This is a genomic window from Rhodococcus sp. 14C212, assembly GCF_011058195.1.
Lineage (GTDB): Bacteria > Actinomycetota > Actinomycetes > Mycobacteriales > Mycobacteriaceae > Rhodococcus > Rhodococcus aetherivorans.
Map to the genome: position 1 here is coordinate 1 of NZ_JAALEH010000023.1, position 54973 is coordinate 54973.

The following is a 54973-nucleotide window of genomic DNA, read 5'->3' on the forward strand; positions in this document are numbered from 1 at the left end:
CCCCTGCCCCCTGCGCGCTGCCTCTGCGCCCGTCGCGCATCGCACTCGCGGTGCGGTGCGTTCGCCGGGATTGCTGTGCGCGTGTGTGGTTGGATGCGGCATGACGACTCTTGCCGAGAAGGCCGTAGCGCTGAAGTCTCTGCACGTTCCCGGTGACCCCGTGGTGCTGCCGACCGTGTGGGATGCCTGGTCGGCGAACTTGGCGGTGCAGGCCGGTTTCTCCGCGCTGACGATGGGCAGCCATCCGGTGGCCGACTCGGTCGGCAAGCCGGACAACGAGGGGATGACGTTCGAGGAGCTGCTGACCCGGGTCCGGCAGGTCACCGCAGCGGTCGACGTGCCGATCTCGGTGGATGTGGAGGCCGGTTACGGTGAGGCCCCCGCTCGGATCGTGGAGGGGCTGCTCGGGGCGGGCGCTGTCGGATTGAACATCGAGGACACCGTGCACAGTGAGGGTGGGCGGCTGCGCGAGCCGGCCGAGCACGCCGAGTACGTGGCCGGGTTGCGTGCCGCCGCCGACGCCGCCGGTGTGCACTTGGTGGTCAATGCCCGCACCGATCTGTTCGTCAAGCAGATCGGTGACGAGTCCGACCGGGTGGACCGGGCGATCGACCGCCTGAGGCTGGCCGCAGATGCCGGCGCCGATGTGCTCTATCCGGTGGGCTTCCACAGCGACGAGATCCAGCGGCGCCTGACGTCGGAGCTGCCGTTGCCGGTCAATGCGATCGCCCACCCGGCGAAGAACGATCTCGCGTCGCTTGCTGCGCTCGGCGTCGCGCGGATCAGCTTCGGGCCGTTGCTGCAGGCCACCCTGGCCGAGCGGGCGAGTGAGTTGCTGGGGCGGTGGCGCTGAACGCGTGCGCAGCGCGCGTTCGTCGGCCGGGTGACTCCGCCGACGTCCCACCCGCGCGGCTCGGCGACCGCCGACGGTCCGTCACGGCTCCGTCCGCGCCGCCAGCACGTCCAGGTAGTGCTGGTTGTACATCACGCCGAGCACGTTGCCGAACGGGTCGATCACCGAGGCGGTGACGAATCCGGGGCCGTGCTCGACCGGCTTGTCGTGCACCGTCGCGCCCATCGATTCGAGCCGTTCGAGGGCGGCGGCGGGATCGTCGACATGCCAGTAGGTCGTCGCGGGGCCGGCCTGCCCGGGGCGGTCGTGGGCGACGAACCGGCTGTCGATGATCCCGAGTTCGTGCCCGTAGTCGCCGGTGCGGAATTCGAGGTATGCGAGCCTGCCCTCGACGGAGCGTCGGAAGTACGGCTCGACGCCGAGCAGTTCGGCGTACCAGGCGCCGGCGGCCGTCAGGTCGTCGGCGAAGAAGGTGACGGTGGAGAGTCCTCGCAACATGGCTCGTTCCTTTCCTCGGGGGTATCGACATCCATCCTGCGGGCGAAAGTGCTCACCTTCCGAGCACTTTTCGTGAGACATTTCGGGGGTGCGCGCCGACCGTCTCGTCGCCGCCCTGCTGCTCCTGCAGAGCCGTGGGCGGGTGACCGCCGCCGAGCTCGCCGCCGAGCTCGAGGTATCCGTGGCCACTGCCCGCCGCGACCTCGAGGCGCTGTCCGCGGCGGGGATCCCGGTGTATCCGCAGCCTGGACGCGGCGGTGGGTGGTCGCTCGTCGGCGGCGCCCGCACCGACCTCAGCGGGCTCTCGGCCGCCGAGGCGCAGGCACTGTTCCTGCTCGTCGGCCCCGCGGCGGCCGTCTCCGGTGAGGTCAAGACCGCCCTGCGCAAGCTGGTGCGGGCGCTGCCGTCGACGTTCCGGGCCGACGCCGAGGCAGCTGCGGACGCCACGATGATCGATCCCACCCGGTGGGGCGCGCGAGACCGGCACCGGCCCGGGACGGTCGATGTTCTGCAGGCCGCCGTCGTGCGGCGACGGAGAGTGCGCCTCGTCTACACCGACAGCGCGCGCGAGCGTAGTGAGCGGCTGGTGGACCCGTGGGGTCTCGTCGACAAGGACGACATCTGGTACCTGATCGCGGGGACCGATCGCGGTCAGCGCACCTTTCGCGTCGATCGGATCGTCCGGGCCGAACCGACCGACGAGCCGGCCGCGCGCCCGGACGGCTTCGCGCTCGACGCCGCGTGGCGGCAGGTCGTCGGCGAGGTCGAGCAGCGGCGGTCACGGACGTGGGCGACCGTACTGCTCGCGGCCCGGTTCGTGCCGATCCTGCGCGACCACTTCGGCCGGCACTGCCACGCCGCCGGCGAACTCGGCGACGGACGCGTCCGGGTCCGCGTCGCTGCGCCGACGCCGCTGGACATCGCCCGCACTCTCGCCGGCTGGGGCACGATGATCGAGGTGACCGAACCACCTTCCGTCCGGGCGGAACTCGCGCGGATCGGCGCGGAGCTCACCGACCGCTACCGCGATCCGGAAGGCACCGGTGCGGCACCGGAACGGGATCGCCGGTAGATCCGGGCTCGCGGAAAAAGTGACAGATCTTGTGGGGGCAACGATCCGGCGTGGCGTGCGGGTATCCGGTCGTGGATGATCGGCGGGTCGAATCGGCTTGTGCGAGAAGAAGTGACGGCGACGGCGAACGGCGGCGATTCGTTCGGCGTCCCCGCCGTCGCGCCCGCACGGCGCGGCCCGCTGTGCGTGGCCGGACGGGAGCTCGGTCGAGCCGCGGGTAGACTCCCGGCATTGTGGGAGAGCCTGGGGATCGCGACGCCGTGGACGCCATCGTCGCACATTGGGCCGTGGCCCGTCCCGAACTCGACGTGTCGGGGCTGAAGGTGTTCGGCCGCCTCCATCGGAGCTTCCTCGTCTACAAGTCCCGCATCGCGCCCACGTTCGAGGAGCACGGGATCAACGATTCGGGGTTCGACGTTCTCGCCTGCCTGCGTCGCGCCGTGCCGCATCATCGGCTCACCGCGGGGGAGCTGGCCGATCAGACGCTGGTCACTACCGGCGGGCTGTCGCTGCGCGTCAATCGGCTCGAGCAGGCCGGCCTGGTGACCCGATCGAAGGACAGCCAGGACGCCCGGGTGGTGTATGTCGAGCTCACACCCGCCGGTGCCGCGCTCGTCGACTCGGTCGCCGACGCGCACTTCGCCAAGTTGCAGGCGATGCTCGGCGACCTCGACGCCGGCGAGCGCGAGACGCTGGCGCGCCTGCTCGCCCGACTGGAGCACTCCGCCCGAGCGGCCGAGTTCGAGGACTCGGGCACCGGTGTGGGCGTGGACTCGGACGCCGATCGGCCGGTCTGACGCCGCATCCGGGTGCCCGACGAGAAGAATTTCGAGAATCTCTATGGCGCCCGCCACACCCCTGTGACCTGCGTCTCCTCCGTTTCGGCCCCGTAAATCCGGCGTAACGACCGGCTGGTCTGGACATTCGGGTATTGACCTCTTTGCGCTAAGACGATACAAATCTCTTAGTGCAAAGATATCGACTCGGCGCGCACCACCCTCCGGCTCCGCGAGCAGCGTGGTCCGCGTCCGTCCCGACCGAACGGACCTCCCTCATGCCCCTTGCCTACGCGTCCCCTCTCCGGGTGGGACCCGCCGAGCACGAGCCCGAGTCCGTCGACACGGTCGACGAGATCCTCGTCGCCGGCCGATGGCAGCGTGGACTCGGTGAGTGCATCGAGTCCGTCGACCCCGCCACCGGCCGGGTCTTCGCGAACCTGCACACGGCGACCGTCGACGACGTCGACCGCGCCGTCACCGAAGGTCTCCGCGCCGCCCACGGCGGGTGGTCGACACTGCTCCCGCACGAGCGCGCACGGGTCCTGCACCGCGTCGGCAACGCCCTCGACGACGAGGCCGAACGGGTGGCACGGCTGCAGACCCTCGACACCGGCAAGGCGCTGACCGAGACCCGGGCCCTGGTTGCCAGCGCCGCCAACACGTTTCGCTACACCGCGGCCGCACTCGAAACGATGGACTCCGCACTGACCACGCCCCGGGGGCCGTGGTTGACCATGTCGACGTACCAGCCGATGGGCGTCGTCGCCGCGATCACGCCGTGGAACTCGCCGATCGCGTCCGACGCCCAGAAGATCGCCCCGGCCCTCGCCGCCGGCAACGCCGTCGTGAGCAAGCCGCCGGTGTGGGCGCCGTGGGTGACGCTGCGTCTCGCCCGCATCTGCGAGGCGGCCGGGCTGCCCGCGGGGGTGCTCTCGGTCCTGCCGGGCTCCGGGCGCACCGTCGGCGAGGCGCTGGTCCGGCACCCGGACGTCGCCAAGGTCACCTTCACCGGCGGCACCGAAACCGGGCGGCACCTCGCGCATCTCGCCGCCGACAAGCTCATGCCGATCACTCTCGAACTCGGCGGCAAGTCCCCGACGATCGTGTTCGAGGACGCCGATCTCGAACAGGCCCTCGCCGGCGTGCTCTACGGCGTCTTCTCCTCGTCCGGGCAGAGCTGCATCGCCGGATCCCGGATCTTCGTCCACCGCAGCATCGCCGAGACCTTCACCGGCGAACTCGTCCGGCGCGCAGCGGCCCTGCGCCTGGGTCCCGGCACGGACCCGCGCACCCGGGTGGCGCCGATGATCACCTTCGCGCATCGGGACCGGGTGGCCGCGATGGTCGACGACGCCGTCGCCGCCGGGGCCCGGGCGTTGTGCGGCGGCGCGATCCCGGCCGACGAACGGCTCTCGTCCGGCGCGTACTACCCGCCCACGGTGCTCACCGGAGTCGACAACTCCGCGACGATCTGCCGCGAGGAGGTCTTCGGTCCGGTGGCCGTCGTGCTGTCCTTCGACGACGAGGAGGACCTGATCGCGCAGGCGAACGACTCGGTGTTCGGGTTGGCCTGCGGCATCTGGACCTCCGACTACCGGCGGGCGTGGCGCGTGGCCGGCGCGGTGAACGCGGGCACCGTCTGGATCAACACCTACAAGCAGTTCAGCATCTCGACGCCCTTCACCGGTCTCGGCGACAGCGGTCTCGGCACCGAGAAGGGACGCGAGGGCATCCGTCAGTACTGCGACCAGAAGAGCATCTACCTCGACCTGTCCGGCGAACCGATCGCCTGGGCCACCCCCGACCCGACAGAAACCCGAAAGGACCCTTCCCGGTGACCGATTCGATTACCGCGACCCACGACCGCACCGCCCACCCGTACAGCCCCGCCTACGCCGTCGCCGGCTTCGGGTTCGTCTCCGGCGCCCTGTCGGTCGACGAGCACGGAATCGCCGTCGACGGCACGACCGCCGCCTTCGACGCCGCGATCGCCCGCCTCGGCGAGCGCCTCGCGACCATCGGCATGACCCTGGCCGACGTCGTCAAGACCACGTACTTCGTGACCGACGTGACGCTCCGCGACGAGGCGAACCGCCACTACGAGAAGGTCTTCGCCGAGCCCCGGCCCGCCCGCTCGTTCGTCGAGGTCGCCGCCCTGCCCTACGGCGCCACCGTCGAGATCGAAGCCGTCGCGCATCGCGCCTGAACCCCCCACAGTACGAAAGGACCCACCGTCATGGCCGCACCCGAGAAGACCACCGTCGACCTCGAAGCCCTCATCGACTCCTGCATCGCCAGCCGCGCCAGCCGCTACGAGGACTGGGACACCCTCGGCTTCCAGGCCGCCAAGGGCGGAGATCGATTCAAGCGCGCCCAGATCCGCTACATCGGCTCCGGTGCCACCGGCAACCACGAGGGCGACGCCCGCACGCTGCCCGCCGAGCACTTCACCCTGTCCAACATGCGGCTGCCCGCCGGTGCGGTCGGCCCCGAGCACACCCACCACGACGTCGAAGAGGTGTTCTTCGTGCTCGAGGGCGAGCTCGAGGTCGCGGTCCACGACGTCGAGGACGGCACCCGGAAGGCCGTCCGACGGCTCGGCTACCGCGACATGATCCGCGTTCCCGCCGGCGTGCCCCGCAGCCTCGCGAACGTGGGCGACACCGACGCCCTGTTCTGCGTGATCATCGGCGCCGCGAAGCCGCAGCTGCCCACCTACCCGCCGAGCTCGGAGATGTACGGCGTCACCCGCTGACGCCTCCGAGAAGACCCTCCACCGACAGGGAGATCACCGATGGAGCAGTCCGTCCGACGTCGCCTCCGCGTCCACCAGAAGACCTGGGAGGCAGACGGAGTCACCAGCGTGACGTTCGTCGATCCGACCGGTGCGCCGTTGCCGCGGTGGCAGCCGGGAGCGCATCTCGCCCTGCACCTGCCGAACGGTGTGGTGCGCGAGTACTCGCTGTGCTCGGATCCGCGGGACACCACGCGCTGGACGGTCGCCGTGCTGCGCGCCGAGCGCTCCCGCGGCGGCAGCGCCTACGTGCACGAATCGCTGCAGATCGGCGCGGAGATCGACGTCGACGGACCGCGCAGCGCCTTCGCCCTCGACACCGTCGCGACCGACCACGTCCTCGTGGCCGGCGGCATCGGCATCACCCCGATCGTCGCGATGATGCGGGAACTGCACGCGACGGGACGGCCGTGGCGCCTGCTCTACGCCGGACGCTCCCGGCGGGCCATGGCGTTCGTCGACGAGATCGCCGCCCATCCCGCCGAGCAGGTGACCGTCCACGCCGACGACGAGGCCGGGGGCCTGCCGGACCTCGCCGGGCTGCTGTCCGGCCTGCCGCCGACCGCCGTCGTCTACTGCTGTGGTCCCGCCCCCCTCATGGACGCGGTGGCCGCGACCGTCCCGGACCCCGGTCAGGTGCGCACCGAACGGTTCGCGGCCCCGGAACCGGCGCCGCGCTCGGGGGAGGACACCGCCTTCGACGTGATCGTCGAGAGCACCGGCCACCGCATCCCGGTGCCGCCGACCGTGTCGGTGCTCGACGCCCTCGCCGCCGCCGGTGTGCCCGTACCCAGCTCGTGCACCGAAGGCATCTGCGGGACGTGCGAGGTCGGGGTGATCAAGGGCGACGTGGACCACCGCGACTTCCTGCTCACCGAGTCCGAACACGCCGCCGGATCGACGATGTTCCCGTGCGTGTCCCGTTGCCGCTCCGCCGAACTCGTCCTGGATCTGTGAGAAGGGAACCGGAACGCATGTATCACCACCAACTTCCGCGCTACAGCGACTCGCCCGTCTGCCGGCTGCGTGCCCTGCGCTCGGTGACCCTGTCGGTGCCGGACCCCGCCGCGTCGCGGGACTTCTACCACGAGGCCTGGGGCCTGACGACCGTCGAGGCCGACGGCGACCGATTCTGGCTGCGCGCCACCGGACCCGAGCACCACGTGCTCGCGGTCGAGCGGTCGGACGTCAACGCCCTGGGGCGGATCAGCTTCGCCCTCGCCACCCCGCGCGAGGTCGACGACGCCGCACTGGCCCTCGACCGGCTCGGCATCCCGATGCTGCGCACGCCGGGCCCGCTCGACGACGCCGGCGGCGGCTACGGGCTGCAACTGGTCGATCCGGAGGGGCGGTGCCTCGAGTTGTCGGCCGACACCCACGCGGTGACCGGGCAGGAACCGGCCGGCCGCCGGGCCGTCCCCCGCAAGATCGCCCACGTCGTGCTCAACACGACCGACATCGAGCGCACCACCGCCTTCTACACGCAGGTGCTCGGCATGCGGATCTCGGACTGGTCGGAGCGGCAGATGTCCTTCCTCCGCTGCAACTCCGACCACCACGTCATTGCGCTCAACCGGGCGCCGTGGCCCTCGCTCAACCATGTGGCGTACGAGATGCAGAGCCTCGACCACTTCATGCGCGGCATCGGCGGGCTCCGGGCGCACGGCATCGCGCCGCAGTGGGGCCCGGGCCGGCACGGCCCCGGCGACAACACCTTCTCCTACTTCACCGACCCGGCGGGCCTGGTGTGCGAGTACACCTCCGAGGTCGCCCAGATCGACGAGGACGCCTGGCTGTGCCGCACGTGGAAGCGCACACCGGAACTGTCCGACCAGTGGGGAACGGCCGGGCCGCCCACCACGACCGTGCGCTCCGCCATGGCCGGCAGCCCCGACCCGGGGCACCGCGACCGCGTCGAGGCCCGCGACGCCGACTACTTCTACGGGGCCGGCCTCGCGGCCGGAGCGCCGTCGTGACCGCGGACGCCGCGGCGACCGGGCACCTGCACGTCGAGCGGCTCGGCACGGGGGATCCGGTGCTCCTGCTGCACGGCATCGGCGGCAACGCGAACTCGTGTGCACCCCTCGCGGCGGAACTCGCCGCCCGCGGACACGCGACGTACCGGCTCGACGCCGCGGGGTACGGCCGCTCCGCCGACCCGGCCGGCGCACGCCACGAGCACGCCTCGGACGTCCTGCGCGTCCTCGACGGCATCGACCCGCACCGGCCCGTGCACCTGGTGGGCACGTCGTGGGGCGGGGTCGTCGCGCTCGAGGTGGCGCGCCGCCGGCCCGGACGGGTGCGCACGCTCGTCCTCGCCGACAGCACCCGGGGGTCGGGCACGTCGCCCGACCGCGCCGCCGCCATGCGCGACCGCGTCCGCGCCCTGCGTGAGGCCGGCGCCGACCGGTTCGCGGCGGAGCGGGCACCGAAACTCACGGCGCCCGGAGCGTCCGATGCCGTCCGCTCACGTGTCGCCGCCGACATGGCCGCCGTGCGCCTCGCCGGATATGCGGCGGCCGCGGAAGGCATGGCGACCACCGACCACGGGCCGATCCTGCACACCCTGACCGTCCCCACCCTGGTCCTCGTCGGTGAACACGACGTCGTCACCGGCGTCGCCGAATCGCAGCTCCTGGCGGACGCGATCCCCGGGGCGCGGCTCGTCGTCGTCGCCGATGCGGGTCACGCGGCGATCCAGGAGCAGCCCCGTGTGGTCGCCTGCGAACTGGTCCGATTCTGGGAAGGAGCCGCGTGATGAGCGGAACCGTCGTGGTGACCGGGGCCGGCCGCGGTCTCGGCTACTGCATCGCCGAGCGGTTGTGTGCCGACGGACGCCGGGTGGTGATCGCCGAGCGCAATGCGGACACCGCCGAGGGCGCCGCCCGTGCCCTGCGCGAACGCGGCGGCGACGCGATCGCGGTGGTCACGGACATCGCGGATGGCGGCTCCGTGCGCGCTCTCGCGACGCGACTGGCGGACGAGGGTCCGCTGACGGGCCTGGTCAACAACGCGGCCATCGCCGACGGCGTCGGCGGGGACGCGTTCTGGGAACTGTCCGAGAGCGAGTTCGACCGCATCACCTCGGTCAACGTGCGCGGCACCTGGATGGTGACCAAGCACCTGTGGCCGCTGCTCGCCGCCAACCGGGGCGCGATCGTGAACATGGCGTCCGACGTGGCCTTCTACGGATCGCCCCGGCTGATCCACTACGTCGCCTCCAAGGGCGCCGTCGTCGCGATGACGCGTTCGATGGCCCGGGACGCCGGCCCGCACGGGGTGCGGGTCAACGCCGTCGCCCCCGGGCTCGTCCGGGTCGAGGCCACCGAATCCGTTCCCGCCGCCCGCTACGCCACCTACGCGCAGGGCCGCGCCCTCCCGCGCGACCAGACCCCCGAGGACGTCGCCGGGGTCGTCCGGTTCCTCCTGTCGGAGGACGCCGCCTTCGTCACCGGCCAGACCGTCGTCGTCGACGGCGGATTCGTCCTGAACTGACCTGCTCGCCCGGCGAGCACCCGAACCCACGGAGAACCCATGGACCTGCACCTCACCGGACGCACGGTGATCGTCACCGGCGCGAGTTCCGGTGTCGGCCTCGCCACCGCCCGGATGCTCGCCGCCGAAGGTGCCCGAGTGGCACTGTGCGCGCGGGACCTCGACCGCCTGCGCGCCGCCGCCGGCACGTTGGCGGCCGACCCGGCCGATGTCCTCACCGTCGCGTGCGACGTCACCGACCGGAACTCCGTGCAGGCCTTCGTCGATGCGGTCGTCGACCGGTTCGGGGGAATCGACGGGGTGGTGTGCAACGCCGGCCGCTCGCTGATGTCGACGCTCACCGACACCACGGACGAGCAGATCCGGGACGAGTTCGAGCTCAAGATCTTCGGCGCGCTGCACCTGATCCGCGCGGCGCGGCCGGCGCTCGCGAAGTCCGATGCGGCCTCCGTGGTGATCGTCAACGCGATCCTCGCACGGCAACCCGAGTTGCGGCTCGCCGTCACCTCGGCGGCCCGTGCCGGACTGCTCAACCTGGCGCAGTCCCTGTCCGGGGAGCTCGCACCCGACGGCATCCGCGTCAACTCGGTGCTGCTCGGCCTCGTCGACACCGGTCAGTGGCAGCGCCGCCACGCCGAATCCGGCGACGGCCGCGACTTCGACGAGTGGAGTGCCGAGATCGCGGCCGACCGCGGGATCGGACTGGGCCGCTTCGGAATCGCGGACGAGGTCGCCTTCCCCGTCACCACCCTGCTCTCACCCCGCAACAGCTACGTGACCGGCGCGACCGTCGACGTCGGCGGCGGTGTCGGGCGCTACGTCTGACCCGCCAGTGGTCATCTGCATCGGAGGAAACATGGACACCCCCTCATCCGCGCCGGGTCGGCGCGCCACCGGCGGCGACGTCCTCGTGTCGGTCATGCGCCGGCACGGCATCGACACCGCGTTCGGCGTCGTCAGCATCCACAACCTGCCCCTCGTCGAGGCCGTCGCCCGCGACCTGAACTTCGTCGAGGTGCGGCACGAGGCCGCGGCGGTCAACGCCGCGGACGGGTACGCCCGCGCCTCGGGCCGCATCGGCGTGGCGCTGACGAGCACCGGAACCGGCGCCGGCAACGCCGCCGGATCGATGATCGAGGCCCTCACCGCCGGCAGCCGCGTCCTGCACGTGACCGGCCAGATCGAAAGCGAATTCCTCACGCCCGAACCGGCCTCGTCGAGCCGCGGCGTGATCCACGAATTCCCCCGGCAACGGCAGATGCTCGACGCCGTGTCCGCCTACGCGGCGACGATCACCGACGCCAAGGACGCCGAGGCGGAACTCGAGGCCGCGATCGGCCGCATCCTGTCGGCACCGCAGGGGCCCGCCAGCATCGAATGGCCCACCGACCTGCAGTATCTGGCGTCGCCGGACGAGCAGCGAGCGGCCGACACCCGGATCGCACGGCCACCGGCCCCCAACGCTGCTGCGCTGGACCGCGCCGCCGCGGTGCTCGCCTCCGCCGAGCGGCCGCTGCTGTGGCTCGGCGGGGGTGCCGCCGGCGCCGGCGACGAACTGCGCGCCCTCGCGCACCGGCTCGGGGCCGGGATTCTCACCAGCAACTCCGGACGGGGCATCGTGTCCGAGGACGACGACCTCGTCGTCGGGAACTTCGCGGCCTCCCCCGAGGTCGCCGGGCTCCTCGCCGACGCCGACGTCCTGCTCGCCGTCGGAACCCACTTCCGGTCCAACGAGACCAAGAGCTACCACCTCGCGCTGCCGGCGACCCAGGTGCAGGTCGACATCGATCCCGCCGCGATCGGCCGGGTGTATCCGGCCACGGTCGGCATCGTCGCCGACGCCCGCACGGCACTGCGCGGCATCCTCGACGCGCTCGACGGCACCGTCCGGCGCGACGAGTGGGCGGCCCGGGTCCGGGCGGCGCGGAAGCGCAGCCGGGCCGCGCTCACCGCGTACATCGGCGGCTACGCCGAGATCTGCGAGGGCATGCGCCGCGTGCTGCCCCGCCGGTCGGTGGTCGCCCGCGACGTGACGATCCCGTCCAGTCAGTGGGGCAACCGCCTGCTGCCGTTCTACGAGCGTGAGACCAACGTCTTCCCGCTCGGCGGCGGCATCGGGCAGGGCCTCGCCATGGGACTCGGGGCGGCCCATGCCCGCCGGGACGTTCCGACGGTCGTGATGGCCGGGGACGGGGGCCTGGCCGTGCACCTCGGCGAGCTCGCCTCGCTCGCCGGGTCCGACGCCTGGTGCGTCGTGCTGGTGTTCAACGACGGCGGCTACGGCGTTCTCCGGAACATGCAGGAGGCCAACGGTTTCCGTCGGTCCGGGGTGGACCTGCACACGCCGCGGTTCGACCTGCTCGCCGCCTCGATGGGCATGCCGTACACCCTCGTGCAGCGGCCCGGCGCCTTCGAGTCCGCGTTCGGGGAGGCGATCGCGACGCGCCGGCCCGCGCTGATCGAGGTCGACGTGACCGCCCTCGACCCGCAGCCCGGACCGTTCGTGCCACCGGTGCACGTGCCGACCGGAGGTGCACGATGACCCCGCCGAGTCGCGCCGAGTCTGCCTGGTGGACCGACGGACAGGCCGCCGCCGCGCTGCGCGACGGCCGCGCGGTGCACCTGTACGCCGCGGGCGCCGACGCCGAACCCGCCCTGCGTGCGGCCGATCGTCACGGCAGCCTGCTGCGCAGCCTGATCCTGGCCGATCCCGTGCTCGACGTCGACGTCGTCGCCGGCCTCCTCGGCCGGATCACCGTCCCCACGCTCGTGGTCGCCTCAGCTCTCGGCGACGACACCGATCTGACCGCGGCGCAGCGGCTCGCGGGCGAGATCGACAACGGAGTCTTCGTCGTCGTCGACGGTTGTCCGGCGCCCGTCCACCTCACCCGGCCCGAGTCCTTCACGGAATGGGCGGGCGCCTTCGCCGCCATCGCCGAGGGACTCGCCGCCCGCTACCGGTCCGGGCTCGCCGCCCCCACCCCCCACATCGAAGGAGTTTTCGCGTGAACCGCACTGCGACGGCACGATTCACAGAACCGTACCTGGAACCACGACAGACCCATCCCGATCCGCTGACCCCCTACGAGGACAAGCTCGCCGGATCACTCATGGAGATCTTCGGGACCGGCACCCACGACCTGCCCGGTGTCGTCGAGGGACTCAACGGCCTGGGCCTGCACGGCCCCGACGGCCGGCCCTGGACCGAGGACACCTTCCGCGCCGAAATGCGACGACTGGGGAGATGACATGACCACCATCGAGACTGCACAGACCACCACCGGCAGCGGCGCCGCGCGCCCGGCCGGACCGCGGTTCGCCGTCGGCACCCGCCGGCCGATGGACGCCGACGAGATCGCGGCGACCGGCCTGCGCGACCGCTGGTACCCGATCCTTCCGTCGCGCATGGTGGAACCGGGCGCGATGGTCAAGGTCACCCGCCTCGGGGTGGACTGGCTGCTGTTCCGCGACGCCCGGGGCGGGGTCCACATGCTCGAGGACCGGTGCCCGCACCGCAGCGCCCCGCTGTCGGTGGGGCAGCACCTCGGTGACCGCGTCGCCTGCCTGTACCACGGCGTGCAGGTCGACGGAACCGGCACCGTCGTCTCCGTGCCCGGCATGCCCGGGTGCGCGCTCGAGGGCAAACGCGCGACCGCCTCGCTGTCGGTGGTCGAGGCCGCCGACACGATCTTCGCGTTCGTGCCCCTGACCCACGACTCCGTGCCGACGCCGTTCGTCCTGCCGGACCGGCTCGCGGACGAGGAGGTGTCGTGGTTCCCGAACTACGCGGAGTGGGCCGGGCCGTGGCGCTTCTACATGGACAACGTGCTCGATCCGATGCACGGGGCCTTCCTGCACCGCAACTCGCACTCGATGTTCGGCGGCGACATCTCGGCGCGGTTCCGGATCCGCGAGACCGACCGCGGCTTCTTCTTCGAGAAGACCGACCAGCGCGGCGTGAACTTCGACTGGGTCGAGTTCGTGCGCGGATCGATGGACTACGTGGACCTCGAGATCCCGTACGCCCCCAATGCCGGACCCGGCGGCGTGTTCGGCATCGTCGGCATGTGCACCCCGATCGACCGGGACCACTCCGCCATCTTCCACTGGCGCACCCGGCGCGTGTCGGGCTGGGAACGGGAGGCGTGGCGCTTCCTGTACCGGACCCGGCTCGAGGAACGGCACTGGGAGGTGCTCGAACAGGACCGCGCCGTCCTGGAGGCGCTGGCCGCGGACGCCGACGTCGAGGAACACCTCTACCAGCACGACCTCGGCGTCTCCCGGATCCGCCGGATCTACCGCGCCGACGCGAAGCAGCAGGCGGCGGTGCTCGCGGGAGTGCCGGCGTGAGCGGCGAGACCATGATGCTCACCGTGGTCCTGCGGCACGATCAGAGCCGGAACCTCGAACAGTTGCAGGGCCGGCTCGACGAGGCGGACTGGTGGCACGGGTTCCCGCCCGAGGGGTGCGAGGTCGTCTCGTGGGTGGTCGCGATGGGGATCGGGCAGATCGTGACCCTGCGGCTGCCCGCCGATCGGCTGGCCGCCGTCAACGTCGAACTCGAGCGCCGCGCGTGGGGTGTGTTCCGCACCGAGTGCTACCCGACGTACGACTTCGTGCCGGTGCGGGAACGGCTGACCCGCGAATCCGACGAACGTCGCGGCGCGGTGCTTCGATGACCCGGGTGGGACATCCGGCCGTCCCGGAGCCGCCGCGTCCCGACATGTTCAGCAACGCCCGAGTCGTCGGCCGGCACTTCTTCGTCTCCGGCATGCACGCCGGCACCCCCGACGGTCCCGTCGGCGGTGCCGACGTCTACCGCCAGGCGCGGGAGGCGTTCCGACGCACCCGCGCGCTGGTGGAGGCCTGCGGCGCGCAGGTCGACGACATCCTCGCGCTGCGCATCTACGTCACGGACATCGGAGCCAGGGCCGCCGTCGGGCGGGCCCGCGCCGAGGTGTTCCGCGGCGACTTCCCGTGCTCGACCCTGGTCGCGGTGTCGGCCCTGGTCGAGGACGGCCTCAGCGTCGAGGTCGAAGCACAGGGAATCATCTCGGCGGCCGCGACGGCGGACGCGTAACCTTCTGATTCGACGCCCCTGGCAGGGCATCGACCGACCCGAGGACGCCACCATGCGCGGACCCAACACCACATCGTCCACTCCCCGAACCGACGAGGCATCGCCGAACTGGCCCGTCCTCGTCCTGACCTTCGTCGCCGTCGTCCTCGACGGTTACGACACGATCGCGCTGGGCCTGTCGGTCCCGGCGCTCGCGAAGGACTGGGACGTCGCACCGTCCCACTTCACCCCCGCACTATCCCTGACCAGTGCCGGCGTGGCACTCGGCTATCTCGCCTGCGGCCGGATCGTCGCACGGTTCGGTGCCCGGCGCGTCGTGCTGGCCGCGGTGGCGGTGTTCACCGTCGGCTCGCTGCTGACCGCGTTCGCGTCGACGATCACCGAACTCACCGCCCTGCGCGTGCTGACCGGACTCGGCCTCGGTGCGGTCCTGCCGGCGGCCGTCTCCCACGCGACGGCCCTCAATCCCGCCCGGCTGCGGCAGTCGATCGCCGTGTTCGTCACCATGGGCATCTCCCTCGGTGCGCTGATCGCCGGACTGGCCGGCACGCGCCTGATCGGTGCGTTCGGGTGGGAGTCGGTGTTCCTCGTCGGGGCCGCGGCCTCGGCCGTCCTGCTGCCGCTGCTGTGGATCGGCCTCCCCGACGGACGCGCCGCCGCCGGCGAGCCCGCCCCGGCCGCCGCGACCGCGTCGGCGGTGCGCGAGGCGTCCGTCGCGCGCCTGTTCGACCCAGGGCTGCGGAGCCGCACGCTGCTGCTGTGGGGCTTCTCGTTCCTGATGTTCACGGTGTACTACGTCTTCTCGTCGTGGTTGCCGACGCTGCTGACGAGCTACGGGTTCTCGGCAGGGTTGGCACCGCTGGGCTCGGCCGCGCTCGGGGTCGGCAGCCTCGTCGGTGCGGCGGTCCTCATGATCGGTGCGCTGCGGTTCCGGATGTCGTCGGTGCTCCTGGTCACCACGTCGCTGGCGATCGTCTTCCTCGTCGTGTCCGCGTTCCTCGGTCCCGACAAGATGCTTCTGCTGATCGTCTTCGGCGGCGTGGGCCTCGGCATCCAGGCCGGCATGATCGGTCAGACCGCGCTGTCGGTGTCGATGTACCCGCAGGGCACTGCGACGACCGCGGTCGGCTGGTCCGCGTCCATGGGACGGCTCGGCTCGGTCGTCGGCCCGGTGGTGGGCGGCGCGCTCATCGGCCTCGGCGTCCCGACCGGCACCATCGTGCTGGTGGCGTGCGTTCCGGTCCTGGCCGCCCTGGTCCTCATCGCGGTGCTCGGCCGGATCACCGCTCCGAAGACCCTCTCGAAGCCGGCACCGGCGGCCGTGCCCGCAGACCGCTGACGCGGCCGGTGTGTCCTTCGGGCTGCTGGAACAGCCCGAAGGACACACGGGCGTCTACACCCGCTCGAACACCGCGGCCAGGCCCTGGCCACCGCCGATGCACATCGTCTCGAGGCCGTAGCGGCCCTCGCGGCGGTCGAGCTCGCGCAGCAGGGTGGCGAGGATGCGGCCGCCGGTCGCGCCGACGGGGTGGCCGAGCGAGATGCCCGACCCGTGGGGATTCAGGCGCGCGTCGTCGGGCTCGAGGCCCCAGCTGCGGGTCACGGCGAGGGTCTGCGCGGCGAACGCCTCGTTGAGCTCGATCACGTCCATGTCCGCCAGGCTCAGGCCGAGGCGGCCGAGGGCCTTCTCCGTGGCCGGGACCGGGCCGATGCCCATGGTGCGCGGCGGCACGCCGGCCACCGCCCAGCTCGCCAGCCGGGCCAGCGGGCGCAGGCCCAGCTGCGCGGCCTTCTCGGCGGTGGTGACGATCGCCAGCGCGGCACCGTCGTTCTGACCGCTGGCGTTGCCGGCGGTGACGGTCGACTCCGGGTCGATCCGGCCGCGGATCGGGCGCAGCCTGGCGAGGGACTCGACGCTGGTGTCGGCGCGCGGGTGCTCGTCGGTGTCGACGACGAGCGGATCACCCTTGCGCTGGGGCACGGCCACCGGGACGACCTCCTGCGCGAACACGCCGTCCTTCTGCGCGGCCACGGCGCGCTGGTGCGACTGGACCGCGAGGGCGTCCTGGTCGGCGCGGCTGATGGCGAACTCGGCGCGCAGGTTCTCGGCCGTTTCGATCATGCCGCCCGGCACGGGGAAGTCGCGGCCGCCGGCGGTGACCCGGGCGCGGGCCAGACGGTCGGACAGGGCCACGGCCTCACCCTTGACGCCCCAGCGCATGCCGGTGGCGTAGAACTCGGCCTGGCTCATGGACTCGGCGCCACCCGCGAGGATCAGGTCGCTGCCGCCGGACTGGACCTGCATGACGGCCTGCAGGACGGCCTGCAGCCCCGAGCCGCAGCGACGGTCGACCTGCTGGCCCGGAACCTCCACGCCGAGACCGGCGTTGAGGGCGGCGACGCGGCCGAGGGCGGGGGCTTCCCCGTTGGGCGAGGCCTGGCCGAGGATCACGTCGTCGACGTCGGCGCCGGAGATGCCGGTGCGGGCGACGAGCTCGCGAATCACGGTGGCGGCGAGGTCTTCCGGTGCGACGTCCTTCAGGACGCCACCGAAGCGGCCGACGGGGGTACGGAGGGGTTCGCAGATCACTACGTCGCGCATGGCAGTTCCTTGTCGGTATTCGGGTTCAGTGTTTCTGGGTCCGGGCGAGATCGGCCGAGATCGCCGCCGCCGTCTCGATCACAGCGGGCACGAGTTCGCTCTGCACGGCGTCGAGGCTGTAGCGGGCGGCCTGGGTGGAGATGTTCACGGCGGCGACGACGGCGCCGGAGGCGTCGCGGATGGGCGCGGCCAGCGAGCGGAGCCCCTCCTCGAGTTCCTGGTCGACGATGCAGTAGCCGTCGCGCCGGATCCGGTCGAGCTCGGCGCGCAACCCGTCGGTCGTGATCAGGGTGCGGGAGGTGAGGGGCTCGAGCGTCGCGGTGGCGAGGTACGCGTCGAGTTCGGTGGGGGAGAGCCCGGCGAGCAGGACGCGCCCCATCGAGGTGGCGTGCGCGGGAAAGCGCGTGCCGATGGTGATGGAGACGGTCATGATGCGGCTGACCGGAACCCGTGCGACGTAGACGACGTCGCCGGCGTCGAGCACCGACACCGACGTCGACTCGTGGACCTTCTGCGCCAGCGCCTCGAGGTGCGGGCGCGCCACCTCCGGCAGCGTCAGGCTCGACAGGTAGCTGTAGCCGAGCTCGAGCACGCGCGGGGTCAGCCAGAACCGGGAGCCGTCCGTACGTACGTATCCGAGCTCGACCAGCGTGAGCAGGAACCGTCGCGCGGTGGCCCGGGTCAGGTCGGTGGCCTTGGCCACTTCGCTGAGGGTGCGCCGGGGGTGCTCGGCGTCGAACGCCTTGATGACGGACAGTCCGCGCGCGAGCGACTGCACGTAGTCCGGCGACGCTGCGGTCGCCGGGATCGGGTCGCCGTCGGTGATCGTCATTGGGTGGTGCTCCCCTCGCCGTCTGCGAGGGCCTGCCTGCCGAGCGCGAACGCCCGGTTGCTGTTCGGCACTCCCGCGTAGATCGCGGTGTGCAGGAATACTTCCACGAGCTCGTCGGGGTCGAGACCGGCGCGCAGGGCCGCCCGGATGTGCATGTCGAGTTCGTGCTCGTTGCCGGCGGCGGTGAGGATCGCCAGGGTCAGCAGCCGGCGGGTGTGATGGTCCAGTCCGGGCCGGGACCAGACGTCGCCCCACGCGGTGCGGGTGATGAAGTCCTGGAACGGCTCGGTGAACGCGGTGGCCGCCGACATCGCCCGGTCGACGTGCGCGTCGCCGAGCACCGAGCGCCGGACCCGCATCCCCTGCTCGAAGGCGGCGGTGCGCTGCGCGCCGGCGGGGGTGGCGCGGGTGATGTGCGCGCGGATCAGGGCGGTGATCCGGCCGGCCTGTTCGACGTTGGCCAGGTGCGCGCCCGGGTCGACGACGTGGAAGGCGGCGCCGGCGATGCCGTCGGCGATCTGCTCCATGGTGGCCGGCGGGGTGGCCGGATCCTGGGCACCGGCGACGACGAGCGTCGGCGCGACGATGCGGGCGAGGTCGGGGCGCCCGTCCCACGTGGCCAGCGCCTCGCAGCACGCGGCGTAGCCCTCGTCGCTGGTGCCCGCCACCATCTCGACGTGCCGCGCGACCAGGCCGGGGTCGCGTTCGGCGAGGCCCGGGGTGAACCAGCGGCCGACGATGGACTCGGCGATGGACGCCAGCCCGTCGGCGCGGACCGTGGCGGCGCGGTCGAGCCACGGCTGGGCCGGGGCGAAGGCGGCGGACGTGCACAGCAGGGTCAGGGTGCGGACGCGTTCGGGGTGGTGCGCGGCGAGCCACTGGCCGACGGCGCCACCGAGCGACAGGCCCACGACGTGCACCGAGGCGAGGCCGAGCGAGTCGAGCAGCGCGACGACGTCACCGCCGAGATCGGCCATCGTGTAGGGGCCGTCGACGACGGGGGACTTGCCGTGCCCGCGGTGGTCGACGGCGACGACGTTGGCGATCGGGGACAGGGCGGTGATCTGCGGCGCCCACATCGACAGGTCGGAGCCGAGGGACCCGAGCAGCACCACCGGCGGAGCGGTGGGGTCGCCGTGCTGTTCGTAGTTGAGCGTGACGGTCATGCCTGTCCTCCAAGGGGTCGGTCGGCGGTGGTGTCGTGGTGGGCCAGGGCGCGGTCGACGAGGTCGCCGGCGTGGCCGAGGTAGCGGGTCGGGTCGAGCAGGGCGCGGACCCGGTCGGCGCCGAGGTGCTCGACGATGCCGGGATCACGGTCGAGCGGAGTGCCGGCGCGGGCCGCCGCGGTGACGATCTCGCGCGCCGAGCCGGTGTGCTCGGACAGCGCCGCGGCGACCTTCTCCGCGAGGATCGCCCCGCCGGTGAGTTCGAGGTTGCGGGTCAACGCGTCGGCGTGGACGTGCAGCCCGGTCAGGCTGACCGAAAGCTGATGGGCCGCACCGCCCGTCAGCCGGAGCAGGTCGGTGAGGGTCTCCCACTCGGCATGCCAGGCGCCCGCGGCGCGGGCGAACTCGTGGTCCGTCGACGCGAGGGCGGTCGCGACGAGGCCGGGCACGCGCCGCGCGGCCGCCCGGGCGGTGATCGCCGCGACCGGATTGCGCTTGTGCGGCATCGCCGACGATCCGCCCGGCGCGTCCTCGCTGACCTCGCCGAGTTCGGTTGCGGCCATGAGGACGACGTCGGTAGCGGGCTTGGCGACCGCGCCCGCGGCGACCCCCAGGGCGGCCGCGAGCCCGGTCACGGGGGTACGCGCGGTGTGCCACGGCACGAGGGGTCTCGCCAGCCCGAGCAGGTCCGCCAGGGTGTCCGCGAACGCGAGGCCGTCCGGGTGGACTGCGGCGAGAGTGCCTGCCGCGCCGCCGTATTGGGCGGGCAGCGAGACGAGGGCGCGGTCGAGCGCGGCGGTGGCGTCGTCGAGCGCGACGAGCCATGTCGCGGCGAGCGCTCCGAACGTGGTGGGCAGCGCCTGCTGCCCGAGGGTGCGCGCGACCATCGGGGTGTCGCGGTGCCGGCGGGCCAGGCGGGCCGCCGCCTCGGCGGCGGCCCGCAGCTCGGCGACGACGAGCCGGCCGGCCTTGTGCGCCAGCAACATCAGCGCGGTGTCGAGTACGTCCTGGCTCGTGGCCCCGACGTGCACCGCGGCGGCGGGGGCATGCGCGCGCTCCCGCAGGATCTTCACCAGTGGGATCACCGGATTGCCCCCGGCCGCGGAGAGCCGGCCCAGTTCGGCCGGGTCCAGTTCGCGGGTGAGTTCCCCGGCCGCCGCGGCGACGGCCGTGACGTCGGCGGCGGTGGCGCGACCGTGTTTCTCGGCGGCGCGCGTGATCGCCACCTCGACGTCGAGCAGGGCGGCGATCCACGCCCGGTCGGACAGCAGCGGTGCGAGGTCGCCGGCCCCGAACACGGGGTCGAAGAGGGCGCCGCGGGTGTTGTCGGACTGCGCCGGCACGGTCAAGGCACGCTCCCGTCTAGATCGCGAAGAACGGCGTCTCCACACCGTTCGGATCGAGGTCCTGAACGTACACGGTCCAGGCGTAGCCGTCGTCGGACTTGTCGGCGATCAGCTTGTGCCGCTGCGACTCCGGGAGCGCGGTGAGCACCGGGTCGGAGGCGTGCGCGGCGAGGTCCTCCGGGAAGTACATGCGGGTGCAGAGGCGGTCGAGCATGCCGCGCGCGAAGATCCCGACGTTCAGGTGCGGCGCCTCGTCGGCCTCGGTGTCGGACTCGTGGGCGCCGGGTTTGACCGTGTGGATCGCGGCGGTGCCGGTGTCGTCGGCGGCGCTGCGGGCGAAGCCGCGGAAGCCCCCGGCGCCGAACCGGCCCTCGGCGTCGGCCTGCCAGGTCTCGACCATGGCGTCGGCGATCGGCTCGCGGTTCCCGTCGATCACGGTGATGCGCACGGTGATCCGGCCGGGGGTGTCGGTGGGGACGACGTCCGCGCCGTCGGCCCACTCGAGGCCGATCTTCCAGTACGGACCGACGGTCTGCGACGGGGTGGGGCCGAAGGCGGCGGTGCTCTGGTCACCCGGGGTGACGGGGTAGCGAGGAGCGAACTCACTCATCGTCGTCCTCCTCGTTCTCGAAGGGGGTGGCCTCGCGTCCGCGCAGGACGATGTCGAAGCGGAAGCCGAGGGCCCAGTTGCCGACGGTGGCGCCGTAGTCGAAGACGCCGACCATCCGGTGCCGCGCCTCGGCGGGCACCGCGTTGTAGATGGGGTCCTGGAAGAACATCGGGTCGTCGGGGAAGTACATCTGGGTGACGAGGCGCTGCGTGAACGCCGTGCCGAACAGCGAGAAGTGGATGTGGGCGGGACGCCAGGCGTTGTGGTGGTTGCGCCACGGGTAGGCCCCGGGCTTGACGGTGGTGAACCGGTATCGGCCCGCCGCGTCGGTGACGCAGCGGCCGACGCCGTTGAAGAACGAGTCCAGCGGGGCGGGCCAGTTGTCGTCGACGTGCCGGTAGCGGCCGGCGGCGTTGGCCTGCCACACCTCGACCAGCGCGTGGGGGACGGGCTTGCCGTCGCCGTCGAGGACGCGGCCGTGCACGATGATGCGCTGACCGGCGGCCTCGCCGCCGTTGGCGATGCTCAGGTCGGCGTCCCCCTCCTGCACGCGGTCCTCGCCGAAGACCGGCCCGGTGAGCTCGCCGAGCCGCTGCGGGACGAGCGTCAGCGGCTGCGCCGGACGGCGCAGCGCGGTGGTCCTGTAGTCGGGGAAGTCGAGCGGCGGGTGCACGCCGTCGGGGCGGGCGAAGCGCGGCGGCAGGTGAAGCATGGCACCTCGGTGTTCGATGCGTGTTCGCGATATGGACGGAAGGACGCTATGCGTACGAGGCTAGTGGGTCGGCCCCGCCGAATCAATATTCGGAGATGAAACAGTATCGAAATGGTTCGTATCACGGACGTGGGTTCACATAACGCACAACTGCCGCTATCGTAGAGGCATGGACAAAGTCGTTGCCACCGCCGCCGAGGCCGTAGCCGACATCCCGAACGGCGTCACCATCGCCGTGGGCGGATTCGGTCTGGTCGGCGTCCCGGAAATCCTGATCAACGCGCTGCTCGAGCAGGGCGCCACCGACCTCGAGACGGTCAGCAACAACTGCGGCACCGACGGCTTCGGCCTCGGGGTGCTGCTGGAGAAGGGCCGCATCCGCCGCACCATCTCCTCCTACGTCGGCTCCAACAAGGAGTTCGCGCGGCAGTACCTCTCCGGCGAGCTCGAGGTGGAGCTGACCCCGCAGGGCACCCTCGCGGAGCGGTTGCGCGCCGGCGGCGCCGGCATCCCCGCGTTCTTCACCCCCGCAGGTGTCGGCACCCAGGTCGAGGAGGGTGGCCTGCCGCTGCGCTACGACGGCAAGGGCGGAATCGCGGTCGCGTCCCCGCCCAAGGAGACCCGCGAGTTCGACGGCGAGACCTACGTCATGGAACGCGGAATCGTCGCCGACTACGCCCTGGTCCACGCCTGGAAGGGCGACCGGCACGGCAACCTCGTCTACCGCACGAGCGCCCGCAACTTCAACCCGCCCGCCGCCACGTCGGGCCGCATCACCATCGCGCAGGTCGAGCACCTCGTCGAACCCGGCGAGCTCGACCCCAACGAGATCCACACCCCCGGCATCCACGTCCAGCGCGTCGTGCCCGTCGGCCCCGTCACTGTCGGCATCGAGAATCGGACGGTCCGTTCATGACCCAGGCAGCCACCATCCAGAAGCTCACCCGTGAGCAGATGGCCGCGCGCGTGGCCGCGGAACTCTCGGACGGCCAGTACGTCAACCTCGGCATCGGCATGCCGACCCTGGTGCCCAACTACCTCGACCCGGAGGTCGAGGTGATCCTGCACTCGGAGAACGGCGTGCTCGGTGTCGGGCCCTACCCGACCGAGGACGAGCTCGACCCCGAGCTCATCAACGCCGGCAAGGAGACCATCACGGTCATCCCCGGGGCCTCGTTCTTCGACTCGGCGGAGTCCTTCGGCATGATCCGCGGCGGCCAGATCGACGTCGCCGTCCTCGGCGCGATGCAGGTTTCCGCCAAGGGCGACATCGCCAACTGGATGATCCCCGGCGCAATGGTCAAGGGCATGGGCGGCGCGATGGACCTCGTCCACGGCGCCAAGCGCGTCATCGTGATGATGGAGCACGTCACCAAGAAGGGCGAGCCCAAGATCTTCGAGGAGTGCACGCTGCCGCTCACCGGCAAGCGCTGCGTCCAGCGGATCATCACCGATATGGCGGTCATCGACGTCACCGACGAGGGTCTGAAGCTCGTCGAGACCGCGCCCGGCGTGAGTGTCGACGACGTCGTGGCCGCGACCGCCGCGAAGCTCATCGTCTGACCCTCCCTCCCCTGACGGGCCGAATGTCACACGCGTTCGATTTGACTGAACCCGTGTGACATTCGGCCGTCTGCGTTTACGGGGCGACCTCCTCGCGTCGCCACGCGAACGGCGCGAGCGGCGGGTCCAGCTCGGCGTCGGTGAGGCGGTTGGCGAGCGTCGAGAGGGTGAAGGTGCCGACGCCGAGGACCACCTCGAGTGCGTTGCGCGCCGTGAACCCCGCCGCGGTGAACTCGGCCCACCGGTCGTCGGGCACCGCACCGGCCGAATCGAGTACCGCCAGGGTGAACCTCCGCAGGACATCGAGTCGTTCGTCGGCGAGGGCCCGCCCGGTGCGCAGTGCGTCGACGAGGTCCCCGGGTGCGTCCATTCCGGCGAGCTTCGCGCTGTGCAGGGCGACGCACACGTGGCATTCGTTGCGGGTGGCGAGCGTCAGCACCAGCACCTCCCGCTCGATTTCGCCGAGGCTGCTGCGCTCGAACAGTGCGTTGGCGCGGGTGAAGGCCGACAGCAGTTCGGGGGATTCGGCCATGAGCGCGACGGGGGCGGGCACGAATCCGAACTCTCGTCCGATCGCCGACATGATCGGCCGGGCTGCGGACGGCGCGGTCTCGGGGCTGTGGCGGGTGAAGGGGGTGGGCATCGAACCGTCCTCCGTTAAGATAGACAACATGGTTGACGAAACGGTAAACCACATTGTCGAATCGGCGCAAGGCCCCGGCTACGAGCTGCCGCTCCTGCTGTTCGCGGGATTCCGTGGTCTGGTCGACGCTCTGCATCGGCAGCTCGCCGAGGAGGGGCATCCGGACGTGCGCCCCGCGCACGGCTTCGCGATGCAGGCCATCGGAACCGCCGGCGCCTCGGCCAGCGAGATCGGCCGCCGTCTCGGCGTGTCCAAGCAGGCGGCGGGCAAGACGGTGGATCGGCTCGAGCAGCTCGGGTACGTGCGGCGGGAGGCGGATCCGTCCGATGCGCGCGCGAAGACCGTCGTCCTCACCGACCGAGGCCTCGACTGCCTCCGGCGCTCCGCGGCGATCTTCGACGAGCTCCGGGGCCGGTGGGGCCGGACGTTGGGCTCCGAGCGCCTGCGGCAGCTCGAAGCCGATCTGCGCACGGTCGTCGGCGCGGAAGGCTTCCGTCTCGACGCACAGGCCTGGTTCGACCGGTGACCGCCGTGGCGCGGCGATCTGGACAACTCGGTTAATTCCCGTTAACTTCAGGGTCCGTTGTCCCGACCGGACCAGGAGGCCTTGTGAGCACGCGCTTTCCCGCCATGGAACTGAAGGATCTGCCCGAGGACATCGCAGCGCGCGTCCTCGAAGTACAGGAGAAGTCGGGATTCGTGCCCAACGTCTTCCTCACCTTCGCGCGACGTCCCGCCGAGTGGCGGGCCTTCTTCGCGTACCACGACGCGATCATGTTGCGGGAGGACTCCGGCCTGACCAAGGGCGACCGGGAGATGATCGTCACCACGATCTCCGCTGCCAACAACTGCCTGTACTGCGTCGTGGCGCACGGCGCGATCCTGCGGATCTACGAGAAGAAGCCGACGGTGGCCGACCAGGTGGCGGTCAACTACCGGACCGCCGACATCGAGCCGCGGCAGCGCGCGATGCTCGACTTCGCCACCAAGGTCAACGAGCGGGCCTACGACGTCGACGACGCCGACTTCGCGGCCCTGCACGCCCACGGCTTCACCGACGAGGACGCCTGGGACATCGCCGCGATCACCGCGTTCTTCGGCCTGAGCAACAAGATGGCCAGCGTGACCGGGATGATGCCCAATCCCGAGTTCTATCTCATGGGCCGGGTGCCGCGGCAGTAACGTTCAGCCGTCCTCGTCGTCGCGGGGTTCCGGCTCGGGCTTCGTCCTGCCGGTGGGGTCGACGACGAGTTCGTAGCGGCGTCCGTATGTTTCGATCAACGCCTGCAGCACGGCGACGACGGGGACCGACACCAGCGCGCCGATCGCACCGAACAGCGACGCGCCGACGATCACCGAACCGAACGCGACGGCCGGGTGGATCGACACGGTCTTCGACGTGATCCGCGGGTGCAGCACGTAGTTCTCGACCTGCTGATAGGCAGTGCCGAACAGCACCACCCACAGCCCGTCGATCGGCTGGTTGGCCGCGGCGATGATCGCCGGCAGCGCGATCGCGAGATACGTCCCGAGGGTGGGCACGAACTGCGACACGATCCCGGTCCACAGCGCGAGCGGCAGCCAGTACGGCACACCGATCGCCATCAGGAAGATGCCGGTGCCCACGGCGCTGACCGCCCCCAGGATGAGCCGCGAGACGACGTATCCGCCGGCCTTCTCGACGGAGATCTCCCACACCGTCGAGATCACCTGCTGCTGCCGGGCCGGGAACCAGCTCGAGATCGTGCGGCGCATCGCCGGTCCCTCTGCCGACATGTAGAACACGAACAGCAGCATCGTCATGGCCTGGAAGACCACGCCCACCACAGACGACACCACCCCCAGGACCCCGGGGGTGAACCGCTGGACCAGCTCCCGGACGGTCTCCGGGGTCAGGCGGAGGAGGTCCGAACCGGTGGAGAAGTTCGTGTCGAAGACGCGGTTGGCCCATTCGGTGACCGCGGTGAGGGCGTCCGGCAGGGCCTTCAACAGCTGGCCCAGCTGCTCGACGAGCAGGGTGCCGAACACCGCGACGAACCCGATCGCGAAGGCCAGCAGAGAGAAGAGCACCAGGCCGGTGGCGGCGCCGCGCCGCATGCCGACCCGTTCGAGCCAGTCGACGACCGGCTCGAGGGTGATGCTCAGCAACCACGCCAGGAACAGCAGGCCCAGGAAGCCGCGCAGGTTGTGGAACAGCCAACCCGAGAGCTGGTAGGCGGCGACGGCGAGCAGCACGGACAGGATCGCCGGCCGCAGCCAGCGGGGAGCACGCCGGCCGGCGTTCTCACGCTGCGCCGGTCGCCCCGGGTCGTCCTCGCTCATCGCACACTCCGCGGTCGCCCGACTGATCTGTACACAGCGGGAATGTACTCGCCTGCTCGCCGTGGCCCGGAGCGAATGTATCGGTCGCTACCGCTGTCGAGATGAGCGATACATTCGCTCGGCCCACGGGGCCCGCACCGGGCCAACGAAACCGGCCCGGACTCGTGAGAGTCCGGGCCGGTGGTGGTAGCGGGGACAGGATTTGAACCTGCGACCTCTGGGTTATGAGCCCAGCGAGCTACCGAGCTGCTCCACCCCGCGTTGCATCGCCAACTATACACGAGGTCGAGGGTGCTCGCGTTCAGGGTCGTCCGGACGCCCCAGGCTCTCCGCGTAGTAGCCGCGAATGTGGTCGACGATACGAGCGCGGGCCAGCTCGGGATCGCCCGCCCGAACGGCTTCGAGCAGCCCGCGGTGCTCGCAGCGCAGCCGGGTGCACGTCGTGGGCCACGTGGCCAGCGGGGCGCCGGCGAGCACGTAGCTTTCGATCGAGTCGCGCAGGCCCGTCATCATCGCCGCGATCACCTGGTTTCCGGCCGCGTCCGCCATCGCGATGTGGAACCGGGCGTCGAGCACCAGGAATTCGTGTGCGGCGAGCGTCGCGTCGTCCATCGCGTCGAGCAGTTGCTCGGCGTGCGACAGGTCCGGGGTGGGGTCGCTCGCGGCCAGCGCGCGCATCACCTCGGTCTCGAGGACGAGACGGGTCTGCACCACGTCCGACACCGGGAAACTCTGCGCCGCCACCTGCAGGCGCATGAGCATGGACATGCCGCCGGTGGGCCGCGAGACGATCATCGCGCCCGCGGTGGGCCCGGAACCGGTGTGCGCGGTGAGCAGCCCGAGCGCTTCCATCACGCGCAGTGCCTCGCGCACCGACGAGCGGCCCACCCCGAGCTCGGCGGCCAGGACGCGTTCCCCGGGCAGCCGCTGGCCGGGGGCGAGCTGTCCCGAGACCAGTTGCTGCTCGAGATGGTTCAACACGGTCTCCCAGGCGCGGGGCTCGGACTGCGACATGGTGCGAGCCTATTCCGTTTGCCGGTCGCGCCGATCGCGCGGATCCTGGGAGACAGTGATCGTCGTGAGGAGCAGTCATGACCGAACCGATTCCTCCCGAACTCGAACCGTTCGTCGCCGAGAAGGTGGTGCTGCTGCAGACCCGGAAACGGGACGGCAGCTGGGTCGACACCCCCGTGAACATCGCGGTGGGCGGCGATCGCGCCTATTTCCGTACGCCCGGGCGGGCATCGAAGAACAAGCGGTTGAAGAACTTCCCCGAGGTGCGCATCAGTCCGTGCACGTGGCGGGGGCGGGTCACCGGACCCGCGGTCGAGGCCACCGCCCGGCTGCTGTCGGACGCCGAGTCGGTGGCCGCGGCACGCGCGATCGACCGCAAGTATCCCGTGCTCCAGCACTATCTCGTGCGTGCCGCCCACAAGGTCATGCGCACGCCCACACTGCACTACGAGCTGACCGGGCTGCACCCGCCCCGGTAGGACCGGCTCACGGCAGCATCCACGACAGCACCGGAGTGGACTGGAGATACACCAGCACACACAACAGAGCGAGCATCCCGACGCTGTAGCCGACGACCTTGCGCAGCAGCAGCGGCTCGCTCCCCGGCCGGCCGACGGCGGTCGCCGCGATGGTGAGGTTCTGCGGGCTGATGAGCTTGCCGACGACACCGCCGGAGGTGTTCGCCGCGACCAGCAGCGTCGGATCGATACCCGCGGCCTGGCCCGCGGTCTGCTGCAGCCGCGCGAACAGCGCGTTCGCCGAGGTGTCCGAGCCGGTGACGGCGGTACCCAGCCAGCCGAGGATCGGCGACAGCAAGGCGAAGATCGCACCGGTGCCGGCGAGCCACGTACCGATCGCGACGGTCTGCCCGGAGTGGTTCATCACGTACGCCAGGCCGAGCACCGTGGCTACTGTGGCGATGGAAAGCCGCATCTTCCACAGTGTTTCGCCGAACGTGCGGAAGGTGAGCCGGACGGTCATCGGGAACCGCCCGTCGCCGCTGCGCACCGTGTACACGACGCCGACGATGATCCCCGAGAGCAGCAGGAGCGTGCCGGGATTCGACAGCCACGGCAGCGTGTAGATCGCCCCGGTCGACGGATCCCCGCTCGCGGTGAGCAGATTCCCGTACAGCCCGGGCCACTCGATCTTGATGTCGGTGCCCGACAGCCACTTCGGTACGTCGAGGCCGAGGGTCCACAGCTTGGCGATGCCGAACACCACGATGACGAGCAGGTACGGGAACAGGGCCATCGCCGTGCGTACGGCGCCGATCGGTTCGGCCGTGACGTGCGAATGCTGGTCCTCGGGCGTGGTGGGCCGCCAGAACCGCAGCATGAGGACGGCGGCGGCGAGCCCGACGAGGGACGCGACGACGTCGGTGAGTTCGTACGAGAAGTTACTCGAGCACCAGTACTGGGCGAGTGCGAACGCGAAGCCGGTGACCAGCGCGATCGGCCACACCTGCCGGACGCCGCGCCGGCCGTCGACCAGCAGCAGCAACAGCAACGGCACGAACCACGCCAGCACCGGCGTCTGCCGGCCGACGACGGCCGCGATCTCGGTCGAGGGGATGCCGGTGAGGTTGCCGGCGGTGGTGATCGGAATTGCCATGGCGCCGAACGCAACCGGAGCGGTGTTCGCGACCAGCACGGTGACGGCGGCGCGGATCGGGGGCATGCCGATCGCGATGAGCATCGCGCCGGTGATGGCGACCGGTGCGCCGAATCCGGCGAGGGCCTCGAGCATGCCGCCGAAGCAGAAAGCGATGAGCATCGCCTGGATGCGCATGTCGCCGTGACCGATCGAGTTGAACACGTGTCGCAGGTCCTCGAAACGTCCGCTGACGACGGTGAGTTCGTAGAACCAGATCGCGGTCACCACGATCCACATGACCGGGAACAGGCCGAAGGTGATGCCCTGCAGCGCGGACAGGCCGGCCAGCGGCGCCGGCATGCCGAACCCGACGATCGCGACGACCAGGGCGACGGCCAGTGCGCCGAGTCCGGAGTACCAGGCCTTGAGTTTGAGGCCCGCGAGCAGCATGAAGAACGTCAGCAGGGGCGCGAGGCCCAGCAGGGCCGTCGCGGTGAGGTTGTCGGCGACGGCGGTGGTCGACGGTGTGTACGTCACCGCCAGCAGTTCGGTTTCCACATGGAACTCCAGGGTTGCGTCGCGAATCGCGACGGGCTCTGTGGTCAGACCACAGGACCGTACACCATGACCCCGGTCACAATCGAGCCCCCGAAGGAGGTTCGAGAGAAATTCGGATGAGAGGGTGACGCGCCGCACGACCATGGGTTACTGTGGTCTGACCACACACCCGAAGCGGAGATCCACATGCGAATCGCCCTGTTCGCGACGTGCCTCGGGGACACGATGTTCCCCGGCGCCGTCTCGGCCACCGCCCTGCTCCTCACCCGGCTCGGCCACGACGTCGTCTTCCCCGAAAGCCAGACCTGCTGCGGCCAGATGCACGTCAACACCGGCTATCAGCCGGACGCGCTGCCCCTCGTCGAGAACTACGCCGACACCTTCGGCGACCCACGCATCGACGCGATCGTGGCCCCGTCCGGATCCTGTGTCGGCTCCGTCCGGCACCAGCACGAGATCGTCGCCACCCGTTACGGTTCGGACGCCCTGTGTGGCCGCGTCGACACGGTGAAGGCGAAGACGTACGAGCTGTCCGAGTTCCTCGTCGACGTCCTCGGCGTCACCGATGTCGGCGCCTACTTCCCGCACCGGGTCACCTACCACCCCACCTGCCATTCGCTGCGCATGCTGCGCGTCGGCGACAAACCGCTGCAACTGCTGCGGGCGGTCCGCGAGATCGACCTCGTCGAACTGCCCGAGGCCGACTCCTGCTGCGGGTTCGGCGGCACCTTCGCGATCAAGAACGCCGAGACCTCCACCGCGATGCTCGCGGACAAACTGTGCAACATCACCGCGACCGGCGCCGAATACTGCAGCGCCGGCGACTCGTCGTGCCTCATGCACATCGGCGGCGGGCTCTCGCGCCTGCGCACCGGGACCCGCACCATTCACCTCGCGGAGATCCTCGCCTCTGTCGAACCGGCCGTCGCGCCGAAGGGAGTGCCCGCATGACCGTCCTCGGCATGCCCGCCATCCCCCCGCGCGGCACCGGCAACCTGCGCGGCACCGAGAAGTTCCCCGCCGCAGCGCATCACGAGCTCGCGAACACCCAGCTGCGCCGCAACATCGGCAAGGCCACCCACACCATCCGGGCCAAGCGGCTGAACGTGACCGACGAACTGCCCGACTGGCAGCAGCTCCGCGACGCCGGCGCCGCCGTCAAGCGCGACGTGCTCGGCCGGCTGCCGGAACTGCTCATCGAGCTCGAGGCGGCGGTCGTCGCCCGCGGTGGCGTCGTGCACTGGGCGGCCGACGCCGCCGAGGCCAACGCCCTCGTCACCGACCTGGTCCGCAAGACCGGCTCGGACGAGGTCATCAAGGTCAAGTCGATGGCCACGCAGGAAATCGGGCTCAACGAGCATCTCGAGGACCAGGGGATCACGGCCTACGAGACCGACCTCGCCGAACTCATCGTCCAGCTGGGTCACGACAAGCCGTCGCACATCCTCGTCCCCGCGATCCACCGCAACCGCGCCGAGATCCGCGAGATCTTCCTGCGCGAGATGCCCGACGTCGACCCCGATCTCGACGACAACCCGGCACATCTCGCGGCCGCGGCCCGCAGGTTCCTGCGCCGGAAGTTCATGACCGTGCCGGTGGCGGTGTCGGGCGCGAACTTCGGGATCGCCGAGACCGGCACGCTCGCCGTCGTCGAATCCGAGGGCAACGGCCGCATGTGCCTGACCCTGCCGCAGACCCTCATCACGGTGATGGGCATCGAGAAGCTGCTGCCCACCTTCCGGGACCTCGAGGTGTTCCTGCAACTGCTGCCACGCTCGTCGACGGGGGAGCGGATGAACCCGTACACGTCGATGTGGACCGGCGTCACCCCGGGCGACGGACCTCAGGAGTTCCACCTCGTGCTGCTCGACAACGGCCGCACCGCCGCGCTCGCGGACGAGGTGGGACGCGAAGCGCTGCACTGCATCCGGTGCTCGGCGTGCCTGAATGTGTGCCCGGTGTACGAGCGCACCGGTGGGCACGCCTACGGTTCGACGTACCCGGGTCCGATCGGCGCCGTGCTCAGTCCGCAACTCGCCGGCATGGACGCTCCGGGTGACCCCAACGCCACCCTGCCGTTCGCCTCGAGCCTGTGCGGGGCATGTTTCGATGCGTGCCCGGTCAAGATCGACATCCCGTCGCTGCTGGTCGAACTGCGGCACCAGAAGGTCGAGCACGCGCCGTTCGGGGTCGAGGCCGCGGCGATGAAGGCGGCCTCGCTGGCGATGTCGTCGTCGCGCCGGTGGACGGCCGCGCAGAAGGCCGCCGGACTCGGCCGGCTCCTCGCGGGGAGGAAGGGGAAGATCACGGCGCTGCCCGGGCCGCTGGGAGGCTGGACCGAGGCGCGCGACATTCCGGCACCACCGAAACAGACGTTCCGGCAATGGTGGAACTCGGACGAGGGGCGCGCGGCGCTGGCGCAGGCCCGCGAGAAGGGACGACGGCAGTGAGCACCCGGGATGTGATCCTCGGCCGGATCCGCGACGCCCTGACCCTGGCTCCGCCGGTGCCCGTGCAGGTCCCGCGCGACTATCGCACCGGACGCACCCTGCCCGACGCGCAGCGCCGGGAACTGCTCGTGGACCGGCTCGTCGACTACAAGGCGCACGTCCACGAGTGCGCGCCCGGCGACCTGCCCGAGGTGCTCGCACGGGTCCTTGCCGAGCGGGGCGTGCGGCGCGTGGGAGTTCCCGCCGGACTGGATCCCTCGTGGCTGGCGCGGTTCGACGGTGACGTGGTCGTGGACTCCGCCGAGATCCCCGCCCCGGACCTCGGCGCACTCGACGGCGTCGTCACTGCCTCCGCCGTCACCTGCGCCGAGACCGGCACGATCTTCCTCGACGGGAGCCCGGACCAGGGCCGGCGCGCGCTGACCCTGGTGCCGGACCTGCACGTGTGCGTGGTGCCGCTCGCCGATGTCGAGGTCGGGGTCCCGGAGGCACTGGCCCAGCTGGTCCCGGAGCGGCCCGTCACGATGATCAGCGGCCCGTCCGCAACCTCCGACATCGAACTCGAACGAGTCGAGGGCGTGCACGGGCCGCGGACCCTGGACGTGGTGATCGTCGGATGAGCGTGCTGAGCGTGCGTACCCGCCCGGCACGGCCGGTGTGTCCTTCGGGCTGTCCTGGCAGCCCGAAGGACACACCGCCGCGGCCACCACGGTAGGGGAGCTACTGCCAGGGGATCCGGTAGGACTCCCATTCCTGCCCGACCGCGGTCGAGGTACGCGGCGGCTCCGGGAACCACCGGAGCCGCGGATTCGCCTTCAATTCGGCCACCTCCGGCGGAACGGGACGCGCCGTCACCTCGATCTCGGACCACCGGCACTGTCCGGCAGCGACTCTCGACGCATACAGCCGCAACTCGGGGGACGCGTCCCCGGTCGCTGCGAGTTGTTCCATCAACGCATCGTCGACCTCGATGCGCCGATCCCGGTCGGCGCCGGCGAACCGTTGCGCGCGGATCACGGCGGCTTCGAGGTCGGCCACGGCCTGGTGAATTCGCCGCAGTGGACCGGCGAGGTGCGGCGGTAGTTCCCTCATATCGCATCCGCCCACGGGTTCTCACCGACCGAATACGCGCCGGAGGGTTTGTTCACGGGACCGCTCACGTCTGCGACGCCGGCGAGGTCGACGGCCAGCTCCGCCCTGTGCTCGGTGCGCTCGTGTGCCTCGGTCAGCGACGCCAGCTTCTCCTCGACCCGCTCCTTCAGGACGTCCGCCGGCGACGACAGTGCGTCGAGGAATTCCTTCAGTGCGCCGGCGAGCTCGCGGATCCGGCCCACTACATCGTCGACGAATTCCATCGTGCTCCGAACGATTTTGGTGATCGTGACGATCTGTGCGGCCGTACCGACGAACGGAGTCTTCTTCAGCAGGAACTTCAACTTCTGCAACGCGTCGTCGAATGCCACTTCTTCTTCGAGCATCTTCTTCAGCGACCGAACCGCCGTGATGATCCCTTCCCGGATCTTCTCCGCAACCAGGTAGCACGTCTCCTTGATGACGCGTCCGACCGGTCCCTCCCATCGGAGGGCATCGACGATGCGGTCGGCGTAGTCCGTGAACGCCCGGGCGGCCTGCCCGCCCCAGTGGGGGTCCAGGTTCCGGACGACGGCGGCGAGGTTCCCGCCGCTGGTCTCTACCGCCTCCCCGGCGATGCGGTAGGCGTCGCCGAGGCGCTCGAGTTCGTTCCAGTTTCCGCCCAGCGGTTCGACGACCTGCGCGATCGGACTCCACCCGGTCAGCATGCCGATCGCCTCGTCGACATCGCCGAGCCAACCGGCCGCATCCGCGACGACCTGACGGACGTCCTCGGGGAGGGTTTCGGGGGGACCGAGCTCGATCCTGTCCGGACCGCCGTACGGGAAGGTGCCGGGATACGGTCGCGCCGGACCGGCCGCCGGTGTATCGGGATCGCATGTGCCGACCGACTCCGGGAAGAGCATGTTGGCATTGAGCCGTTCGTAATTCCGTCCCTCGGTGTCGTCGTACATCCACGCGCATCGGTTCAGTTCGATGCCGGTCTTCAGGCAGAGATCGGCAACCTGGAAGTATCGAGACCGTGCCGACGGGAGAACCGCCTGGAACCCGGCCCGAATCGTCTGCAACAGCACACCGTCGAAATTGCCGTTCGGCTCACCGTGGACGGCGAGGTACCGGTTCGCCCGCACAACATCGTGTCCGATCTCCTGCACGGCGACGGCAGCGCCGGCGATCCGGCATGTGGTGGCGGAGAATTCCTCGTGCGTCCCGGACATCACGATCTCCTCAGCGACGCGACGAGATCGTCGACAGAGCTGTCGTCGAGCTGTCCGGCCACACCGCGATCCGCCCGGACGACGAAGACCGCGACTTCCGCTGTTGCAAGGCCGGTGGTGGCCACGACGTCCAACCGCGCTGCCGGAGGGTCACATTCGTCGGTGGGAGGAATGTCGGACACCAGCGCCGTGAGCCGGACTGCCGGATTTCCGGAAATCTCGAAATGGACGGGGTCCGAATAGGTGATCGTCGGCAGTCGTCCCTCGTCGGAGTACATCCATTCGACCGCCCGGACCTCGTGAGCAGCGACGGTCAGGAGGTCGCCCGCGGGACGCCCCGTGATCCCCGCCGCGGCCAGCATCGACATGTCGTCCGCCTCGCAGTATTCCTTCCCGAAAGCGGATGCCGAACCGATCACCATCGCTGCACCGTCCCGGCTTCTCCAACCCATGATCGATTCGCCCTGCCCGAACCAGCCGGCTGGAGTGGTGTACGTGAGCCCGAACTTTGTCGGTACCGGTTGCGGTTCCCCTTCGGGAACTTCCGGCGGGAGCGGAGCGCGCTCCATCGACGGGAAGCCCGGGGGAAGTTCGCGTGGTGGTGGTGCGGCAGTGGGCGACTCGGTGCGTGTCGTCGTGATCGGTGGTGGCGGCGCCCAGCCGGAATCCGGAAGCTCCGGCCTCAGCAGGCTCGCTGCTGCCGATATTCCACCGATGGCCAGCACGCCCCCCACATACCACAACGCCACCTTGCCCAGCTGCAGGACAACGACGCCCCATCTCGACATTGTTCGATCCCCCCTATCGACGGCAGAACCATACCAGTTGATGTGTTCCGCATGGGGATTGAACTTTTCTGGACCGCGCGGATCCCCGGATCGTCGTGTGTCCGTTCCCGGCTGTCGGGATGCAACTGTCGGCGACGTGCGCGGTCATCCTGGCAACCGACGGGGTTCGGCAGCGGTTGACCGGCAGACGCGCGGATGTGGTCGAGGGAGGTCATGCGCTGTCCGCGAGGCCGGTCGCCCTCGCCCTCACGTACCGTCGAGACGCCACTGCGCGAGTTGGACAGCGTTCGAGACGCATTCGGTCAGCACGGCCAACCGTTCGGTGGGTCCCTGCGCCGTGAGCACCTGCAGGCGGTCGGCCTCACCCATAGGGACGAACCGTGCCAGCGCGAACAGCCGGGCCCCCGGCTCGTCCGGCAGTTCGGTGATGCTCGGGGGTTCGATCCGGCCGCCCGAGAGGCGGTCGAGCAGACCGTACAGCCGGCCGAGCCCCACGCTCAGGCCGGAGAAGTCCACCGGACCGGACTCCGTGTCCGGCCACGGCTCGACCTCCGCCCGCGGGTACGGGTCGTCCGGAAGCCAGTCGATGATCCGGATGCGTTCCCCGCCTATGCATTCCAGGAAGTAGCGACCGTCGTCGAGCTCGGTGTCCATCACGATCCGCGCGACCGTGCCGACGTCGTGGCGGGTCTCGCCCCCGCCCACCTCGTGGCCTCGCTCGATGAGCACCACGCCGAACCGCGGCCCGTCCGGATCTGCGAGGCAGTCCCGGACCAGCTCGCGATACCTCGGTTCGAACACGTGGAGCGGAAGGGCGTCGCCCGGAAGCAGCGCGGTTCCCAGCGGGAACATCGGGAGCACCGGCATCAGGGCAGCCGCAGCCGCGGTATCGGCGGCGCCGGGATCGGCTCGCCGCGCGCGATCTCCGTCAGCAGGTGTTCCGCCCACGCCGCGAGGCCGTCGATGTCCAGTCCGTGCGGCGGCTCGTCCTCGTAATGCCGGATCCGAGCCTCCCCCTGCCGTAGCAGCGACGCGGCCCCGGCCGGATTGTCCCGCAGGAGGTGCGTCAGCCCCACGGTGAGCTGCGCCAAGCCCTGCCACAGCGTCCGCTCGTCGGCCGGCGCCGACTTCCACGTGCCCTCCAGCACCTCGTGCGCATGGAACGGATACCCGTGGTCGAGCAGCCGCTGCGCCTCGGTGATCGCCTCGTCGGGATCGAGCTGCAGGTCCTCCGGGACCCGTTCGACCCCCTCCTCGCCGTAGGGCAACGGGCGCCCCAGCGCGTCGCGCGGGCGGGCGTTCTGCGGTTTGCCGTCGACGGTTCGATCCCGTTCAGCCATGCACCCAGCGTAAACCGGCAGCGCCGACGCGACCCTGCTTCTCGCGGGCCCCGTCGACCGCGTAGGCCAGCTCGTCGCGCAGCAGCTCCGGGGTGGCCGGGCAGACGTGGGTGTGGTGGCCGGTCCGGAACAGGTACCGCCCGTCGCCCGCGACGTCGAACCAGCCGAGATCGGTGACCGGTGTGAAGTGCAGACCGTCCGGTGAGCACAGCACCCGCACGCTGCCGGTCCCGGACCGCGGATCGGTCAGCAGCCGCCGCAACCGGACGGCCGGGGGCGCCTGCGCGGTCCGGAGCACCTGCGTCGGGTGCGCGAACTCCGCCACTTCCGCGGTGGGTGCCGACAGCGCCGGCGCCGTACCCGGGGGCGCGCCGGGTAGGCACTGCACGATCGCTTCCGCCAGCGTGTACGCCGCGGTCGCCGTCACGACGAGCTCGCCGGCACGGCCCGGTTCCTGCCGCGCCAGAACCGCGGAGTCGTGCCTGATGCATCCCCGCAGCCGCAACTCGGAGCCCTCCGAGACCTGCCCGTACACCTCGACGGCGACCTCCGCGTACCGCATCGTCGCTATCGCCGCGGTGAGCCGCTCGTCGGGATTCGCGCGCCGCCACCGGTGGGCCGCCTCCAGGTTCGCGGCATGCTCGTCCTCCCACAGCGCGGTGGAGCGGTAGCGCAGAGGAAACGGAATCTGGTCGAGTCCCGTCGCGGTCCACAGGGCCAGGAACCGGTCGGGAGTGAGCCGCCACGTCATGCCGGATCGACCCCCAGTACCGGCGGCGCGGTGAGCGGCATCGGACCGATGAGCTCGTTCCCGTTGTCGGCGCCCACCAGATAGCTGGGCACCGTGCGGGCGGCCTCGTCGTCGCGTGCGGAGCGCGCCGGAGCGCCCAGCATGCCCGGGTACATGCCGCCCGGGCGGGCCGACCCGGCGCGGGTGCCGGCGCCCGACGTCGCCGGGTTCGTCGTTCCGTTCGCGACCGGAAGGCCCCCGACGGGTCCGAGCCCACCGGGGGCGGAAGTGCCGGAACCGCCCGGGCCGCCCCCACCGCCGAGGCCTCCGGACGTCGATCCGCCGGGCATGCCCGGAGGTGCACCCGAGCCCGGGTAACGCTCCGGACCCGACGTCGCGCCGGCCGTCGTCGTCGCGGCCGGGGTGGTGGCTGCAGGCTCGGCCCCGCCTCGCGCCGGGCCGCCCGGGTCTGCTTCCCCTTCCGTCGCGGGGGTGCCGCCGGACGGGACATCCGTGACCTGGCCGGCGCCCGTGACCCGCCCGGCGTCGGTGCCGGCCACCGAGTCCGGGGACCCGGCGCCACCGCCCCGGCCGTCTGCGTTGCCCGAGGGGTGGCGCGACAGGTCTGCCCCGACCGGACCGGATCCTGCCGTCGCCTCGTGCGGCGACGGCAGGACCGGAACCGCCGTGCCGGATTCCCGGTAGTGCGGGACGTAGAGCGATTCCATGACGCGTACCGCCTCGGCGTGTGCCGCCTCCGCCGCCCGCGCGAACTCGGCCGTGTCCTGGGGCACCACCACGCCCAACGGCATCGGAATCTGCGCCGGCGGTGGTTGCACGTTGTTCCGCACAGCCGAAGCGACCTCCGATGCCGCAGCGAGTTTGGTCGACACCGCAAGCAGCGCGGCCACGAGTTGCTCGCTCGACCTCGCGAAGGAGCGGGTCGCCGCCACGGCGTGCCGCGCTGCGTCACCATCCCAGCCCTCGGCAATCTTGTTGCAGATCATCTGGGTTCCGAAGATGAAGCCGACGCTCATGTCGGTCGCGATCTTGCGCCAGCTCTCCGCCAGGCTTCGCATCGCGCCCGGGTCCATACTCTGGACGTCTCGATAGATGGCGTCGTGCTCCATGCTGTGGAAGTTCTCGAATGCGGTGGCATAGTCGGGATCGAAGCTGCCTTCGAGCCGTGCCACCAGCCTGGTGTGCCAGTCCGCCAGCGCGCCGACCCGCTCCGGCACCCGATGCTCGAGCAGCGGTTCGAGCATCGCCTCGACCGGATTCTCGTTCTCCGGCACCCTATTCGGTGCTTCCGCTCACGGTCGTGACGTGCTGCGCCCTGCGTCTTCCGGCGCCGTGCGAAACACAAAGTGACGTGTCCATGGAGTCCCCCCGATTCCGTGGTAGTGCGCAGCATCGTAGCGGACCGGGCGATCTTGTGGCGAGTCGCACCGAGGAACGAACGTCATCAGCCATCCGCGCGTTTCCCAGTCATGCGCTCCCCCAATTGTGTTCGCGGACGACTGGCACCCGCGCGGATACAGCACGACTCGTGGAATTCTCCGGGTTCCGGAGTGGTGTGCAGTGGTGGCGGGTGGTTCTACAGGTGCCGCGGGCGTGACGGCGGTGCACGCGCTGATTGCCGCCGCGACGAGGGCGACGATCCATCCGTGAGTGCGCTGCGGTCGTCGCCGCCCTCGTTGGCACGCGACATCGATTGCGTGCGCGGACGACCGACGGCCACGCAAACATTGCCCCCCGCCCATGGACCCCCCGATCCGTCGTGTGGGGACAGATGCTAGCGGACGGCGCCCACGAGCCGGAGGGCGAGATCGGAGTAGAGGTGCGCGATGGCGTGGGGCTCGTTGTAGCGGCCGGAGGGGTACCAGCGGCAGATGTCGACGCACAGCGACATCAGGGCAAGGGTGACGCCCTCGGTGTCGGGGACGGTGAACTCACCCGAGGCGACGCCGGCGTCGACGATGGTGCGGACGACCTGGGTGGTCCGCCGGCGCAGGCCGGTGATGACGCGGTAATGCTCGGGCGTCAGGGCGGTGAGCTCGTACTGGACGACGCGGGCGCGGCGGTGGTGCTCGGCCTGCCACTCGGCGAACCGGCCGATGACGGTGGCGAGCCGGGTGGTGGCGTCCTCGCCGGCGAGGTCGGCGTCGCGCACGACCTCGAGGGCCAGGTCGTGGCCCTCGTAGCTGATCGCGTAGAGCAGCTCCTCCTTGGACCTGTAGTGGGGGTACATCGCGGCCGGGCTCATGTCGAGGCGGGCGGCGATGAGCCTGGTGGTGGTGCCGCCGTAGCCGTTCTCGGCGAACACCTCGACGGCCGCCTCGCGTAGGCGGGCCGCGGCCTTCGATCCGCTGATCACCGCGTCCCTCGATGTGCTCACGTCCTGCTCCCGTTCCTGCTACGGCCCTGGTTGACAAGATAGCGGCCGCGGTTCACTATAAGCGCACGCTTAGAAAATAAGCAGATGCTTACAGATTTGAGGAGCGGTTGATGCGACGCACCCTGTACGGCCCCGATCACGAGGCGTTCCGCGAATCGGCGCGCGAGTTCGTGAACCGGTTCGTCATGCCCCGTGCGGAGGAGCTCATCGAACGTCACGAGATTCCCCGTGACATCTGGATCGAGGCCGGCAAGGCCGGCTTCCTGGGACTCGAGATCCCGGAGCGTTTCGGTGGCATGGAGGCGAACGACTACCGCTTCAACGCCATCCTCGGCGAGGAGTTCGCCCGCGCGAACATGGCGCTGTCGTCGTCGATGGGCATCCACTCGGACATCACCGTCCCCTACATCGTCCACCTGGGCAACGAGGAGCAGCGTGAGCGCTGGCTGCCGCGCTGCGCCACCGGTGAGCTCATCTGCGCCATCGGCATGACCGAGCCTTCCGGCGGCTCCGACCTCGCGAACCTGAAGACCACCGCCGTGCGCGACGGTGACGACTGGATCCTCAACGGCGCCAAGACCTTCATCACCAACGGTTACAACTGCGACCTCGTCGTCGTCGCGGCCCGGACCGACCCCTCGAAGGGCGCGAAGGGCATCTCCCTGTTCGCCGTCGAGCGCGGCATGGAGGGCTTCGAGAACGGCCGCAAGCTGGACAAGGTCGGCCAGCCCGAGGCCGACACCGCGGAGCTGTTCTTCAAGGACGTCCGCGTCCCGCACGCCAACCTCATCGGCGAGGAGGGCATGGGCTTCATCTCGATGATGAAGATGCTGCCGCAGGAGCGACTCGGCTCCGCGGTCAACAACGTGCACCACGCCAAGCACATCCTGCTCGAGACCATCGAGTACGCGAAGGAGCGCAAGGCGTTCGGCCAGGCCATCGGCGCCATGCAGTACAACAAGTTCCTGCTCGCCGAGCTGATCACCAAGATCGAGGTCGCCGAGGCCTACGTCGACCAGGCCGTCGAGGCCCACGCCGACGGCAAGCTCACCGCCGTGGACGCCGCCAAGGCCAAGTGGTGGACCGCGCAGACGCAGTCCGAGGTTCTGGACGCGTGCGTGCAGATCCACGGTGGCTACGGCTTCATGAACGAGTACCGTGTGGCTCGTGCATGGAAGGACGCCCGCGTCACCAAGATCTGGGCCGGCACCAACGAGATCATGAAGGAACTCATCGGCCGCGATCTGGGCCTGTAGAGACTCGAAGCGTCAACACAAAACAAGGAGCACGTGATGCCCGAAGCTGTGATTGTGTCCGCCGCCCGTTCTCCCATCGGGCGGGCGATGAAGGGGTCGCTCAAGACGGTGCGCCCGGACGACCTGGCCACCCAGATGGTCGCCGCCGCCCTGGCGAAGGTGCCGGAGCTGGACCCCGCCCAGATCGACGACCTGATGCTCGGCTGCGGCCAGCCCGCCGGCCAGTCCGGGTTCAACATCGCCCGCGTCGTCGCGGTGCAGCTGGGCTACGACTTCCTGCCCGGCGTGACCGTCAACCGCTACTGCTCGTCGTCGTTGCAGACCACCCGCATGGCGCTGCACGCGATCAAGGCCGGCGAGGGCGAGGTGTTCGTCTCCGCGGGTGTCGAGTCCGTCTCCAGCTTCGTCACCGGCAACGCCGACGGCCTGCCGAACACCAAGAACCCGCTCTTCGCCGACGCCGAGGCCCGCACCGCCACGCTCGCCGAGGGCGGCACCGCGTGGACCGACCCGCGCAGCGAGGCCCTGCTGCCCGACGTGTACATCGCGATGGGTCAGACCGCGGAGAACGTCGCCTCGATGACCGGCATCTCCCGCGAGGACCAGGACCGGTGGGGCGTGCGGTCGCAGAACCGGGCCGAGGAAGCCATCAAGTCCGGCTTCTTCGAGCGCGAGATCAGCCCCGTCACCCTGGCCGACGGCACCGTCGTGACCACCGACGACGGCCCGCGGCCCGGCACCACCTACGAGGCCGTCAGCCAGCTCAAGCCGGTCTTCCGCCCCGACGGCACCATCACCGCGGGCAACGCCTGCCCGCTCAACGACGGCGCCGCGGCCCTGGTGATCATGTCCGACACCAAGGCCAAGGAGCTGGGCCTGACCCCGCTGGCGCGGATCGTCTCGACCGGCGTGTCCGGCCTGTCGCCGGAGATCATGGGTCTGGGCCCGATCGAGGCCGTCAAGAAGGCTCTCGCCCACGCCGGCAAGACCATCTCCGACATCGACCTGTTCGAGATCAACGAGGCGTTCGCCGTGCAGGTGCTCGGCTCCGCCCGGGAGCTCGGCATCGACGAGGACAAGCTCAACGTCTCCGGTGGGGCGATCGCCCTCGGCCACCCGTTCGGCATGACCGGGGCGCGGATCACCGCCACCCTGCTCAACAACCTGCAGACCCACGACAAGCAGTTCGGCGTGGAGACCATGTGCGTCGGTGGCGGCCAGGGCATGGCGATGGTGCTCGAGCGTCTGAGCTGATCGTTCCCTAGGACCGGGAAGACGGATGAGGCGCGGTCGCGGGCCCGAAAGGGCTTGTGACCGCGCTTTTTTCGAAGGAACGATCTTGAACTCGAGCGCGAATTCATCTATACAAGTCGCGTAGGAACCAATTTTCGGAGGAGACTACCCCCATGTCCGTACTCGACAAGTTCCGACTCGACGATCGCGTCGCGATCGTCACCGGCGCGTCCTCCGGCCTCGGCGTCGCCTTCGCCCAGGCCCTCGCCGAGGCCGGAGCCGACGTCGTGCTCGCGGCCCGTCGCGCGGACCGGCTCGAACATACCGCCGAACTCGTCCGTGCGGCAGGTCGCCGCGCGCTGAGCGTCGAGACCGACATCGCCGAGCCCGACCAGGCGCAACGGATGGTCGACGCCGCGGTCGAGCACTTCGGCAAGGTCGACATCCTCATCAACAACGCCGGCATCGGCACGGCCGTCCCGGCCACGAAGGAGACCCCGGAACAGTTCCGGCGCGTCATCGACATCAACCTGAACGGCTCCTATTGGGCCGCGCAGGCCGTCGGGCGCATCATGCAGCCCGGCAGCTCCATCGTCAACATCTCCTCCGTCCTGGGACTCACCACCGCGGGACTGCCGCAGGCCGCGTACGCCGCCAGCAAGGCCGGCGTGATCGGCCTGACCCGGGACCTGGCCCAGCAGTGGGGGGCACGCAAGGGCATCCGCGTCAATGCCATCGCGCCGGGATTCTTCAAGACCGAGATGACCGACGAGTACCAGCCCGGCTACCTCGACAGCATGAAGCCGCGAATCGTCCTGGGCCGTACCGGTGATCCCGCGGAGATCGCCGCCACCGCCGTGTGGCTCACCTCGGAGGCCGCCGGTTACGTCACCGGCCAGACGATTGCGGTCGACGGCGGCCTGACCATCAACTGAAGTTTCCAACCACAACAGCACGGAGGTAAGCAGTGAGCGAAACAGTCACCCGCACCGCCATCGTCACCGGGGCCGCGCGCGGCATCGGGGCCGCAGTCGCCAAGCGGCTGGCGCAGGACGGATTCCAGGTCGCGGTCCTGGACCTCGACGAGTCCGCATGCGGCGACACCGTCTCGGCCATCGAGGCCGCCGGCGGCAAGGCCCTCGCGGTGGGCGCGAACGTCGCCGACGAGCAGTCCGTCGCAGCGGCCGTGGAGAAGGTCGCGAACGAGCTGGGCGATCCCACGGTGCTGATCAACAACGCCGGCATCACCCGCGACAACCTGCTGTTCAAGATGACCGTCGACGACTGGGACGCCGTGATGAACGTGCACCTGCGGGGTGCGTTCCTCATGTCCCGGGCGACGCAGAAGTACATGGTGGAGGCCAAGTTCGGCCGCATCGTCAACCTGTCGAGCACCTCCGCGCTGGGCAACCGCGGTCAGGTCAACTACTCCGCCGCCAAGGCCGGCATGCAGGGCTTCACCAAGACCCTCGCGATCGAGCTCGGCAAGTACGGCGTCACCGCCAACGCGATCGCCCCCGGCTTCATCGAGACCGAGATGACCGCTGCGACGGCCGAGCGCGTCGGCATGTCGTTCGAGGACTTCAAGGCCGCCGCGGCCTCGCAGATCCCCGTCGCCCGCACCGGAAAGCCCGACGACATCGCGCACACCGCCTCGTTCCTCGCGAGCGAGGGTGCGGGATTCGTGTCGGGTCAGGTCATCTACGTCGCCGGCGGTCCGAAGGACTGACGGCGGGGACCGATCCACGACGACGCCGTGCGTCCTCCCCCCTGCGGGAGGACGCACGGCGTCGTCGTCTGTGCGGTCGGTTACAGCTGCCGGGCCGTCTGCCGGCGGTGCAGAAGCCAGCACGCGCCCGCGATCGCGGCGGTGAGCGCGCCCGTCGCGACGAGCTGGGTGCGGGCGGCCGCGTCGAACAGTGCGAGCACGGCGATGCCGGCGAGCAGGCCGAGCGTCGCATACGACAGGTACGGGAAGCCCCACATCTTCAGCGGCAGGGCGTCTTCGGTCCCGTCGCGACGGGCCCGCCGGCGCAGCACGAGGTGCGAGACCGCCACGAACGTCCACAGCACGAGGATGGTCGAGCCCACCGCGTTGAGCAGCAGCGGCAACACCTTGTCGGGACGCACGTAGTTGAGTGCGACGGTGACGAATCCGAATGCGACCGAGGCGAGGACCGCGTTGCGGGGCACTCCGTTGGCGGCCACCCGGCCGAACGCCGGGTAGGCCGAACCGCGTTGCGAGAGCGAGTAGATCATCCGCGAGGCGCTGAAGAGCATCGCGTTGAGCGAGGACAGCAGCGCCACCACCACGATCACGGTCATCACGGCGGCCGCCCCCGGCACCGCGCCGGCGTTCAGCACCGCGACGAACGGGCCCGTGACGAGATCCTCGGACGTCCACGGCAGCACCGTCACCATGATCAGGACCGAGCCGATGTAGAAGACCAGGATTCGCCAGATCAGCGTGCGCACCGCGCGGCCGACGTTGCGACGCGGGTCGGAGGTCTCGGCGGCCGCGATGGCGATGATCTCGGTGCCGCCGAACGCGAACACCACGATGAGCAGGCCCGCGGCGATACCGGCGATACCGGTGGGCGCGAAGCCGCCGTGCGCGGTGAGGTTCGCGAACCCGGTGCTGTCGAAGGCGGGCACCCACCCGGCGATCATCGCGACGCCGATCACCAGGAAGGCGACGATGGCGACGATCTTCAGTGCCGCGAACCAGAATTCGACCTCGCCGAACCGGCGCACCCCGACGAGGTTCACGCCGGTGAGCACCACCATGAAGAACAGGGCCGCCGCCCATTGCGGGATCCCGGGAATCGAGGCGGCGGTGATGGCGGCGGCGCCGGTCGCCTCCGCCGCGATCACGATGACCACCTGGATCCAGTACAGCCAGCCGATGGTGCGGCCGGCGACGGAACCGAGGGCGTTCTCCGCGTGCACGGAGAAGGCGCCGCTCGCGGGGTTCGCGGCCGCCATCTCGCCCATCATCCGCATGATGAGGACGACGAGAGCCGCGGCGGCGAGGAACGAGACGAGGATCGCCGGGCCCGCGACGGCGATGCCGGCGCCGGAGCCGACGAACAGCCCCGCGCCGATCGCGCCGCCGAGGCTCATCATCACCAGCTGCCGCGGCCGCATCGCCTGGTGCAGCATCGCCCGCGGCGCGGGCTCGGTGGTGGTGGCCGGCGTGGTGGCCAGGGTGTCAGTCATCGATGCGCTCCCCGGCCGGCACCAGCTGGTCGAGGGCGATCTCGAACGCGGTGGCCGCGACGCCCGTATGGTCGGCGCAGCGGTCGTGGCAGCGCTGCAGCGCACCCGCGACGGTGTCCGAGACGTCGCCGAAGATCGCCGCGTCCGAGACCTCCACGTCACCCTCCATGAGCTGGGCGAAGGCGCGGGCCATGCCGCTGTTGGCGATGAAGTCGGGGATCACGGAGACGGACTTGTCCGCGTGCTCGTAGGTGGGGCCGTAGAAGATCTCGTCGTCGGCGAACGGCACGTTGGCTCCGCTGGCGATCACCTCGAGGCCGGCCGCGACCATACGGTCGACCTGTTCGCGGGTGACCAGGCGGGAGGCCGCGCACGGGAGGAAGATCTCGGCGCCGAGGTCCCAGATCGCGTCGTGCACCTCGGTGAAGGGACGCATCCGGTCGCTGCGGAGCGCGTTGCCGTCCTTGGTCAGCAGCAGCGTGCGCACCTCGTCGAAGTCGAGACCGGCCGTGTCGAGGATGCCGCCGTCGCGGTCGATGATGCCGACCACGCGAGCCCCGGCCTGCGCCAGGTAGTAGGCCGCGGCCGCGCCGACGTTGCCCCAGCCCTGGACGATGACCCGCTTACCCCCGAGCTCCCGATTGCCGGCGGGGTCGCCGTAGATGCGGTAGTGGTGGCGCACCGACTCGGCGACGCCCCAGCCCGTGATCAGATCGGCCACCGTGTACTTCGCATCCGGCGCCGGGGTGAACCGGGTGTCCTCGACGACCTTCGCGACGCCGAGCCGCAGCTGCCCGACCCGCTGGACGCGTTCGCGGTCGTCCGCCGCGAAGTGCCCGTTGACGACGCCCTCCTGCGGATGCCACAGCCCGTTGCTCTCGGTGAGCGGCACGACCTCGGTCATCTCGTCGACGTTCAGGTCGCCGCCGGTGCCGTAGTAGGCGCGCAGCAGCGGCGCGACCGCCCGGAACCAGCGCCGCAGCACGCCGTCCTTGCGCGGGTCGGAGGGGTCGAAGTCGATGCCGGACTTGGCGCCGCCGATGGCCGGACCGGAGACGGTGAACTTGACTTCCATCGTCTTCGCCAGCGACTCGACCTCGCGGCGGTCGAGGCCGCGGCGCATCCGCGTGCCGCCACCGGCAGCGCCGCCGCGCAGCGAGTTGATGACGACCCAGCCGCGGGCGGTGGTCTCGGTGTCGTGCCACTCGAAGACGATCTCGGGGGCCTTGTCCTCGAAACGGGTCAGCAGGTTCTTCATGTCTTCTCTCGGGTGTCGGGACGGTGCGATGCCCGGGGAGCGGGCGAATGAAGAAGACTGTGACCGTGGTTACAAAGGAGGCGCAAGTGCGGCCTGTGCTACTGGTCAGGCTGAAGAGCTGTAGCGCAGCCGCTCGTTGTTTTTCTGTGCAGGGTGCAGAGTTGTTTCGACGTTTTCGGCGGGCGAGGGGGGCAGGGCCGACCTTCAGCTCTCCCGACGGTAGGCGGGCGCTTTGGCGGTTTTGCCCGGCTGCAGCGTGCGGAGCAGCGGCATGGCCCGGTACCGCACCACCTCCGACAACACCATCACGCTGGTCGACCGGGCGACGATCGACGACCGGTTCAGTTCGATCAGCGTCTGCTGCAGACCGAGGTGGGAGTCCGCGGCTATCCGGCACAGAATGTCGCCGGCGCCGGTCGTCGCGAACGCCTCGAGCACCCCGGGAATCGCTTCGAGGACATCGGTGATCGCTTCGAGCGCACCCTGGACGATCTCCATCGTCACGAATGCCTGGACCTCGAATCCGGCGGCCGCCAGGTCCAGCCGTGGTTCGTAGCCGGCGATGATCCCGGACTCCTCGAGTCGGCGCAGCCGTGCCGAGACCGTCGCGCGCGCCACCCGCAACCTCCGGGACAACTCCAGGGCGCCGATCTTCGGATCCGTGTGCAGCGTGTCCAGGAGCGCGAAATCCAACTCGTCCAGCTGCACGGCGTCACGCATGGCCGTTCCTTCCGAAGAGGCGGCGGAAACTGTGCCGATTGTATAGCGGCTCGCCCGGCAGCCCGCATTTTCCAGTCAGGTCGATCAGCTGGGAGAGGGGAGATTGCACCGTCGCCGCGACGGGGTTTTTCCTGGTGACACACGACACACCGATGGCGCCGCGTCCGGCGGCAGGAGGAATCGCCATGACTCTCGAGTTCACCCTCACCGACAGCGAGAAGCTCGCCCAGCTGAACCCCGAGGAACTGCGACAGCTCGTCGGCCTCGTCGAGTACGACGCCGAGCGGGACCCGTTCCCCGTCAGCGGCTGGGACGCGGTGGTGTGGGTGGTGGGCAACGCCACCCAGGCCGCGCACTACTACCAGTCCGCGTTCGGGATGGAACTGATCGCCTACTCCGGTCCCACCACCGGCAACCGCGACCACCACGCCTACGTCCTGCGCAGCGGGGCGGTGCGGTTCGTGGTCAAGGGTGCGGTCGATCCGGACAGCCCGCTCGTCGAGCATCATCGCCGGCACGGCGACGGCGTCGTGGACATCGCGCTGCAGGTGCCCGACGTCGACAAGTGCATCGCGCACGCCCGGGCCCAGGGCGCGACGGTCCTCGAGGAGCCGTACGAGATCAGCGACGAGTACGGCACGGTGCGGCTCGCCGCGATCGCCACCTACGGCGAGACGCGCCACACGCTCGTCGACCGCTCCCGCTACACGGGCCCGTATCTGCCCGGCTACGTGGAGAAGTCGTCGACCTACCGCAAGCGCGACGGCGCGCCCAAGCGGATCTTCCAGGCCCTCGACCACGTGGTCGGCAACGTCGAGCTCGGTCACATGGACGAATGGGTGGGCTTCTACAACCGCGTCATGGGCTTCACCAACATGGCCGAGTTCATCGGTGACGACATCGCCACCGACTACTCGGCCCTGATGAGCAAGGTGGTCTGCAACGGCAACCATCGCGTCAAGTTCCCGCTCAACGAGCCGGCCGTCGCGAAGAAGCGCTCGCAGATCGACGAGTACCTCGACTTCTACCGTGGTCCCGGCGCGCAGCACCTGGCGCTGGCCACCAACGACATCCTGACCGCCGTCGACCGGCTCCGCGAGGAGGGCGTGGAGTTCCTCGCCACCCCCGACGCCTACTATGAGGACCCCGAGCTGCGCGCGCGGATCGGGAACGTGCGGGTGCCGATCGAGGAACTGCAGAAGCGTGGCATCCTCGTCGACCGGGACGAGGACGGTTACCTCCTGCAGATCTTCACCAAGCCGATCACCGATCGCCCGACGGTGTTCTTCGAGCTGATCGAGCGGCACGGTTCGCTCGGCTTCGGCAAGGGCAACTTCAAGGCCCTGTTCGAGGCGATCGAGCGCGAGCAGGCGGCGCGCGGCAACTTCTGACCTGGCGCGCGGCGGGTCAGGAGATCCGGCTGACCTGCTCCCGCAGCGCGTGCTCGGTCCGTCGGACGATCGTGCCCACCAGCGGCTCGATGAGCAGTCCCGCCGCCCGGCCCGCCGCGCCGCCGGGCAGCCGGTAGCCGAAGTCGACGGCGAGGCGCATGCGACCGTCGCCCAGGTCGTCGAACTGCCACGACGACAGGGTGCGGAAGCCGGAGATCGAGCTCAGCACGATCCGATGGTTGTCCTCCCACTCGACGATCTCGAGCCGGGAGTCGAAGGTGGCCGGCCCGATCCGCATGCTCGCGTCGAAGCGCGCGCCCACGCCGCGGACCCGATCACCCACGGGCTCGAAGCGGGTGACTCCGAACATCCACTCCGGGACAGTGTGGTGATCGGCGACGTAGGCGAAGGCGGCCTGACGGTCCACGAGCGCCACCCCGTCGTGGCGCACGTGGATCATGCGGCGATCGTCAATCATACGGCGGAACCTCCGCCGGTGAACCTAGCGGACTTGCTCGCGTCTCCGGAATCCGCCCGCGCAACTGTGCGGGCGGATTCCGGACGAACGCGTGAATCTCCTTGTCCCCCAGATGCTTTTCCCCCGACGTGCGTGGAGTCGCTCACGGATGGGGCGCGATGCCGAACAGTAGTGCCTCGATCCCGGCCCGGAATGCGGCGTCGTTGTCGACGGGTGTGGCACCGGCGGTCCCGTCCGCGGAGGCGAGCAGGCCGGCCAGGTGGGGATAGTCGCCGTGGGCCAGCATGGCGGTGATGTGCTCGGCGCCGCCCCCGGCGGTGGGGGCGGACAATCCCGCCGCCTCCTGCGCGGCGAAGGTGGTGACCCACCCAGACAGCAGGGCGATTCCCATCATCGTCGCGGTGGCGTCGAGCCCGGTCGGCGCGAGGGCGCCGACCATGTGGTCGAGATAGCGCATCGAGTGCGGACCCAGTGTCGTCGGGCCCACGGTGCTCAACCACGGATGCCGGCGGTGCAGCTGCCGGGCCTGTTCCGCGAGGGCGAGGACGTCGGTCCGCACGTCCCCGGTCAGGGTCGGGTATCGGTACTCCGCGGCGACGCGGTCGACCATGAGAGCGACGAGATCGTCCTTGCCTCCGACGTAGCGGTAGAGCGAGGCGGCCGCCGTCCCGAGTTCCTGCGCGACGCGCCGCATCGAAACGGCACGCAGCCCGCCCGCGTCGGCGAGGCCGACGCATGCGTCGGCGAGCTGCTCGAGCGTGTAGGCAGGGCGCGGTCCGGGCCTGGTGTCGTCGGCTCGTAACCACAGCGAGGTCGAGGGTTCGGCATGCGGCATGGGTGCCAGCATGCACCACACGGAGAGTTGCGAACGACGTTCGCAGACGCGTACGGTGTAATTGCGAACACTGTTCCCAGTTGTGGAGGTCGGAATGACGGTTCTGGAAGCCGAGGCGCTCACCAGGCGGTACGGCAGCCACATCGTGGTCGACGGGCTGAACCTGGAGGTGCCCGCGGGTCGGGTGCACGCGCTGCTCGGCCCCAACGGCTCGGGCAAGACCACGACCGTGCGGATGCTGGCGACCCTGCTGCGACCGACCTCCGGCAGCGCCAGGATCCTCGGTCACGACACCGTCCGCGAGGCTGCCCAGGTCAAGCGCAACATCGGCTTCGTCGGCCAGTACCACGCGGTCGACCCTCGCCTCACCGGCGCCCAGAACCTGACGATGGTTGCCCGCCTGAACGGGTACGGCGCCCGGGACGCCCGCCGGCACGCGGCCGACCTGCTCGAGCGCTTCGACCTGACCGACGCCGCGGCCCGGCAGGTGCACACGTACTCCGGCGGCATGCGACGGCGGCTCGACATCGTCGCGGGCATGGTCGTCCGTCCCGCGGTGCTCTTCCTCGACGAGCCCACCACCGGCCTCGATCCCCACAGCCGAAACGAGATCTACCGGTACGTCCGGTCTTTCGTGGAGGACGGCACCACCGTCGTGCTCACGACTCAGTACCTCGAGGAGGCCGAGCGGCTGGCGGACACGGTCACCATCCTCGACGCCGGTCGGGTCGTCGCCACCGGGACGCCGGACGCGATAACCCGCACCGTGGGCAGCGGCCTCGACGTCGTCGTGCTCGATCCGCACCGGCGGAGCGACGTCGCCGCGATCGTCGGACGATTCGGCGGAAGGCCCGTCGACTCGCCGGCCCGGGACGGGAATGCGCTGCTGCGGCTGACGTTCGGATTCGACGGTGAGCCGGCCGCCCTGTTGCCGATCCTGCGTGCCCTCGACGCGGAAGGCATCGCGGTGCAGGACATCGGCCGCCGGCGCGCCACCTTGGACGACGCCTTCCTCGCACTCACCGGCCGCCCGACCGAAGGGATTTCCGCATGACCGCCCCCACCGTCACCCGCACCGTCTCGTCGGCGGCGGGTGCCTGGATTCTGTTCCTGCGCGTGGCCGCGACGTACCGGAACTCGCCCGGCCTGCTCGCGGTGACCCTTGCGGCACCGCTGGGAATGATGCTGCTGTTCGGCTTCGTGTTCGGCGGCGCGCTCGCCGGCGGATCCGACGCTCCCGCCTACCGGTCGTACCTGACGCCCGGAGTCCTCGTCCTCGTCGCGGCCATGGGGCTCGTCGTCACCGCGTCGACCGTGAACGCCGACCTCCGCAGCGGTCTGACGGATCGGCTGCGGGCCCTGCCCGTCCCGCCGGTCGCGGTGCCGGCGGGCCTTGCACTCGCGGAGACGGTGACCGGCGCCGCGGCGCTGGTGGCGATGGCCGCCGTGGGATTCCTCGCGGGATGGCGGGTCGACGCCACCCCTGCCGACGTGGCGCTTGCCGTGCTGCTGCTGCTCGCGTTCCGGTTCGCGCTCGCGTGGCTCGGGATTGTGCTCGGCGCCTCGATCCGCGACGAGCAGATGCTGCAGCAGGTGGCGCCGCTGATCTTCGGGGCGGTGATGTTCTCCAACGTCTTCGTCCCCACCGAGACGATGCCGGCCGTGGTCGCGACGATCGCCGAATGGAACCCCGTCAGCGCCGTGGTCGCGGCCCTGCGGCAGTTGTTCGGATCCGGGACGACGGTCGCCGCCGACGCGGCCTGGCCCATGCAGCATCCGGTCGTCGCGGCCTTCGCCTGGACGGCGGTGATCGTTGCCGTGTCCGTGCCGGTCGCCGTGCGACGGTACGCATCCTCCCGCTGACCGGAGCCGTGCCGGCGCAGCGGGACTCGTCGCTCAGGCGACGTGGCCGAGGTTCGAGCGCAGCGCCTGCTCGGTCTGGCGGATCGCGGTGCCCACCACCGGTTCGATGAGTTTGCCGAGCGCCCGTCCGGCCAGGCCGCCGGGGAGCTGGTAACCGAAGTCGACGTCGAGGCGGACTCGGCCGTCGCCGAGATCGGCGAGTTCCCACCACGAGGAGGTGCGGAACCCGGCGATGGAGTCGAGGACGATCCTGCGGTCGAGTTCCCAGTCGACGATCGCCAGGCGTGAATCGAGGCCCTTCGGGCCGATCTGCATGGTGGCGTCGAAGATCGCGCCGATGCCGTTGACCTGCGATCCCACCGGTTCGAAGCGGTGGACGCCGTACATCCATTCGGGGACCGTGCGGTGATCGTCGAGGTAGGCGAAGGCCACCTCGAGGGGAACCTCCGCAACGGCGCTGTGGCGGATGTGGATCATCGTGTACCTCCATGGGGGTATTACCGTTACCCACGGTATCAGGCAACTCCCGTCCCCGGGAGATCCCCAAAGTCGTCCATGCGGACGCTCGTCCTGATCTACTCATGGTGACACAGTTCACAGTGGATCCGGTGGGAGGGTGTGTGAAGACCAAGGCTGCGGTGATCAAAGGCCTCAATCAGCCGTGGGAGATCGAGGAGATCGACCTCGGAGACCCGGTCGCCGGCGAAGTACAGGTACGTCTGGCTGCTTCCGGGCTGTGCCATTCCGACGAACATCTACGCTCCGGCGCGACGCCGATGGCGTCCTTCCCCGTCCTCGGCGGGCACGAGGGCGCCGGCGTGGTCACCAAGGTCGGACCGGGAGTGACCAACATCCGGGAGGGCGACCACGTGGTGCTCGCCTTCATCCCCGCGTGCGGGCGATGCCGCGCGTGCGCGAAGGGCCTGCAGAACATCTGCGACGAGGGGGCGAACCTCCTCACCGGGCAGGCGATCGCCGACAAGACGCACCGGGTGACCCTCAATGGTGATCCGGTCATCCAGATGTGCCTGCTCGGCACGTTCGCGCCCTACGTCACCGTGCACGAGGCCTCGGTCATCAAGATCGAGGACGACATTCCGCTCGACAAGGCCGCCCTGCTCGGCTGTGGCGTTGCCACGGGCTGGGGATCCGCGACGGCGATCGGCGGAACCAGGGTGGGTGACTCCGTCGTCGTGATCGGCATCGGCGGCGTGGGCATCAACGCGGTGCAGGGGGCCGCGCACGCGGGTGCCCGGCACGTCGTCGCCATCGACCCGGTGGAGTTCAAGCGGGATCAGGCCAAGAAGTTCGGGGCAACACACACGTTCGCCTCCATCGAGGAGGCGCTGCCGGTGATCGGCGAGATCACCTGGGGTGCGATGGCCGACGTCACGATCATCACCGTCGGAGAAATCCACGGCGACATCATCGCCCCGTCCATGGCGCTGACCGGCAAGGGCGGCCAGGTGGTCGTGGTGGGTATGGGCAGCGCCGCCGACACCCAGGTGACGCTGAGCCTGTTCGAGCTGACCCTGCTGCAGAAGCGCCTGCAGGGCGCGATCTTCGGTGGGGTCGGCCCGCGCTCGCAGATCCCGAAGCTGCTCGACCTCTACCGCAGCGGACAGCTCGAACTCGACAAGCTGGTCACCAAGACATACCGGCTCGAGGACATCAACGACGGCTACGCCGACATGCACGAGGGCCGGAACCTCCGGGGCATGGTGCTCTACGGCGACGACGACTACTGACGGGAGCGGGCACCGCGATCCGGGGGCGGGCCGGCCGGCGGTGACGTTCGGCCGGCCCGCCGGCGGTGACGTTCGGCCGGCCGGGGTCGCCTACGGTGATGCCATGGAAACGCGTGAGGAAGCCGTCGAATCGGGATCGTGGCGGCAGTACGGGCCGTCGACCCTGCCCAAGCCGCTCGAGGCCGCCCTCGAGGCGTTCGCCGAGCGCGGTTACGACGGCACCTCGATCCGGGAGATCGCCGCCCGGGCCGGGCTGTCGGTGCCGGGCCTGTACCACCACTATCCGTCGAAGCAGGCGGTGCTGGTCTCGCTGACGACGGCGGTGATGGGCGACCTCCTCGACCGCAGCCGACGGGCTCTGGCGGAGGCCGGACCCACGGCCTCCGAGCGGTTCGACGCGGTCGTCGAGTCCCTGCTGCGGTTCCACATGTTCCGGCGCAATCAGGCCTTCGTCGCCTCCACCGAGATGCGCAGCATGGAACCGGACAGCCGGAAGGCCTACATCGCGTTGCGCGACGAGCAGCAGCGGATGCTCGACGAGATCGTCCGGGACGGGGTGGCGAGCGGGGAGTTCGGTACCGAGTTCCCGGAGGACGCGAGCCGGGCGGTGACCACCATGTGCGTCGCCGTCGCCGGGTGGTACCGACCGGACGGGCCGCTTGCTCCCGACGAGGTCGTCCACCGCTACCTCGCCATCGCGCGCTGCGCTGTGGGCGCACGGTAGCGACTGCGCTGTGGGCGCACGGTAGGACTGCGCCGTGGGCGCACGGTAGATCGTCCGGGTTGACCGCGCGGGGTGGGGTGTGTCACGGTTGTCGTAACCGAGCGATCGATCGGTCGGGGTGAGGAGGAGGAATCGCGATGGCTGTCGATCTGACGTACCCGGAACACGTCCAGGCACTGGTGGCGAAGACCGAGGAGTTCGTCCGGGAGCACGTGCTGCCCGTCGAGGACGCCCACAACGGTGACATCACCGCCGCGGGCGGCGACGACCTGCGGGTGAAGCTGCAGCAGGCGGCCAAGGACGCCGGCGTCTTCGCGCCGCACGCGCCGGTCGAGTACGGCGGCCACGGACTCGGCATGGTCGACCGCGCCCCGGTGTTCGAGGCGGCGGGCTACTCGCTGTTCGGGCCCATCGCGCTCAACATCGCCGCCCCCGACGAGGGCAACGTGCACATGCTCGCGCACATCGCCAGCCCGGAACAGAAGGAGCAGTTCCTCGCTCCGCTCGCCCACGGCGACGTGCGGTCCGGATTCGCGATGACCGAACCGGCACCCGGCGCCGGGTCCGACCCCAACGCGCTCACCACCCGCGCCGAGAAGGTCCCCGGCGGCTGGAAGATCAACGGCCGCAAGTACTTCATCACCGGAGCCGACGGCGCGGGCTTCTTCATCATCATGGCCCGCACCTCCGGCGAACCC

61 protein-coding genes and 1 tRNA gene (1 of these 62 cut by a window edge) are annotated in these 54973 nt (G+C 70.4%); 36 read left to right on the forward strand and 26 right to left on the reverse strand.

Features of this window, described 5'->3' with window-relative positions; translation table 11 throughout:
• Positions 1-100 precede the first annotated feature (100 nt).
• The gene (locus G6038_RS12650) at positions 101-853 is read left to right on the forward strand and encodes an isocitrate lyase/phosphoenolpyruvate mutase family protein (RefSeq protein WP_165038135.1); all 753 of its coding nucleotides are present in this window, start codon (positions 101-103) and stop codon (positions 851-853) included.
• Positions 854-934: 81 nt separating this feature from the next.
• On the opposite strand, the gene G6038_RS12655 is transcribed toward G6038_RS12650, so the two are convergent.
• Positions 935-1351 (reverse strand): VOC family protein, encoded by a 417-nt coding sequence (locus tag G6038_RS12655; RefSeq protein ID WP_165038137.1) that lies wholly within the window; start codon positions 1349-1351, stop codon positions 935-937.
• An 88-nt stretch (positions 1352-1439) separates the two neighbouring features.
• On the opposite strand from G6038_RS12655, the gene G6038_RS12660 reads away from it, so the two are divergent.
• The 17 genes from G6038_RS12660 (at position 1440) to G6038_RS12740 (ending at position 15910) form a co-directional block, all read left to right on the forward strand.
• Positions 1440-2423, forward strand: coding sequence for a WYL domain-containing protein (locus tag G6038_RS12660; protein ID WP_165038139.1), 984 nt, complete (start codon positions 1440-1442; stop codon positions 2421-2423).
• 260 nt (positions 2424-2683) lie between these two features.
• Positions 2684-3220 carry a MarR family transcriptional regulator gene (locus tag G6038_RS12665; RefSeq protein ID WP_165038140.1) on the forward strand — a complete coding sequence of 179 codons (537 nt, stop codon included), beginning with the start codon at positions 2684-2686 and terminating at the stop codon, positions 3218-3220.
• A gap of 257 nt (positions 3221-3477) precedes the next feature.
• The gene (locus G6038_RS12670) at positions 3478-5040 is read left to right on the forward strand and encodes an aldehyde dehydrogenase (RefSeq protein ID WP_165038142.1); all 1563 of its coding nucleotides are present in this window, start codon (positions 3478-3480) and stop codon (positions 5038-5040) included.
• A complete protein-coding gene (locus G6038_RS12675) occupies positions 5037-5408 on the forward strand; it encodes a RidA family protein (RefSeq protein ID WP_165038144.1) in 372 nt (123 codons plus the stop codon). The genes G6038_RS12670 and G6038_RS12675 overlap by 4 nt, the downstream gene beginning before the upstream one ends.
• Before the next feature lie 30 nt (positions 5409-5438).
• The gene (locus G6038_RS12680; RefSeq protein ID WP_165038146.1) at positions 5439-5957 is read left to right on the forward strand and encodes a cupin domain-containing protein; all 519 of its coding nucleotides are present in this window, start codon (positions 5439-5441) and stop codon (positions 5955-5957) included.
• Positions 5958-6065: 108 nt separating this feature from the next.
• Positions 6066-6953, forward strand: a complete 888-nt coding sequence (locus tag G6038_RS12685; RefSeq protein WP_165038254.1) for a PDR/VanB family oxidoreductase — start codon at positions 6066-6068, stop codon at positions 6951-6953.
• Between the two features lie 17 nt (positions 6954-6970).
• The gene (locus G6038_RS12690; protein WP_165038148.1) at positions 6971-7972 is read left to right on the forward strand and encodes a VOC family protein; all 1002 of its coding nucleotides are present in this window, start codon (positions 6971-6973) and stop codon (positions 7970-7972) included.
• Positions 7969-8754, forward strand: coding sequence for an alpha/beta hydrolase (locus G6038_RS12695; protein WP_165038150.1), 786 nt, complete (start codon positions 7969-7971; stop codon positions 8752-8754). Before G6038_RS12690 ends, G6038_RS12695 begins: the two co-directional genes overlap by 4 nt.
• Positions 8754-9491, forward strand: coding sequence for an SDR family oxidoreductase (locus G6038_RS12700; RefSeq protein ID WP_165038152.1), 738 nt, complete (start codon positions 8754-8756; stop codon positions 9489-9491). Before G6038_RS12695 ends, G6038_RS12700 begins: the two co-directional genes overlap by 1 nt.
• Before the next feature lie 39 nt (positions 9492-9530).
• The gene (locus G6038_RS12705; RefSeq protein WP_165038154.1) at positions 9531-10316 is read left to right on the forward strand and encodes an SDR family oxidoreductase; all 786 of its coding nucleotides are present in this window, start codon (positions 9531-9533) and stop codon (positions 10314-10316) included.
• Between the two features lie 31 nt (positions 10317-10347).
• Positions 10348-12033: a thiamine pyrophosphate-binding protein gene (locus G6038_RS12710; protein WP_165038156.1), complete on the forward strand. Its 1686-nt coding sequence runs from the start codon at positions 10348-10350 to the stop codon at positions 12031-12033.
• Entirely contained in the window at positions 12030-12500 is a 471-nt protein-coding gene (locus tag G6038_RS12715) for a hypothetical protein (RefSeq protein WP_165038157.1), read from the forward strand. The genes G6038_RS12710 and G6038_RS12715 overlap by 4 nt, the downstream gene beginning before the upstream one ends.
• A complete protein-coding gene (locus G6038_RS12720; RefSeq protein WP_029546493.1) occupies positions 12497-12739 on the forward strand; it encodes a recombinase-like helix-turn-helix domain-containing protein in 243 nt (80 codons plus the stop codon). The genes G6038_RS12715 and G6038_RS12720 overlap by 4 nt, the downstream gene beginning before the upstream one ends.
• A 1-nt stretch (position 12740) precedes the next feature.
• A complete protein-coding gene (locus G6038_RS12725; protein WP_165038159.1) occupies positions 12741-13841 on the forward strand; it encodes a Rieske 2Fe-2S domain-containing protein in 1101 nt (366 codons plus the stop codon).
• A gap of 11 nt (positions 13842-13852) precedes the next feature.
• Positions 13853-14170 carry a hypothetical protein gene (locus G6038_RS12730; RefSeq protein ID WP_165038258.1) on the forward strand — a complete coding sequence of 106 codons (318 nt, stop codon included), beginning with the start codon at positions 13853-13855 and terminating at the stop codon, positions 14168-14170.
• Complete coding sequence (locus G6038_RS12735) at positions 14167-14571, forward strand: RidA family protein (protein ID WP_206024651.1); 405 nt, start codon at positions 14167-14169, stop codon at positions 14569-14571. Before G6038_RS12730 ends, G6038_RS12735 begins: the two co-directional genes overlap by 4 nt.
• Positions 14572-14623: 52 nt before the next feature.
• A complete protein-coding gene (locus G6038_RS12740) occupies positions 14624-15910 on the forward strand; it encodes an MFS transporter (protein WP_165038161.1) in 1287 nt (428 codons plus the stop codon).
• Positions 15911-15964: 54 nt separating this feature from the next.
• Here G6038_RS12740 and G6038_RS12745 read toward each other — a convergent pair whose 3' ends face one another.
• Genes G6038_RS12745 through pcaH form a run of 6 tightly spaced genes read right to left on the reverse strand, consistent with a single transcriptional unit; the run spans position 15965 to position 21839 of the window.
• Positions 15965-17173: an acetyl-CoA C-acetyltransferase gene (locus G6038_RS12745; RefSeq protein WP_165038163.1), complete on the reverse strand. Its 1209-nt coding sequence runs from the start codon at positions 17171-17173 to the stop codon at positions 15965-15967.
• Between the two features lie 25 nt (positions 17174-17198).
• Positions 17199-18005 carry an IclR family transcriptional regulator gene (locus G6038_RS12750; RefSeq protein ID WP_165038165.1) on the reverse strand — a complete coding sequence of 269 codons (807 nt, stop codon included), beginning with the start codon at positions 18003-18005 and terminating at the stop codon, positions 17199-17201.
• The gene (pcaD, locus tag G6038_RS12755; protein ID WP_165038166.1) at positions 18002-19171 is read right to left on the reverse strand and encodes a 3-oxoadipate enol-lactonase; all 1170 of its coding nucleotides are present in this window, start codon (positions 19169-19171) and stop codon (positions 18002-18004) included. The genes G6038_RS12750 and pcaD overlap by 4 nt, the downstream gene beginning before the upstream one ends.
• A complete protein-coding gene (locus tag G6038_RS12760; protein ID WP_165038168.1) occupies positions 19168-20520 on the reverse strand; it encodes a lyase family protein in 1353 nt (450 codons plus the stop codon). Before G6038_RS12760 ends, pcaD begins: the two co-directional genes overlap by 4 nt.
• 13 nt (positions 20521-20533) lie before the next feature.
• Positions 20534-21127, reverse strand: coding sequence for a protocatechuate 3,4-dioxygenase subunit alpha (pcaG, locus tag G6038_RS12765; protein WP_165038170.1), 594 nt, complete (start codon positions 21125-21127; stop codon positions 20534-20536).
• Positions 21120-21839 carry a protocatechuate 3,4-dioxygenase subunit beta gene (gene pcaH, locus G6038_RS12770; protein WP_165038172.1) on the reverse strand — a complete coding sequence of 240 codons (720 nt, stop codon included), beginning with the start codon at positions 21837-21839 and terminating at the stop codon, positions 21120-21122. Before pcaH ends, pcaG begins: the two co-directional genes overlap by 8 nt.
• A gap of 169 nt (positions 21840-22008) precedes the next feature.
• Between pcaH and G6038_RS12775 the strand changes: the two genes are divergently transcribed.
• Together G6038_RS12775 and G6038_RS12780 are read left to right on the forward strand one after the other, a co-directional pair.
• Positions 22009-22755 (forward strand): CoA transferase subunit A, encoded by a 747-nt coding sequence (locus tag G6038_RS12775; protein ID WP_165038174.1) that lies wholly within the window; start codon positions 22009-22011, stop codon positions 22753-22755.
• A complete protein-coding gene (locus G6038_RS12780; protein WP_165038176.1) occupies positions 22752-23402 on the forward strand; it encodes a CoA transferase subunit B in 651 nt (216 codons plus the stop codon). Before G6038_RS12775 ends, G6038_RS12780 begins: the two co-directional genes overlap by 4 nt.
• A 76-nt stretch (positions 23403-23478) precedes the next feature.
• Here G6038_RS12780 and G6038_RS12785 read toward each other — a convergent pair whose 3' ends face one another.
• Positions 23479-24045, reverse strand: coding sequence for a carboxymuconolactone decarboxylase family protein (locus G6038_RS12785; RefSeq protein ID WP_240918462.1), 567 nt, complete (start codon positions 24043-24045; stop codon positions 23479-23481).
• Between G6038_RS12785 and G6038_RS12790 the strand changes: the two genes are divergently transcribed.
• Together G6038_RS12790 and G6038_RS12795 are read left to right on the forward strand one after the other, a co-directional pair.
• The gene (locus tag G6038_RS12790; RefSeq protein ID WP_346772812.1) at positions 24038-24571 is read left to right on the forward strand and encodes a MarR family transcriptional regulator; all 534 of its coding nucleotides are present in this window, start codon (positions 24038-24040) and stop codon (positions 24569-24571) included. The two genes, G6038_RS12785 and G6038_RS12790, sit on opposite strands and share 8 nt — an antisense overlap.
• Before the next feature lie 104 nt (positions 24572-24675).
• Positions 24676-25227 (forward strand): peroxidase-related enzyme, encoded by a 552-nt coding sequence (locus G6038_RS12795; protein WP_165038264.1) that lies wholly within the window; start codon positions 24676-24678, stop codon positions 25225-25227.
• A 3-nt stretch (positions 25228-25230) separates the two neighbouring features.
• On the opposite strand, the gene G6038_RS12800 is transcribed toward G6038_RS12795, so the two are convergent.
• From G6038_RS12800 to G6038_RS12810, 3 genes are all read right to left on the reverse strand, one after another.
• Positions 25231-26367, reverse strand: a complete 1137-nt coding sequence (locus tag G6038_RS12800) for an AI-2E family transporter (protein ID WP_165038177.1) — start codon at positions 26365-26367, stop codon at positions 25231-25233.
• A gap of 184 nt (positions 26368-26551) precedes the next feature.
• Positions 26552-26628, reverse strand: a tRNA-Met gene (locus tag G6038_RS12805).
• Positions 26629-26640: 12 nt separating this feature from the next.
• Positions 26641-27381, reverse strand: coding sequence for an FCD domain-containing protein (locus G6038_RS12810; RefSeq protein WP_165038179.1), 741 nt, complete (start codon positions 27379-27381; stop codon positions 26641-26643).
• A 77-nt stretch (positions 27382-27458) separates the two neighbouring features.
• Here G6038_RS12810 and G6038_RS12815 point away from each other — a divergent pair, with 77 nt between their 5' ends.
• Positions 27459-27860, forward strand: a complete 402-nt coding sequence (locus G6038_RS12815; protein ID WP_165038181.1) for a PPOX class F420-dependent oxidoreductase — start codon at positions 27459-27461, stop codon at positions 27858-27860.
• 7 nt (positions 27861-27867) lie between these two features.
• Here G6038_RS12815 and G6038_RS12820 read toward each other — a convergent pair whose 3' ends face one another.
• Positions 27868-29535: an L-lactate permease gene (locus G6038_RS12820; RefSeq protein ID WP_165038183.1), complete on the reverse strand. Its 1668-nt coding sequence runs from the start codon at positions 29533-29535 to the stop codon at positions 27868-27870.
• 186 nt (positions 29536-29721) lie between these two features.
• Here G6038_RS12820 and G6038_RS12825 point away from each other — a divergent pair, with 186 nt between their 5' ends.
• From G6038_RS12825 to G6038_RS12835, 3 genes are read left to right on the forward strand one after another with little or no spacing between them, the layout of a single operon-like run.
• Entirely contained in the window at positions 29722-30486 is a 765-nt protein-coding gene (locus tag G6038_RS12825; protein WP_165038185.1) for a (Fe-S)-binding protein, read from the forward strand.
• Entirely contained in the window at positions 30483-31985 is a 1503-nt protein-coding gene (locus G6038_RS12830; RefSeq protein WP_165038186.1) for a LutB/LldF family L-lactate oxidation iron-sulfur protein, read from the forward strand. The genes G6038_RS12825 and G6038_RS12830 overlap by 4 nt, the downstream gene beginning before the upstream one ends.
• Complete coding sequence (locus G6038_RS12835; RefSeq protein WP_165038187.1) at positions 31982-32605, forward strand: LUD domain-containing protein; 624 nt, start codon at positions 31982-31984, stop codon at positions 32603-32605. The genes G6038_RS12830 and G6038_RS12835 overlap by 4 nt, the downstream gene beginning before the upstream one ends.
• Positions 32606-32705: 100 nt before the next feature.
• Here G6038_RS12835 and G6038_RS12840 read toward each other — a convergent pair whose 3' ends face one another.
• The 8 genes from G6038_RS12840 to G6038_RS12875 all read right to left on the reverse strand — a co-directional run bounded on the left by G6038_RS12840 (position 32706) and on the right by G6038_RS12875 (position 39550).
• Positions 32706-33023, reverse strand: coding sequence for a hypothetical protein (locus tag G6038_RS12840; protein WP_346772813.1), 318 nt, complete (start codon positions 33021-33023; stop codon positions 32706-32708).
• Positions 33024-33073: 50 nt separating this feature from the next.
• Positions 33074-34294, reverse strand: a complete 1221-nt coding sequence (locus tag G6038_RS12845) for a hypothetical protein (RefSeq protein ID WP_165038191.1) — start codon at positions 34292-34294, stop codon at positions 33074-33076.
• Positions 34294-34716, reverse strand: a complete 423-nt coding sequence (locus G6038_RS12850) for a hypothetical protein (protein ID WP_165038192.1) — start codon at positions 34714-34716, stop codon at positions 34294-34296. Before G6038_RS12850 ends, G6038_RS12845 begins: the two co-directional genes overlap by 1 nt.
• 612 nt (positions 34717-35328) lie before the next feature.
• Positions 35329-35949, reverse strand: coding sequence for an LON peptidase substrate-binding domain-containing protein (locus G6038_RS12855; protein ID WP_165038193.1), 621 nt, complete (start codon positions 35947-35949; stop codon positions 35329-35331).
• Entirely contained in the window at positions 35949-36422 is a 474-nt protein-coding gene (locus G6038_RS12860; RefSeq protein ID WP_165038195.1) for a DUF309 domain-containing protein, read from the reverse strand. The genes G6038_RS12855 and G6038_RS12860 overlap by 1 nt, the downstream gene beginning before the upstream one ends.
• Positions 36415-37173: an ESX secretion-associated protein EspG gene (locus tag G6038_RS12865; RefSeq protein ID WP_165038196.1), complete on the reverse strand. Its 759-nt coding sequence runs from the start codon at positions 37171-37173 to the stop codon at positions 36415-36417. Before G6038_RS12865 ends, G6038_RS12860 begins: the two co-directional genes overlap by 8 nt.
• Positions 37170-38447 (reverse strand): WXG100 family type VII secretion target, encoded by a 1278-nt coding sequence (locus tag G6038_RS12870; protein ID WP_165038198.1) that lies wholly within the window; start codon positions 38445-38447, stop codon positions 37170-37172. Before G6038_RS12870 ends, G6038_RS12865 begins: the two co-directional genes overlap by 4 nt.
• A gap of 500 nt (positions 38448-38947) precedes the next feature.
• Positions 38948-39550 (reverse strand): TetR family transcriptional regulator, encoded by a 603-nt coding sequence (locus G6038_RS12875; protein ID WP_165038199.1) that lies wholly within the window; start codon positions 39548-39550, stop codon positions 38948-38950.
• 110 nt (positions 39551-39660) lie between these two features.
• Between G6038_RS12875 and G6038_RS12880 the strand changes: the two genes are divergently transcribed.
• The 4 genes from G6038_RS12880 (at position 39661) to fabG (ending at position 43768) form a co-directional block, all read left to right on the forward strand.
• Positions 39661-40806, forward strand: coding sequence for an acyl-CoA dehydrogenase family protein (locus G6038_RS12880; RefSeq protein ID WP_165038201.1), 1146 nt, complete (start codon positions 39661-39663; stop codon positions 40804-40806).
• A 36-nt stretch (positions 40807-40842) separates the two neighbouring features.
• Positions 40843-42060, forward strand: a complete 1218-nt coding sequence (locus tag G6038_RS12885) for an acetyl-CoA C-acetyltransferase (protein ID WP_165038203.1) — start codon at positions 40843-40845, stop codon at positions 42058-42060.
• 152 nt (positions 42061-42212) lie between these two features.
• Positions 42213-42974: a 3-oxoacyl-ACP reductase family protein gene (locus G6038_RS12890; protein WP_165038204.1), complete on the forward strand. Its 762-nt coding sequence runs from the start codon at positions 42213-42215 to the stop codon at positions 42972-42974.
• A 32-nt stretch (positions 42975-43006) separates the two neighbouring features.
• A complete protein-coding gene (fabG, locus tag G6038_RS12895; protein ID WP_029546459.1) occupies positions 43007-43768 on the forward strand; it encodes a 3-oxoacyl-ACP reductase FabG in 762 nt (253 codons plus the stop codon).
• Between the two features lie 80 nt (positions 43769-43848).
• Here fabG and G6038_RS12900 read toward each other — a convergent pair whose 3' ends face one another.
• The 3 genes from G6038_RS12900 to G6038_RS12910 all read right to left on the reverse strand — a co-directional run bounded on the left by G6038_RS12900 (position 43849) and on the right by G6038_RS12910 (position 47236).
• Positions 43849-45258 (reverse strand): amino acid permease, encoded by a 1410-nt coding sequence (locus G6038_RS12900; RefSeq protein ID WP_165038206.1) that lies wholly within the window; start codon positions 45256-45258, stop codon positions 43849-43851.
• A complete protein-coding gene (locus G6038_RS12905) occupies positions 45251-46516 on the reverse strand; it encodes a Glu/Leu/Phe/Val dehydrogenase dimerization domain-containing protein (RefSeq protein ID WP_165038208.1) in 1266 nt (421 codons plus the stop codon). The genes G6038_RS12900 and G6038_RS12905 overlap by 8 nt, the downstream gene beginning before the upstream one ends.
• A 204-nt stretch (positions 46517-46720) precedes the next feature.
• Positions 46721-47236, reverse strand: a complete 516-nt coding sequence (locus G6038_RS12910; RefSeq protein WP_165038210.1) for a winged helix-turn-helix transcriptional regulator — start codon at positions 47234-47236, stop codon at positions 46721-46723.
• A 185-nt stretch (positions 47237-47421) separates the two neighbouring features.
• Between G6038_RS12910 and hppD the strand changes: the two genes are divergently transcribed.
• A complete protein-coding gene (hppD, locus tag G6038_RS12915; RefSeq protein ID WP_006940681.1) occupies positions 47422-48627 on the forward strand; it encodes a 4-hydroxyphenylpyruvate dioxygenase in 1206 nt (401 codons plus the stop codon).
• A 16-nt stretch (positions 48628-48643) separates the two neighbouring features.
• Here hppD and G6038_RS12920 read toward each other — a convergent pair whose 3' ends face one another.
• Together G6038_RS12920 and G6038_RS12925 are read right to left on the reverse strand one after the other, a co-directional pair.
• Positions 48644-49087 carry an SRPBCC family protein gene (locus G6038_RS12920; RefSeq protein ID WP_165038266.1) on the reverse strand — a complete coding sequence of 148 codons (444 nt, stop codon included), beginning with the start codon at positions 49085-49087 and terminating at the stop codon, positions 48644-48646.
• A gap of 160 nt (positions 49088-49247) precedes the next feature.
• Complete coding sequence (locus G6038_RS12925; RefSeq protein WP_240918464.1) at positions 49248-49940, reverse strand: TetR/AcrR family transcriptional regulator; 693 nt, start codon at positions 49938-49940, stop codon at positions 49248-49250.
• Between the two features lie 94 nt (positions 49941-50034).
• Between G6038_RS12925 and G6038_RS12930 the strand changes: the two genes are divergently transcribed.
• Both G6038_RS12930 and G6038_RS12935 read left to right on the forward strand, forming a co-directional pair.
• Positions 50035-50994 carry an ATP-binding cassette domain-containing protein gene (locus G6038_RS12930; protein WP_206024652.1) on the forward strand — a complete coding sequence of 320 codons (960 nt, stop codon included), beginning with the start codon at positions 50035-50037 and terminating at the stop codon, positions 50992-50994.
• Positions 50991-51803 carry an ABC transporter permease gene (locus tag G6038_RS12935; protein ID WP_165038216.1) on the forward strand — a complete coding sequence of 271 codons (813 nt, stop codon included), beginning with the start codon at positions 50991-50993 and terminating at the stop codon, positions 51801-51803. The genes G6038_RS12930 and G6038_RS12935 overlap by 4 nt, the downstream gene beginning before the upstream one ends.
• A 33-nt stretch (positions 51804-51836) precedes the next feature.
• On the opposite strand, the gene G6038_RS12940 is transcribed toward G6038_RS12935, so the two are convergent.
• Positions 51837-52280, reverse strand: coding sequence for an SRPBCC family protein (locus G6038_RS12940; protein ID WP_165038218.1), 444 nt, complete (start codon positions 52278-52280; stop codon positions 51837-51839).
• A 143-nt stretch (positions 52281-52423) separates the two neighbouring features.
• Between G6038_RS12940 and G6038_RS12945 the strand changes: the two genes are divergently transcribed.
• The 3 genes from G6038_RS12945 to G6038_RS12955 form a co-directional block, all read left to right on the forward strand.
• Entirely contained in the window at positions 52424-53551 is a 1128-nt protein-coding gene (locus G6038_RS12945) for an NDMA-dependent alcohol dehydrogenase (protein ID WP_165038220.1), read from the forward strand.
• Between the two features lie 103 nt (positions 53552-53654).
• A complete protein-coding gene (locus G6038_RS12950; RefSeq protein WP_165038222.1) occupies positions 53655-54275 on the forward strand; it encodes a TetR/AcrR family transcriptional regulator in 621 nt (206 codons plus the stop codon).
• Between the two features lie 137 nt (positions 54276-54412).
• A protein-coding gene (locus G6038_RS12955; protein WP_165038224.1) for an acyl-CoA dehydrogenase family protein crosses the window boundary here: on the forward strand, positions 54413-54973 show its beginning. The gene runs 657 nt beyond the window's last position; only the first 561 of its 1218 coding nucleotides appear in the window; its start codon is at positions 54413-54415; its stop codon lies off the right edge, out of view.

Bases quoted from the DNA above. Each gene is read 5' to 3' on its own strand.
- G6038_RS12700 (WP_165038152.1), top strand. From the start codon at position 8,754: ATGAGCGGAACCGTCGTGGTGACCGGGGCCGGCCGCGGTCTCGGCTAC.
- G6038_RS12680 (WP_165038146.1), top strand. From the start codon at position 5,439: ATGGCCGCACCCGAGAAGACCACCGTCGACCTCGAAGCCCTCATCGAC.
- G6038_RS12690 (WP_165038148.1), top strand. From the start codon at position 6,971: ATGTATCACCACCAACTTCCGCGCTACAGCGACTCGCCCGTCTGCCGG.
- G6038_RS12715 (WP_165038157.1), top strand. From the start codon at position 12,030: ATGACCCCGCCGAGTCGCGCCGAGTCTGCCTGGTGGACCGACGGACAG.
- G6038_RS12925 (WP_240918464.1), bottom strand. From the start codon at position 49,940: ATGCCGCATGCCGAACCCTCGACCTCGCTGTGGTTACGAGCCGACGAC.
- G6038_RS12785 (WP_240918462.1), bottom strand. From the start codon at position 24,045: ATGCCCACCCCCTTCACCCGCCACAGCCCCGAGACCGCGCCGTCCGCA.
- G6038_RS12910 (WP_165038210.1), bottom strand. From the start codon at position 47,236: ATGCGTGACGCCGTGCAGCTGGACGAGTTGGATTTCGCGCTCCTGGAC.
- G6038_RS12950 (WP_165038222.1), top strand. From the start codon at position 53,655: ATGGAAACGCGTGAGGAAGCCGTCGAATCGGGATCGTGGCGGCAGTAC.
- G6038_RS12650 (WP_165038135.1), top strand. From the start codon at position 101: ATGACGACTCTTGCCGAGAAGGCCGTAGCGCTGAAGTCTCTGCACGTT.
- G6038_RS12845 (WP_165038191.1), bottom strand. From the start codon at position 34,294: ATGTCCGGGACGCACGAGGAATTCTCCGCCACCACATGCCGGATCGCC.
- G6038_RS12810 (WP_165038179.1), bottom strand. From the start codon at position 27,381: ATGTCGCAGTCCGAGCCCCGCGCCTGGGAGACCGTGTTGAACCATCTC.
- hppD (WP_006940681.1), top strand. From the start codon at position 47,422: ATGACTCTCGAGTTCACCCTCACCGACAGCGAGAAGCTCGCCCAGCTG.
- G6038_RS12730 (WP_165038258.1), top strand. From the start codon at position 13,853: ATGATGCTCACCGTGGTCCTGCGGCACGATCAGAGCCGGAACCTCGAA.
- G6038_RS12750 (WP_165038165.1), bottom strand. From the start codon at position 18,005: ATGACGATCACCGACGGCGACCCGATCCCGGCGACCGCAGCGTCGCCG.
- G6038_RS12885 (WP_165038203.1), top strand. From the start codon at position 40,843: ATGCCCGAAGCTGTGATTGTGTCCGCCGCCCGTTCTCCCATCGGGCGG.
- G6038_RS12830 (WP_165038186.1), top strand. From the start codon at position 30,483: ATGACCGTCCTCGGCATGCCCGCCATCCCCCCGCGCGGCACCGGCAAC.
- G6038_RS12935 (WP_165038216.1), top strand. From the start codon at position 50,991: ATGACCGCCCCCACCGTCACCCGCACCGTCTCGTCGGCGGCGGGTGCC.
- G6038_RS12745 (WP_165038163.1), bottom strand. From the start codon at position 17,173: ATGCGCGACGTAGTGATCTGCGAACCCCTCCGTACCCCCGTCGGCCGC.
- G6038_RS12940 (WP_165038218.1), bottom strand. From the start codon at position 52,280: ATGATCCACATCCGCCACAGCGCCGTTGCGGAGGTTCCCCTCGAGGTG.
- G6038_RS12735 (WP_206024651.1), top strand. From the start codon at position 14,167: ATGACCCGGGTGGGACATCCGGCCGTCCCGGAGCCGCCGCGTCCCGAC.
- G6038_RS12825 (WP_165038185.1), top strand. From the start codon at position 29,722: ATGCGAATCGCCCTGTTCGCGACGTGCCTCGGGGACACGATGTTCCCC.
- G6038_RS12705 (WP_165038154.1), top strand. From the start codon at position 9,531: ATGGACCTGCACCTCACCGGACGCACGGTGATCGTCACCGGCGCGAGT.
- G6038_RS12930 (WP_206024652.1), top strand. From the start codon at position 50,035: ATGACGGTTCTGGAAGCCGAGGCGCTCACCAGGCGGTACGGCAGCCAC.
- G6038_RS12920 (WP_165038266.1), bottom strand. From the start codon at position 49,087: ATGATCCACGTGCGCCACGACGGGGTGGCGCTCGTGGACCGTCAGGCC.
- G6038_RS12880 (WP_165038201.1), top strand. From the start codon at position 39,661: ATGCGACGCACCCTGTACGGCCCCGATCACGAGGCGTTCCGCGAATCG.
- pcaD (WP_165038166.1), bottom strand. From the start codon at position 19,171: ATGACCGTCACGCTCAACTACGAACAGCACGGCGACCCCACCGCTCCG.
- G6038_RS12815 (WP_165038181.1), top strand. From the start codon at position 27,459: ATGACCGAACCGATTCCTCCCGAACTCGAACCGTTCGTCGCCGAGAAG.
- G6038_RS12780 (WP_165038176.1), top strand. From the start codon at position 22,752: ATGACCCAGGCAGCCACCATCCAGAAGCTCACCCGTGAGCAGATGGCC.
- G6038_RS12855 (WP_165038193.1), bottom strand. From the start codon at position 35,949: ATGCCGGTGCTCCCGATGTTCCCGCTGGGAACCGCGCTGCTTCCGGGC.
- G6038_RS12710 (WP_165038156.1), top strand. From the start codon at position 10,348: ATGGACACCCCCTCATCCGCGCCGGGTCGGCGCGCCACCGGCGGCGAC.
- G6038_RS12800 (WP_165038177.1), bottom strand. From the start codon at position 26,367: ATGAGCGAGGACGACCCGGGGCGACCGGCGCAGCGTGAGAACGCCGGC.
- G6038_RS12740 (WP_165038161.1), top strand. From the start codon at position 14,624: ATGCGCGGACCCAACACCACATCGTCCACTCCCCGAACCGACGAGGCA.
- G6038_RS12900 (WP_165038206.1), bottom strand. From the start codon at position 45,258: ATGACTGACACCCTGGCCACCACGCCGGCCACCACCACCGAGCCCGCG.
- G6038_RS12725 (WP_165038159.1), top strand. From the start codon at position 12,741: ATGACCACCATCGAGACTGCACAGACCACCACCGGCAGCGGCGCCGCG.
- G6038_RS12850 (WP_165038192.1), bottom strand. From the start codon at position 34,716: ATGGTGATCGGTTCGGCATCCGCTTTCGGGAAGGAATACTGCGAGGCG.
- G6038_RS12775 (WP_165038174.1), top strand. From the start codon at position 22,009: ATGGACAAAGTCGTTGCCACCGCCGCCGAGGCCGTAGCCGACATCCCG.
- pcaG (WP_165038170.1), bottom strand. From the start codon at position 21,127: ATGAGTGAGTTCGCTCCTCGCTACCCCGTCACCCCGGGTGACCAGAGC.
- G6038_RS12655 (WP_165038137.1), bottom strand. From the start codon at position 1,351: ATGTTGCGAGGACTCTCCACCGTCACCTTCTTCGCCGACGACCTGACG.
- G6038_RS12890 (WP_165038204.1), top strand. From the start codon at position 42,213: ATGTCCGTACTCGACAAGTTCCGACTCGACGATCGCGTCGCGATCGTC.
- G6038_RS12865 (WP_165038196.1), bottom strand. From the start codon at position 37,173: ATGACGTGGCGGCTCACTCCCGACCGGTTCCTGGCCCTGTGGACCGCG.
- pcaH (WP_165038172.1), bottom strand. From the start codon at position 21,839: ATGCTTCACCTGCCGCCGCGCTTCGCCCGCCCCGACGGCGTGCACCCG.
- G6038_RS12860 (WP_165038195.1), bottom strand. From the start codon at position 36,422: ATGGCTGAACGGGATCGAACCGTCGACGGCAAACCGCAGAACGCCCGC.
- G6038_RS12670 (WP_165038142.1), top strand. From the start codon at position 3,478: ATGCCCCTTGCCTACGCGTCCCCTCTCCGGGTGGGACCCGCCGAGCAC.
- G6038_RS12905 (WP_165038208.1), bottom strand. From the start codon at position 46,516: ATGAAGAACCTGCTGACCCGTTTCGAGGACAAGGCCCCCGAGATCGTC.
- G6038_RS12795 (WP_165038264.1), top strand. From the start codon at position 24,676: ATGGAACTGAAGGATCTGCCCGAGGACATCGCAGCGCGCGTCCTCGAA.